Here is a 41,960-nt window from a genome sequence, read left to right as displayed (position 1 = left end):
CGGACGATGTGTACACTTTCACCTACGAAGACCCGAAGACCGTACGCCTCGTGCAGACCAAGGACCATAGTTCTCCTTACACTTATATACTTCAATTGAATGAGGCGGGCGATGTGGGTCTGATGTACGAAGAAACCGTATATCCCACTACAACAGCCTGGCGTTTCGATTACGATGACAACCGCTACCTGCAGAAAGTTGTGGAAAACAATACATACGAGTTGGAGAATGGCGAGGATACTGCTGTTTTGAATCCGGGGACAACGGCTTCCACTCGGGCGTTTACTTACGCCCGCCTCATAATGGACTGGAAAGACGGAAACCTGATAAATACCGGAACTGATACCTATGGAATCATCTACGAGGACTTTATGGACTGGGAATATACTTCTTATTTGAATGAAACGCCTGACTTGGACTTCAACGTGATGAGTTCCCGTTCCTTGTTCGGCATCCATCATGATGGGCAATATGTAGACATTATAAACATGCTCTTTGCTCTCCGCATGCTGGGACAGAACAGCAGGAATTTGGTTAAGGAAGATTATGCGAATTGGGGATATGAAGTAGAAGAACCAGCTTCCAAGGCATCCGATCCGATCAAAGAAACCACTGACGGGGCTTATTGGGAACCGTTTGAATACAGTTTCACGGCTGAAAACTACCTGTCACGGGTAACTGCTCGTGGTGCCTTTGATGGTTTCGAGTCTTATGTTTATGAGGATGAATATATCTTTACGTACGAGTGAGAGGTCCTCTTTACGTGATGTTGTAAACGGCTGTTTGCACGATGGAGCAGGAGTGCGGAGCAAGAATTTATCTTCTTCCCACATCAGACTTTTGCCAAGATTTGTTTACCTTTGCCCTGTCAATTATATTTTACAGAAAAAACATGGACAGGACGATTATTACAGTAGTTGGAAAAGATACTGTAGGTATCATAGCCAAGGTTTGCACCTGGCTGGCAGACAACAATGTGAATATCCTTGATATCACGCAGACCATCGTGCAGGGATACTTCAACATGATGATGATTGTGGATATGGAGAAAATGGAGAAGCCCTTCGAGCAGGCTGTCAATGAACTGGATGAAGTGGGGCGGCAGATGGGCGTGCAGATCAAGTGCCAGAGAGAAGAAATATTCGACAAGATGCACCGCATCTGACAGCTGTTGTCGTACCTTAATATAATGCAGTTTTTATGATCAATATATCGGAGGTTATCGAAACCAATAAAATGATTGACCAGGAGAATCTGGATGTGCGCACCATTACGATGGGAATCAGTCTGCTGGACTGTGCGGACAGCGATCTGGATGTGCTCTGTCGGAAAATCTATGACAAAATGACGAGGCTTGCCCGCAACCTGGTGAAGACGGGCGAGGAAATCTCGAAAGAATACGGAATACCTATCGTCAACAAGCGCATTTCTGTTACGCCGATAGCTTTGGTGGGAGGAGCGGCATGCAATACTCCCGATGACTATGTGAAGATTGCGCTGACCTTGGATAAGGTGGCGGAAGAGTTGGGCGTGAACTTTATCGGAGGCTATTCGGCCATTGTTTCCAAAGGGATGACTCGCAGTGACGAACTGCTTATCCGTTCGATTCCGAAGGCTTTGGCGTGTACGGAGCGTATTTGCAGTTCGGTCAATGTAGGTTCTACAAAGACCGGAATTAACATGGACGCCGTGAAGCTGATGGGAGAAATCGTGAAAGAAACGGCCGAGATGACGAAAGAGCGTGACTCGCTGGGGTGCGCCAAGCTGGTTGTCCTGTGCAATGCTCCCGACGACAACCCCTTTATGGCCGGCGCGTTCCACGGCGTTTCGGAAGCGGATGCGATTATCAACGTAGGCGTCAGCGGTCCGGGCGTTGTGAAGTATGCGCTCGAGCAAATCCGTGGCGCCAGCTTTGAGGTGCTGTGCGAAACCATCAAGCGCACCGCGTTCAAGATTACCCGTGTGGGGCAGCTGGTGGCTCAGGAGGCTTCCCGCCGCTTGGGCGTTCCGTTCGGAATTATTGATCTTTCGCTGGCTCCTACACCGGCTGTGGGCGACAGCGTGGCTGAGGTTCTTCAAGAGATCGGACTTGAATATCCGGGAGCTGCGGGAACTACGGCGGCGTTGGCTTTGCTGAACGATCAGGTGAAGAAGGGGGGCGTGATGGCTTCATCGTATGTAGGAGGGCTGAGCGGAGCGTTCATTCCTGTGAGTGAAGACCAGGGGATGATTGACGCGGTTGAAGCGGGTGCCCTTGGCATTGAGAAGCTTGAGGCGATGACCTGCGTCTGCTCGGTCGGTCTGGATATGATTGCTGTTCCCGGCGATACTTCGGCTGCGACCATTTCGGGCATTATTGCAGATGAGGCCGCTATCGGAATGGTGAACCAGAAGACTACGGCTGTACGCATCATTCCCGCTGTCGGCAAGAACGTGGGAGAGAGAGTGGAGTTCGGAGGACTGTTGGGATATGCGCCCGTGATGCCGGTCAACCGCTTCAGTTGCGAGGCTTTTGTGAACCGTGGAGGCCGCATTCCCGCCCCGATTCATAGCTTTAAGAATTGAGTATGGCAGAGAGCAGTTATCTGGACGAACTGAACGAAAGTCAGCGCAAGGCTGTCCTTTATAACGACGGACCCATGCTGGTGATAGCCGGGGCCGGATCGGGAAAGACGCGCGTACTGACTTACAAGATTGCTTATTTGTTGGACCACGGTTATGAGCCGTGGTCTGTTCTTGCCTTGACTTTTACAAACAAGGCGGCAAGGGAAATGAAGGAGCGCATTGCGCGTCAGGTGGGCATCGACAGAGCCCGTTATCTGTGGATGGGTACGTTCCATTCCATCTTTTCGCGCATACTCCGGATGGAGGCGGAAAAGATCGGTTTCACTTCCAGTTTTACCATTTACGATTCGGCAGACTCGAAAAGTCTGATCGATGAAATCGTCAGGGAGATGGAACTTGATATAAAAGATTATAGGTCTAATAGGGTGTTAAGTTTGATTAGTAATGCGAAGAATCGTTTGCTATCTCCTGAAGATTACGCCAAGGATAAAGAACAAAGACGGATTGATAGTAGTCATAGCGTGCCTAAAGTGTATGAAATTTATTCTCAATATTGTATCCGATGTCATCAAAGGAATGTGATGGATTTTGATGATTTACTTGTCTACACCTATCAACTCTTTGAAACTCATCCGGAGATATGTGATTATTATGCAAGCTATTTTCGGTACATTTTGGTGGATGAATATCAGGATACTAATCTTGTGCAGCATAAGCTTGTGCTTAAATTATCAAGTAAACATCGACATTTATGTGTAGTCGGTGATGATGCTCAAAGCATTTATTCCTTCCGTGGAGCAAATATAGATTTTATTTTGTCGTTTGCTCGTGAGAGGAATGTTCGTGTGTTTAAGTTGGAACAGAATTATCGTTCTACACAAACTATTGTAAATGCTTCTAATAGTTTGATTAATAAGAATGAAAATCAAATTAGAAAGAATGTATTTTCTGAAAATGATAAGGGTGAACCTCTTTCCATTCTTCGTGCATTCAATGATATAGACGAGAGTGAAATCGTTGCTAATACGATTATAGAATTACATCATAAGGGATATGCTTATAATGATTTTGCAGTATTGTATCGTACTAATGCTCAAAGTACATGTTTTGAAAACACTTTTCGTAAGAAAGGTGTTCCATACCAAATATTCGGTGGAACTTCGTTTTATCAGTCTAAAGAAATAAAAAATATTATTGCTTATTTTCGTTTGGTTGTAAATTCTGATGATGATGAAGCTTTTAGGCGGATAGTTAATTATCCTACACGAGGTATAGGTGATACCACTTTTGTGAAATTAAAAAATGTAGCAAAACAAAAGAATGTAAGTTTATGGAAAATATTATGTGGAGATTTGAATGAAATGAAGCTGACAAAAACAAATATAACAAATCTTCATAGATTTCGTGAGTTGATAGAAAGTTTCAAAAGAGATTTGACGGTAAAAGATGCAGAAGAGTTAGGACATGATATAATATGTAATTCAGGTATAATTGGTAATCTGAACAGAGGGTTGACACCAGAAAATTTAAGCCAATTGGCGAAAATAGATAATCTTTTGAATGATATAAAGAGGTTTTGCGAGAAAAAGAGAAATGATGGGTCTTCTAATATTTTCTTAGCAGATTATTTGATGGAAGCAGCTTTGCTGACAGATGCTGATAGGGATGATAATGATGTTCCTAAAGTAATGTTGATGACTGTTCATTCAGCTAAAGGATTGGAGTTTTCTAATGTTTTTGTTGTAGGAATGGAGGATGGACTTTTTCCAGATGTGACTTCTGAGGTGGAAGAAGAACGTCGTTTGTTTTATGTAGCAATAACTCGTGCTGAAACCCATTGCTATTTAACTTATGCTAAATGTCGTTATAGATATGGAGAACTTATTCGTTGTCACCCAAGTCCTTTTTTGAAAGAAATAGATAGTTGTTTTCGTAAAGGGGTTATTGAAGAACAAGTATATAATTCGGGAATAAGTCAACCGCATTGGGGTAAAGATAAAGAATTGAGTCTTTCTGGTTGTTCGATGTTTGACGGAGGGGAGATGCCGCAGGAGCCGCATCGTTTTGTTGCTCCCCGCAAGTTGCGGAAAATCGATTCCTCGTCCGTGCCGGCATCTTCAAGTGTCGGGCAAATGTCCGGAGATTCACTGGAGGGAAAGCACATCGAGCACGAGCGGTTCGGACGGGGAGTGGTAGAGAAGGTAGAAGGCGCAGGCGACAACCGCAAGGCTACCGTACGTTTTGAAAATGCCGGAGTCAAGCAGCTGCTGCTGAAGTTTGCCCGCTTCAAAGTATGTGAATAACGGAATAAAGAAAAGAAAGATGATGATAAAAGATATGAACCAGATTCCTTCCCCCTGCTATGTGATGGAGGAAGAGCTGCTCAGAAAGAACCTGAGCCTGATAAAGCATGTGGCCGATACGGCCGGAGTGGAAATCATTTTGGCTTTTAAGGCATTCGCCATGTGGAAGTCGTTCCCGATTTTCCGCGAGTACATACATAGCACGACAGCCAGCTCGGAATATGAGGCGCGGCTTGCGTTTGAAGAGTTCGGGAGCAAGGCGCATGCCTATTCACCGGCTTATACGGGGCAGAATTTTCCTTTGTTCCTGAAGTATTGCAGCCATATCACCTTCAATTCGCTTTCTCAGTACGAGCGTTTTTATCCGATGGCGAAAGGAAAGCCGGTTTCGTGCGGCATTCGCGTGAATCCGGAGTATTCGGAGGTGGAGGTAGAACTTTACAATCCGTGTGCTCCCGGAACTCGTTTCGGGGTTACTTCTGATTTGCTTCCCGAACGTTTGCCTGAAGGCATCGAAGGCTTTCATTGCCATTGCCATTGCGAGTCGAGCTCGTATGAACTGGAGCGCACATTGGCTCATATCGAGGAGAAGTTCAGCCGTTGGTTCCCTCAGTTGAAGTGGCTGAATCTGGGCGGAGGCCATCTGATGACCCGCAAGGATTATGATGTCGACCATCTGATACGCTTGCTTCAAGGCCTTAGGTCGCGCTATCCCCATCTGATGATTGTCCTGGAGCCTGGCTCTGCATTTGCCTGGCAAACCGGGCCGTTGGTGTCGTCGGTAGTTGACGTGGTTGAGAGCAGGGGGATCCGCACAGCCATTCTTGATGTAAGTTTTACTTGTCACATGCCCGATTGTCTGGAGATGCCTTATCAGCCCCGTGTGCGCGGAGCGGAGTCGCTGCCTCCCGAGGCGGTGAAGAATGCGGCTCCGGAGGATCATGTTTACCGTCTTGGAGGAAACAGTTGCCTGAGCGGGGACTATATGGGAAGCTGGAAATTCGATCACGAACTTCAGGCGGGCGACCGGATTGTGTTTGAGGATATGATCCACTATACGATGGTGAAGACGACAATGTTCAACGGCATCCATCATCCGTCTGTCGCTTTGCTTCATACTGGAGGGGAACTGGAGATTTATCGCACGTTCCGCTACGAAGATTACCGCGACAGAATGTGCTGAAACGTGCTTTTGAATGATATTTTAGGGAAAAACGGTAAAAAAAAGCCCATAAGTTTTGGAGGTTTCAGAAAAAACACTACCTTTGCACTCGCAATTGAGAAACAGATAGCTCAAAAGTTGCGGAAATAGCTCAGTTGGTAGAGCACAACCTTGCCAAGGTTGGGGTCGCGAGTTCGAGTCTCGTTTTCCGCTCAATCAGACAAAGTGTTGCGCTGATGGGCCGAAAGGCCGTAATGCCCAGGTGGCGGAATGGTAGACGCGCACGTTTCAGGTGCGTGTGTCGAGAGGCATGCAGGTTCGAGTCCTGTTCTGGGCACTTATTGGAGGAATGGCGGAATTGGTAGACGCGCTACTTTGAGGGGGTAGTGACAATTTATGTCGTGTGAGTTCGAGTCTCATTTCCTTCACGAAAAAAATGAATATTGCGGAAATAGCTCAGTTGGTAGAGCACAACCTTGCCAAGGTTGGGGTCGCGAGTTCGAGTCTCGTTTTCCGCTCAATCAGACAAAGTGTTGCGCTGATAGGCCGAAAGGCCGTAATGCCCAGGTGGCGGAATGGTAGACGCGCACGTTTCAGGTGCGTGTGTCGAGAGGCATGCAGGTTCGAGTCCTGTTCTGGGCACTTTGTTGCGGAAATAGCTCAGTTGGTAGAGCACAACCTTGCCAAGGTTGGGGTCGCGAGTTCGAGTCTCGTTTTCCGCTCATAGCTAGTCGTATTTTTCATGATGCGGAAATAGCTCAGTTGGTAGAGCATAACCTTGCCAAGGTTAGGGTCGCGAGTTCGAGTCTCGTTTTCCGCTCGGTCAATTTGTTGAGAGGTCAGTTACACTGGTTTCTCTTTTTTTGTGTCTTTTTCTTTCCGCTTTTTTCCGATTTTATTTTGTGTTGAAAGGATGTAATTATATATTTGTCCCCGAATTTTTATACGGTAAAAAGATAGTTATGGAAACTTATGACATTTATTTTTCTGACGGTCGTTTGAGCGACAATAAAGGATTTGCTATCCGTTCGTCGGAAAAGGCCATTCACATGGCCGAAGACATGCTGGTAAAGGGAAACACGTATATCGACGATTATGCGGGCGGAACAATATCGGTTGTGAGTTCGGAGGGCAAGACCGTGTGGAGCAGGCCGATTCCGAAAAAGTGAGGTTGCCGGCTGCTCGTGGCCGGTTTTATATTCAAATAATCAAAATATGATATATTATGTTCTCGGGAATAGTAGAAGAATACGCTGAAGTAGTAAAGATTGTAAAGGAGCAGGAAAACCTGCATCTTACGTTGAAATGTTCGTTTGTGGATGAATTGAAGATTGACCAGAGTGTTTCTCACAACGGGGTGTGCCTGACTGTGGTCTGCATTCAGGACGGCACGTATACGGTGACTGCCATGAAAGAAACCATCGAGCGTTCGAACATCGGACTGCTGAAGGTGGGCGATAAGGTGAATGTGGAACGAAGCATGATGATGAACGGCCGTCTGGACGGACACATCGTGCAGGGGCATGTGGATCAGACGGCGACTTGCATTGCCAAGGAGGATGCGGAAGGAAGCTGGTATTACACTTTCCGGTATGAGTTTGACCGGGAAATGGCAAAGCGCGGTTATTTTACTGTTGACAAGGGTTCGGTAACCGTGAACGGGGTGAGCCTGACCGTGTGCAATCCGACAGAGGATACTTTTCAGGTGGCTATAATTCCCTATACTTATGAGCACACGAATTTCCACACGCTGGAAGTAGGCAGTGTGGTCAACATTGAGTTTGACATCATCGGCAAGTATCTGAGCCGGATGATGCAGCTGACAAAATAAGGGCCGCAGGTTTGTGCGGTTGGGCTGAAAGGCCTGCAGGAGTTTGTCCTACAGGTCTTTCAGCAATACCTTGCAGGTTTTTGAATAATATTCGTTTCTTGATTCCGTCAGGATTTTCCATTCGCTGCTGAACACTTTGTCCTTGTCTATCTTGAAATTCTCAGAGCCTTTTGTATAGAGCCGGTTCAGCACCATTCCCACGCTCAGCTGGTTGATGTCTATCGAAGGCTGGTAGGCCGTTTCTTCGCTTTTCTTGTCGTTTGCCACTTCATGGATGATTCCGGTTTCTTGCAGGAGGTAGAGGATTTTTCGGGTCAGCCGCAGAGGAATCTGGTTTTCTTCCGAAAGCTGGATGGCTGTATATGGCGGCTCGTTCTTTTCGAAGCGCTTGGTGATGAGCGACATGATCAGAATCACGATGAAGTCGCGGTAGCGCAGGCTGATGTTGCGCGTGTCTTGTTCAAAGTTGAAGCTTTTGATGTTTTGCCCCGCATAAGTGAGTTCGGCGCCGAAGAGGCAGATGGTCCATGAGATGTGCAGCCAGAGGAGGAAGAGGGGAAGGGCCGCGAAGCTTCCGTATATGGCGTTGTATTTCGATACCCACAGCTGGCTGTTGATATAGAGGTACTGAAACGCCTGAAAGGCGGTTCCGGCGATGATTCCGGCAACCAGCGCATGCTTGAACCTTACTTTTGTGTTGGGCATGAACACGTAAAGCCCCGTAAACATGAACCACGTAAATATATAAGGTATAAGCCGTATGAGAAACTGGAATATGGGAGCCAGCAGGGCAAAGTCTTCCATTTCTTTCAATGTCGTGGTGGTGAAGATGGAGAGTCCCGCCGAAACGACGATGAGGATCGGTGCCAGCAGTATCATTGAAAAAAAGTCGGTGATCTGCCGGTAAACCGAGCGCTGGCGTTTCACCTCCCAGATGCGGTTGAAGGTGATTTCGATTTCCATCACCAGATTGATCACCGTCCAGAAGAGCAAGACAAGTCCGAAGCCCAGGAATACGCCGCTTTTGGTTTGCGCCAGATAAGATTGTGTGAACGAAAGGATGGCTTCCGCCGCTTCCGGGCTTCCTCCGAAGTTGCTTTTGATCTGCTCTTCCATGACATTGTCGAACCCGAATCCGCGCGCGATGGCGAACAGCACGGCCAGAATCGGCACGATGGCAAGCAGGGTGCTGTAGGTAAGGGCCGAAGCCTTGTTGATAAGCCGGTCGTTGGCGAACCGGGTTATACAGATGTATACGGTCTTGATGATGTTGTAGAGTGCGTATGTGCTTTTTGTCACTTCGCTTTCCGTGATGCGCCAGATGTCATACGTCAGGAATCTCCAGATTTGGGCGATTTTCATTTTTCCGATACGTTTGGGTATTTTTCATAAAAAAAGAAGCAGACGGCCTGTAAGCCGGGTTCTGTCACCCTGCAAGCAGGGGCGTCTGTCATTTATCTACGCCTGCCGTCACCGGCAGGCTCCAGCGGTCTACCCTCCGACGTGGGGCGAGCAACCCTCGTTGATGCCGGTTTACATGACCTTACAACTCCTAAGATGCACAGCCCGCACATCGCTGTGCGGCTGGTGGGCTCTTACCCCGCCTTCTCACCCTTACCTCCCGGTTAGGAGGCGGTTGTTTTCTTCTGCATTACTCCGCCCTCGCGGACAGCTTTCTGTTAGGAAGTAGGATGCTCTGCGTTGCCCGGACTTTCCTCTTCTGCCGTAAAGGCATCAGCGACAGACCGGCCGACTGCTTCTTTGGTTCTGCAAAGGTACGCAAATAAAACGAATCGCGGGCCTGACGGATGAAAAATATTTGCTGCGGCTGCGTGCTTCAGAATATCGGCTTCTGAACTTCAGACGACATCGTGGTTTCTGCAAACGGCATCGTGGTTTCTGCAAACAACGCTGTGGTTTCTGCAAACGACATCGTGGTTTATAGAATATGTTCCGGATGTCCGTCTTTTCTCAGGTATTGTGCCGATTTGTCAGACGGGGCAAAAATGACTGATAACGAATGTAAATTTGGCAGAATTGGCAGTTAACTGCGGTTAATCGCTTTGCGGCCTCTGTTAAAAGACGGAAAAAAGAGGCAATCAGGAGTACAACCGTATGGATTTTGTTCTACTTTAGCAAATGAAAAGTTAAAAGACTGACTAAATTAACATTTTAAACAGAATAAAAGTATGAAAACAACAACTAAATTCGCGATAGGTGCTGCGGCCGTAATTGCTGTCAGCGCAGGAGTGGCTGGAGTGACGGCATACGCTGTGATGCAGAAGAACACTTCGGCAAACGCTTCGTTTTACCAGGCTTTCGATGCGGCGATGCCGCTGCGCACGGCTGCGCTGGATGCTTCGAGCATGCAGCCTGTTGATCTGACAAAGGCCGCCGAAAGTTCTTTGAACTCGGTGGTGCACATCATGGCTGTTCAGCGAAGCAAGACGCAGGTGGTTGAGTCCCAGCCGGACATCTTCGACTTCTTTTTCGGTGACGGACGCGGACGCCAGCGTCAGATCCAGACTCCGGAGCAGCGCGGTTTCGGCTCGGGGGTAATCATCTCGAAAGACGGTTACATCGTTACGAACAATCACGTGATTGACGGGGCTGATGAAATCAACGTGAAGCTGCATGACGGCCGTGAGATGAAGGGGCGTGTGATCGGTACGGACGCAACAACCGACTTGGCTCTGGTCAAGATTGAGGGTGATGACTTCCCTGCCATTCCGGTCGGGAACTCTGATAACCTGAAGGTTGGCGAATGGGTGCTTGCCGTGGGTAATCCGTTCAATTTGGGATCTACCGTAACCGCAGGTGTGGTAAGTGCGAAAGCGCGCGGACTGGGTGCAAACGATGTGGAGTCTTTCATTCAGACTGATGCGGCTATCAATCAGGGAAACAGTGGAGGCGCGCTGGTCAATGCGCGCGGCGAACTGATAGGAATCAATGCCATGCTGTACTCGCCTACGGGCGCTTATTCGGGCTACGGGTTTGCGATCCCGACGAGCATCATGACCAAGGTGGTGACCGATTTGAAGCAGTATGGAACTGTTCAGCGTGCGCTGTTGGGCATTGCCGGACGTGACATGGGCAAGGAAAGCTATCCGGATGAAATCCGCAAGGAACAGAAGGAGCTGGGTATCGGCTATGGCGTTCAGGTAGTAGAGGTGCAGGAAGAAGGTTCGGCCGCGGGCATACTGAAGAAAAACGATGTGATCATTGCCCTCGACGGCAAGAAGATTGAAACAATGGCCAGCCTGCAAGGTATTCTTGCCGAGAAACGTCCGGGCGATAAAGTGAAGGTAAAAGTGTTCAGAGAGCGGAATGACAAGGAATTTACGATTACGCTGAAGAACGCTCAGGGCAATACGAAGGTTGTAAAGAAAGCCGACATGCAGATTCTGGGCGCTGCCTTCCGTGCAGTTCCTGACGAACTCAAGCGTCAGTTGAACTTGGGATACGGTGTCCAGGTGACCGGAGTGAGCGACGGACGCATGAAAGAGAGCGGCATCCGTAAAGGATTCATCATATTGAAGGCAAACGGACAGCAGTTGCGTACGGTTGAAGACTTGGAAGAAGTGATGAAGCAGGCTTCTCAGTCGCCCGATCAGGTATTGTTCATGACGGGTGTCTATCCGTCAGGCAAACGTGCCAACTATGCCGTTGACCTGTCGCAGGGCGAATGACAATCGGAAGGTAAAATAGAGGATAACAGCTTCCTCCTTTGAGGGAAAACAGGCGAAGGCGTGCATGTGGTGACAGCTCACGGCACGCCTTCTGCTGCAATATATGGGAAGGCACGGAGTTTGCAGAAGGGAAACGGCAGCTTTTTTGTGAAAAGTTTGGAAAAACTTTTGAAATAAGTCTTCCCGTTGATGAAAAAATTGTATCTTTGTACCCAAATCGTTTTATATAGAATGAGACAATTAAAGATTACCAAAAGTATCACTAACCGAGAGAGCGCATCTCTGGACAAGTACTTGCAGGAAATTGGTCGTGAAGATTTGATTACTGTAGAGGAGGAGGTAGAACTCGCTCAGCGTATCCGTAAAGGAGATCGTGTAGCATTGGAAAAACTTACGCGCGCAAACTTGCGTTTCGTCGTATCAGTAGCCAAACAGTATCAGAATCAGGGACTCAGCTTGCCTGACTTGATCAACGAAGGTAACCTTGGGCTGATTAAAGCCGCTGAAAAATTTGATGAAACCCGTGGGTTCAAGTTTATCAGTTATGCGGTATGGTGGATCCGGCAGTCTATCTTGCAGGCTCTGGCAGAGCAGTCGCGCATTGTGCGTCTGCCTTTGAACCAGGTAGGCTCGTTGAACAAGATCAGCAAGGCTTTCTCCAAGTTCGAGCAGGAAAATGAGCGTCGTCCGTCGCCTGAAGAGTTGGCCGACGAGCTGGAGATTCCGGTAGACAAGATCTCGGATACCCTGAAGGTGTCCGGCCGTCACATTTCGGTTGACGCTCCTTTTGTGGAAGGAGAAGACAACAGTCTGCTGGATGTGCTTGTAAACGACGATTCTCCGATGGCAGACCGTTCCTTGGTTAATGAATCACTTTCGAAGGAAATCGACAGAGCGCTTTCTACGCTGACCGAAAGGGAGAAGGAGATCATCCAGATGTTTTTCGGTATCAACACGCAGGAAATGACGTTGGAAGAAATCGGCGACAAATTCGGGCTCACACGTGAGCGTGTCCGCCAGATTAAGGAAAAAGCTATCAGAAGGTTAAGACAAAATTCTCGTAGCAAGCTGCTCAAGTCTTATTTGGGATAAGAAAGGTTCGGTTTCCGAAAAGGAATGGAGGAGGGTGCATCAAATTCATGTTCTGATGCACTCTCCTTTTATTTTGTTAATTTTCATTCCATGTTTCGGTATTTATGCATGAAATGCTTACTTTTGTAACCTGTTTTTAAATGAATTGAACTATGCGTTATACAAAGTTTCTTTGTTTCTTCTTCATGGCCTTGCTGGCAGTGTCTGCCGTAGGAAAGCAGCCGAAGGATAAGAAAAAATATGGGGTTTATCTTGCCGGAGTGTCGGCGTCGTTCACAGATTCGCTTGTCTATTTTACAGATATTCAGTATCTGGACAGTGCTTCTGTCGACGGAAACGGAATGCTGGTGAACCGTGCGGCCTACAGCATTCAGCTGAAAGACTATCTTGAACAGAAACAGGGAGGAAAAAACCGCACCTGCTTCATGTTCTTCAACAGAAAGCAGAAAAGCCTGCAAAAAGAAATTGCCAAGCTGAAAGAAAACTACAAGAAAGGGAATTCGCTTGTGATTCTGGGAGTGGATCCTGAATTCAAATTTGAAAAGCCTGATTGGGAATGGTGAAGCTGAAGGTCTGGTCTGTCTTGTGTGTCTTGCTGGCAGGAGCGCTGACTTTCTCTTGCTCGAATGAAATTCCGGAAGGCAAGCCTGTGATGCGGAAGGGGCGCACGGTGCTGGCTTATCTGGTGGCAAACAATAACCTGAACACTTATTTGGAGGACAATGTCGTATGGATGTATGAAGCCTTGTCGTCCATGACAGATACTTGTACGCTGCTGGTTTATTACCGTCCCCGTTCAAACGATGCGACTTTCGACGGTCCGACGCTGATGGAGTTTGTGAGTGACGGAAGCGGAAATGTGAACGGACTGCCTTCGCCGGGCGAAAATGTCAGCTTTGACGAGGTGGTGGAGATTGCCAGAAAGAAAGTGTATCCTTCAGACAATTCGTATGTGGCTGTCGATCCTCAGGTGATGCGCCAGGTGTTTCTGGACATGCAGGAAGCCGCTCCTTCCGAAAGCTACGGACTGATTTTCGGCTCTCATGCTTCAAGCTGGATAAAAGGAGGGAAGACGGTGCAGTCGAAAGCATTCGGTGACGACAATGGCTACAGCATCAATCTTCCGGAACTGGCGGATGTGCTTCTTTCCAGCTTTTCGCAGAAACTTGATTTTCTTCTTTTCGATGCCTGCATGATGGGCACCGCAGAGGTGGCTTATGAATTGCGTGAAGCGACTGATTATCTTATCGGATCGGTGATGGAAACATCTGTTTTGGGTTTTCCTTACCATCGGGTGCTGCCTTATCTTTATGGTGCTGCTTCCGGATTTTCTCAGGTTTGCACTGATTTTATTTCGTTTAACAAAGAAAACAATGCGTGGGGTACATGCGCATTGGTCGACTGTTCCAAGGCTGCGGGACTGGCGAATGCCGTGGGTGCAGGGCTGGAAACATACAAGTCGGAACTTTCGGATTTGGATTACGAAAATGACATACAGCAGTATGGAGTGAAGAGCTATAAGAATTTCTCTTTTGATGTCGGTGATTTTTTCCGTGTGCTGAACAGCGGGCAGATACCCGAAAACATTCAGTCGGCTCTCAATGAAGCTGTTGCGGCAAAAGCCTGCCTCTCGGGAGCCGCGTATGAATTTGAAGGCGTGACGGTTGACGAAAACCGTTTCTGCGGCATCGGCATGTACTTCCCCGACCGTGGAATCAAGGATTCATGGGATGAATACTATCGCACTGCGATTGCCTGGTATCAGGCCGCAGGGTGGGAGCGTTACCTTCCTTCCGCATCCGAATAAAAACGGACACTCTTTTTATTTTTGTGAACTTTGCGTATCTTCATGCTGTTTTATGGAAAAAAAGGAGATATGCTATGTGGAATATAATAAAAGAACTTAAACGGAAAGACCACCAGCGTTATCTGGGAGGTCTGGATTTCTTCAAATACATCGGTCCCGGACTGCTGGTCACCGTGGGATTTATTGATCCCGGAAACTGGGCGTCAAATTTCGCTGCGGGATCCGATTTCGGCTATTCGCTGCTCTGGGTGGTCACGTTGTCTACCGTCATGCTTATCGTGTTGCAGCATAATGTGGCGCATCTCGGAATCGTTACCGGCTTGTGCCTGAGTGAGGCTGCCACGCGCTATACGCCCAGATGGGTGTCGCGCCCCATATTGGGAAGTGCGGTGCTGGCATCCGTTTCCACTTCGTTGGCCGAGATACTGGGCGGAGCCATTGCGCTGCAGATGCTTGCCGGAATCCCGATTATGTGGGGAGCCATCCTGACCACGGTGCTTGTGGTAATCCTGCTTTTCACCAACTCATACAAGCGGATCGAGCGTTCCATCATCGGCTTTGTGTCAGTTATCGGACTTTCATTTCTTTACGAATTGTTTTTGGTTGATATCGACTGGCCGGCAGCTGCCCGTTCGTGGGTAATTCCGAGCATTCCCGAAGGAAGCCTGCTGATTATCATGAGTGTGCTGGGGGCTGTTGTGATGCCTCACAATCTTTTTCTTCATTCGGAGGTGGTGCAGAGCCGCGAGTATAACAAGCGGGATGACAGTTCCATCCGCCGCTTGCTGAAATATGAATTTTATGATACCCTCTTTTCGATGGGAGTGGGGTGGGCCATCAACAGTGCGATGATTCTGCTTGCCGCATCCACTTTCTTTGCCGGCGGTGTGCAGGTGGAAGAATTGCAGCAGGCGAAGTCGCTGCTCGACCCTTTGCTGGGGAGCCAGGCCGGCACAATCTTCGCTTTGGCTCTCCTGATGGCGGGGCTGTCGTCGACCGTGACCAGCGGAATGGCTGCCGGTTCCATCTTTGCCGGAATGTTCGGCGAGTCTTACCATATAAAGGACATCCATTCGCGCGCTGGCATTCTGATTTCGTTGGGAGTGGCGCTGCTGGTCATCTTCTTTATCGGCAATCCCTTTAAAGGACTGATCATTTCGCAGATGGTACTGAGTGTCCAGCTGCCTTTTACGGTCTTTCTTCAGGTGGGCCTCACTTCATCTAGACGGGTGATGGGCGAATATGCCAATTCCCGCTGGAGTACGTTTGTGCTTTATACGATTGCGGTTGTCGTTTCGGTGCTGAACATCATGCTGCTGTTCAGCTGATTCCGGATGTGGAGACCGCATTTTTCATCCTTGTGCGGAAGTGATAGGCCAGCATCAGTACGGCTGCTATGAAGGCGAAGAAATCAGATACGGGCATACTGAGCCACACTCCGTTCAGTTCATACCAATGTGGGAATAGCGCCAGACAGGGGAGCAGGAAAAGCAGCTGGCGGGTAAGCGAAAGGAAGATGGATATTTTTGCTTTTCCGATCGACTGGAAGAACTGGGTGATGACGATCTGTGCGCCTACCACCGGGAATGAGGCGATTCCGAAGCGGAGGGCTACGGTAGCCTGCCGGGTCAGTTCATCGTTGGTCGTGAACATTCCGACGAATACGGACGGGAAAAGCTCTCCGACCAGAAAGCCGCAGGTAGTGATGGTCACCGCGGCTGTAATTCCTATTCTGAGCGTCTGTTTCACACGTGCAAAGTGCTGCGCCCCGTAGTTGTATCCGGTGATGGGCTGCATTCCCATCGTGATTCCCATTACAATCATGATGAAGAGCATGACGATACGGTTAAGTATGCCGAATGCGCCGATAGAAAGATCGCCCCCATATTTCAGCAGGCTGTTGTTGATGAAAATCGTGATGCAGCAGGCGCACACGTTCATCACAAAAGGCGACATGCCGATGGCAAACACATTTTCGATGATGTTTTTCCTCAGCTTGAAGCAGCGTTTCTCAAAACGGATATAACTCTTTTTGCTGAAGAAGTGAGCAAGCACCCAAATCATTCCGATGAATTGGGAAAGTATGGTGGCCAGTGCAGCCCCCCGGATCCCCCAGTCGAACCAGAAGATGAAGATCGGGGCGAAGATGACGTTGCATCCCACGGTCAGCATAGATGAGAGCATGGCCTTCTTCGGGTATCCGGTGGCGCGCATGATGTTGTTGAGTCCGATCATTACGTAAGAAATCGGCGTGCCGGCAAGAATCACCTGCATGAAGTCGCGTGCATAGGCGAGCGTGGCCTCGGTGGCTCCGAAGAAGCGCAGAATCGGGTCGAGGAGGATCAGCGAGATTCCTCCGAAGACGATGGCGTTTACCACGCACATCACCGCTACGTTGCCCAGAATGTATTCGGCTCCCCTCCGGTCTTTTTGTCCCAGCCGGATGGATGAGAGGGTTGCTCCGCCCACTCCCACTAGCGTGCTGAAAGCGATGATCAGATTCATCAGCGGAAACGTGATGGCGAGGGCCGAAATAGCCAGCGCTCCCACGCCGTGCCCGATGAAAATGCTGTCGATGATGTTGTATAAAGAAGTCAGGGTCATTCCGATGATAGCCGGAATGGAATATTGCCACAGCAATTTCCCGATAGGTGCTTCCCCAAGCACATGCGGATTATTGGTTTCCATTTTTTGTATTCTTTCGTTAAAATTGTGTGGCAAAGTTAGGAAGATGGGCGGATATTTATGAAATTTGCACCGTTAAATCAAACTAAATTAAACTTGAATCACATGGACATGACAAAATGCGCAGCCGCTCTTTTTGATTTTGACGGGGTGGTGATGGATACAGAGTCGCAGTACAGCATCTTTTGGAACGAGGTGGGGAAGAAGTATCATCCCGAACACGAGGAGTTCGGAAAAATCATCAAGGGACAGACTTTGAACCAGATTTACGGCCGTTATTTTGCCGGAATGGAAAAAGAGCAGGCCGAGATAACCGATGGGCTGAACCGTTTTGAGGAACAGATGAGCTATGAGTATATTCCGGGGGTGGTGGACTTCATGCGCGAACTTCATGCCCATGGAGTGAAGATTGCCATCGTGACCAGCTCGAACGAGAAGAAGATGGCTAACGTATATGCCGTTCATCCGGAGCTGAAGCAGTTGGTCGACCGCATTCTGACCGCAGAAATGTTTGCCCGTTCGAAGCCAGCACCCGACTGTTTCCTTCTCGGTGCGGAGGTTTTCGGAACCGTTCCGGAAAACTGCGTGGTATTCGAGGATTCTTTCCACGGGCTTGAGGCCGGGAATGCGGCGGGAATGACGGTGGTAGGTCTGAGCACCACCAATCCCAAGGAGGCGATAGCCGGCAAATGCGCGCTGGTCATCCCCGATTTCACCGCTTTCAGCTATCCCGAGATGATGGGCCTCCTTTTGCATTAATTGCCCGTTAAAAGTTGTTTATATCAGAGATTTGCCTTACTTTTGTCTGGCTTTTGGGGGAGGGAATCTCTTCCCGGCGTAAAAATGACGGGACATCTTGATGAAGATGACGGGACATTTTAATTGACTTGTTGGGATATTTTGATTGACTTGACGGGTTATTTTCTGAATATGCCGTGATTCCCGTTCGGAAGGTATTATGAACGTTTTTTAATTAAGTGATTTATGGCAGGATATTTGTCGAGTGATGCCCGCAAGGTCACCACTCACCGATTGATTGAAATGAAGCAGCAGGGAGAAAAGATTTCCATGCTGACAGCTTATGATTATACCGTAGCGCAGATTGTAGACGGCGCCGGTATGGATGTGATTCTGGTGGGCGATTCCGCTTCGAACGTGATGGCGGGAAATGCCACTACGCTTCCCATAACTGTCAATCAGATGATTTACCACGGCAGGTCGGTGGCACGCGGCGTGAAGCGTGCGCTGGTTGTTGTGGACATGCCCTTCGGCTCTTATCAGGCTGACCCCTACGAAGGTGTGGCGAATGCCGTGCGGATGATGAAGGAAACGGGTGCCGATGCGCTGAAACTGGAAGGCGGAGAGGAATACAGGGACGTGTTCTCCAGAATAATTGCAGCCGGAGTGCCCGTGATGGGACATTTGGGACTGATGCCCCAGTCCATCAACAAGTACGGGACGTATGGCGTGCGTGCCAAGGATGACGCTGAGGCCGAAAAGCTGGTGCGCGACGCGCATGTGCTTGAAGAAATCGGGTGCTTCGCCCTTGTGCTCGAGAAGGTTCCGGCGGCTCTTGCCGCACGTGTGGCTTCAGAGCTTTCGATTCCCGTGATTGGAATCGGTGCCGGAGGAGGCGTTGACGGACAGGTGCTTGTGGTGGCCGACATGCTGGGCATGACCAAAGGCTTCAGCCCGAAGTTCCTGCGCCGTTACGCAGACCTGAACACGGTGATGACAGATGCCATCGGACATTACGTGGCCGATGTGAAGTCGGGCGATTTTCCCAACGAAACAGAACAGTATTGATTTGAGTGAAGTGTTAAGAGTGGATAGTGAAGAATTTTCTCCCATTCTTGATACTTCATTCTTCATTTATAAAAGTAGACTCAATGGCGACTAATCACGGCTTGTGGAACCGGAACTTCTGTCTGCTGGTGCTGGCGAACGTGTTCCTTTTCATGTCGGTCTATATGCTGTTTCCAGTCCTTCACGGTTGGATTCAGGCGGCTTTGGAATGCGACGGGCTGCATGCGGCTCTGATAACATCCGTTTTCGGAATCGCCCCATTCCTTTCCGGTCCTTTCAACGCCTATCTGGTGGACCGCTTCAAGCGGAAGCATGTGTGCGTGTACAGCATTCTCCTGTTGTCCGTAATAACGGTGTTCTATGGCTATGTGTCTGATGTCAGGTGGATGATAGCCTGGCTGCTCCTTCAGGGAGCGATGTTCGGAGTAGCCTTGATGTCGATGGGAAGCACGCTGGTCATCGATGTCACTCCCAGCCGTCATCGGGACGGGGCGAATGCCTGCTTCACGTGGGCGGGACTCGTGGGTATGCTGGCCGGAATCGTGCTGGGCATAGAAGGAGGAGGCCCCTTTGTCATTTCGTCCGACGGTGCGTTCATGCTTTCGGCATGTCTTGCGCTTGTGTCGGTAGTGCTGGTTTCCGCGGTACGAGTCTGTTTCCGTGCCCCTTTGGATGTTCCGCTGCTTTCGTTCGACCGCTTCCTGCTGTTCCGCACCTGTCTGTCCGGACTGAACATGATGACCGTACCCGTCATGCTGGGTTTTCTGCTCGGAACGGTAGGCTATGGATATACTCACTTTTATCTTTACATGGGTGCGGGATTTTTTGTATTTTTGCCGGTGAGCCGTTTCATCACGCTGAAAGTGGGCGGACGGTTGCTGAACGGTGCAGGAATGCTGCTGATGCTTGCCTCATTGGGCATACTCGGCTTCCCCGATTTCGGTCACCGTGCGTTTGGATGTGCGGGAGTTCTGGCAGGGCTGGGTTTGGGGCTTTCCCTCTACCAGTTCCTGCGGATGATGATTCTCCTTCCGCTCCATTGCGAACGGGGAACCGGTTATCACACGTTCCAGCTCCTTTGGGGAGTTGGAGTGACGGCCGGCTATTTGCTTTGCCAATGGGAATCCCGGATGAGTGTAGGCAATCCGTTTGTGACGGCTTTTGTCATCGGCGTGGCGGGATTGCTCTTTTACCAGCTCTATGTGCACCGTTATTACATCCGGAAGCTGCAAGACGCAGACATTATTTAACTAACAACCAATAAAGAATATGGCAGACGACAAGAAGATTATCTTTTCGATGGTGGGAGTGAGCAAGTCATTCCAGAACAACAGACAGGTATTGAAAGACATCTACCTATCCTTTTTCTACGGAGCGAAGATCGGTATCATCGGTTTGAACGGTTCGGGAAAGTCTACGTTGCTGAAGATTATCGCCGGACTGGACCAGAACTATCAGGGCGAAGTGGTTTTCTCTCCGGGCTATTCGGTGGGCTATCTGGCTCAGGAACCTCAGCTCGACAATGAAAAGACGGTCAAGGAGGTGGTGATGGAAGGTGTGCAGAGCACCGTGGACGCATTGGCGGAATATGAAGAAATCAACCAGAAGTTCGGGCTTCCGGAATATTATGAAAATCCGGAAAAGATGGATGCGCTTTTCGCCCGCCAGGCCGAACTGCAGGATATCATTGACGCTACAGACGCATGGAACCTGGACAGCAAGCTGGAACGTGCGATGGATGCGCTGCGCTGTCCTCCCGAAGACCAGCCGGTGAAGAACCTTTCGGGAGGTGAACGCCGCCGTGTGGCTTTGTGCCGCCTGCTGCTTCAGAAGCCGGACATCCTTCTGCTGGACGAGCCTACCAACCACCTGGATGCAGAAAGCATCGACTGGCTGGAACAGCATCTGCAGCAGTATGAAGGAACGGTAATCGCCGTGACGCACGACCGTTACTTCCTTGATCACGTGGCCGGATGGATTCTGGAACTCGACCGTGGCGAAGGTATCCCCTGGAAGGGAAACTATTCGAGCTGGCTGGAGCAGAAGACCAAACGCATGGAAATGGAAGAAAAAGTGGCAAGCAAGCGCCGCAAAACGCTGGAACGCGAGCTGGAATGGGTGCGCATGGCTCCCAAGGCCCGTCAGGCAAAGGGTAAGGCCCGTCTGAACTCTTACGACAAGCTGCTGAACGAGGATGTGAAGGAGAAGGAAGAGAAGCTGGAAATCTTCATCCCGAACGGTCCGCGTCTGGGAAACAAGGTTATCGAAGCCAAGCATGTGGCGAAGGCTTATGGCGACAAGCTGCTGTTTGACGACCTCAACTTCATGCTTCCTCCCAACGGCATCGTGGGCGTTATCGGTCCGAACGGTGCGGGCAAGACAACGCTGTTCCGCCTGATTATGGGACTTGAAAAGCCGGACAGGGGAGAGTTTGAAGTGGGCGAAACGGTGAAGGTTGCCTATGTCGACCAGCAGCACAAGGATATCGACCCGAACAAGACTGTCTATCAGGTGATCAGCGGCGGAAACGAACTGCTCCGTATGGGTAACCGCGACATCAATGCACGCGCCTATCTGAGCCGTTTCAACTTCTCCGGCTCCGATCAGGAAAAGCTCTGCGGCATGCTTTCGGGAGGTGAACGCAACCGTCTGCATCTGGCCATGGCACTGAAGGAGGAAGGAAACGTGCTGCTGCTTGACGAGCCGACCAACGACATTGACGTAAATACCCTCCGCGCGCTGGAAGAAGGCTTGGAAGACTTTGCCGGCTGTGCGGTGGTTATCAGCCACGACCGCTGGTTCCTCGACCGTATCTGTACGCATATCCTTGCGTTCGAGGGCAACAGCGAGGTGTTCTATTTTGAAGGCTCGTACACCGAATACGAGGAGAACAAGATGAAGCGCATGGGCAACGTAGAGCCGAAGCGTGTGCGTTATCGCAAGCTGATGGAAGACTGATTTCTTATTAACGAGGCAGGGTCGTGTTGCGGCTCTGCCTTTTGCTTTTAAACGAACCTTGAAATCTATATAGGGGTTTGAAAAAAGTGGCGATGCTCTGCTTTTAGTTAATTCCGTTAAAGGTTAATAACAATAACAGTTATTGTTCACCTTTTTGAAGAAAAATGCTTTTATTTATAGCGATACGATATTCTAATCCACTTGTACTATGAAACAGTTTAAGTTTTTTTTGATGGCTGCTTTATGCAGTGTGTTCGTGCTGTCGTCATGCAGTGATGATGACAGCTTGTCCGGAACTCCGCCTAGCGAAATCGTCAAGGCGTTTAACGAAATGTTTCCCAACGCGACCAACGTCTCTTGGACGACCATCGATGACTACGATGTCGCTCGTTTCTATGATGCAGGTACGCGGGCCGAAATGATGCAACCCAACTGCACTGCGTGGTTTTCACGCACGAGCAATCGTTGGAGCATGACCGACCGTGAAATACCGTTCAGCAGTCTCCCGGCAGCTGTGCGCAGCGCCTTTGAATCCAGCGTCTACGCCCAATCGCCTTGGACAGTGGACGATGAAGCCAATGTGTTGGAACGCGCAGGATCTGAAACGTTTTATGTCATCGAGGTAGACAAGAATGAGAACGGAACGGAGACCGACGTTGATCTCTATTATACTTTGGAGGGCAAACTTGTTGATGAAGTTATCGGTGCGCCCGAAGACGATAACCATATCGACTTCGTTCCTGAACAGCAGCCGATGACTCCCAGAGAATTTATCGCAGACCGATACCCCGGCGCGCGCATTGAAGACAGCGATTGGGAAGACGGTTTCATGGAGTTTGAAATCCGTCATGAAGGCTATGAAAAAGAAGTTTACTTCAACTTCCGGAACGAGTGGGTTGGCACTTGGTGGGAAGAGCCTAGATTCAGCAGTCTGCCCGATAACTTGTGGAGCAATTTATGGTCAAAAGGCTACCATGACATCGATGATGACGACATTGACGTGCTTGATTCCCGCCGGGGCATATTTTATGCTATTGAGGCCGAACGCCACGACGACGATTGGCTGGTCATTGTCGATCAAGACGGAAACATTGTGAAAGAGTTTCCTGAAGACTGGGAAGACGGCTGGTGGAGTGATCTTTGGGATGAGTGGACATAACCGTCTTTGTCATCAGGACAGGCCTTTCGGGGATTTTTCCTGCTTTTGTGAGGAGAGAGGCAGGCTGTCTGATAAAGAAAAAGAGAGGAACAGATAAAAAAGAAAGAGGATGTGCCGTAATTAAGAAACTGAGTGCAGAGTCACAGAGTATATACATTTTATTATCAAATAAATAAAAATTTGTGTCTCTGTGCCTCTGTGTTCAAAGAACAATTTCGACACACCCTCTTTCTTTCTGAGTGTACAAAATGAATTGATGTGATGAAAAACGCAGATTTACGCAGATTAACTCAGATTGGATTAATAGTTAAATTATTATCTGCGTTTATCCGCGTGAATCTGCGTTTTCAAATAGACACGTTAATATAAGCTAATTTTGATCGGTTGCTTATAATAAATCCGTATTTATCAGAAAGTCAGTCTTACGCCAACCTGTGCGTGCCAGCGTGAAGCGATATCGTTTTTCTCGATTTCTGCTCTGTTGTATGAATACGCCGGAGTTCTTTCTCCGTTTTCTGTTGTTGTCATGTATTCTACGGAAATCGGTGACAGGTTATAGGCTGAGCTGTAGCTTGCTCCCCATTTCTTGTTCAGCATGTTGGCAAAGTTGATGATGTCGAAAGTCAGTTCCAACTTGCCTGCACCCTTGATGTTATAAATGGTCTGGGCCAGATGCAGATCGATTTCGTGTTCCCATTTGCTCAGGTTTGAGTTGCGTTCTGCATATTGTCCGCGGTGATTCTTGGCATAACTGTCGTTTGCAATCCATTCCTTGAAAGCTTGGCGGCTTTCTTCTGCCGTCATGCTCAAAGCTTCTCCGTCTTTGTCAACGCCGGTAAAGATCATCTTATCAATTTCTGCATCTGTCGGAATGTAGAGGAGAGAGTTTCCGGAAAAACCGTCACCGTTGAAGTCCTGCACTTCGTTCATAGTCAAGCAGTATCTACCTCCCGAGAAGCCGTTGTAGATGACAGCTACAGTGGTACTCATCCAGTTGTTCCAATATTTCGGACTGGTATAAGAAGCCTGAACCATTACGCGGTGAGGGATGTCAAACTTGGAGAATCCCAGTTCGTTGTCTGAATTAGTGTCACGCGAATAGTTGTATCTCCAGTTAGAGTATGCAACGGAACTTGTACCGTCGTTTACAGACTTCGCGTGTCCGAAAGTGTAAGAAGCCGACAGGTCAAGACCAAAGTTGAAGCTCTTTTCCAGCAGGGCCGATACGGCATACGTATAGCCTTTGTTTGTATTTTTCAGGTTGATGATGCTGTAATAGTCGCTTCGTTCGTTGCTGTAGCGCGGAGCGGAGGACGCTTCCACACCGGGAACAGCATACACCTTTTCTCCATTGTTTGTGATGGCCAAGTTCTCAAAGAACACGTTGTTCATTGTTTTTGAGTAGATACCCTCCAGAGTAAGTTTCACATCTCCCGGAAGACGCTGTTCCAAAGCCAGGTTTGCGCGGAATACTTGCGGGTATTTGAAATCCTTGTCCACTGTAACGATGTCCGGACGTGATGCAGAACCTTTCTGCGAATTGGCAGCAGCCATCGGGTCATGAGCATAGTCGCCTAGTTTCGGCGCTGTGTTCGTATAGTTCTTGTCTGCATCTTGCGGCGAAATCGTTGTTCCCTTGCTTTCCATACCGGTGTTGTTGAAGGCATTCGACAGCCATACAAACGGCACGCGGCCCGTAAAGATTCCTACGCCTCCTCTCAGCAGCGTGTTGTGAGACTCATTCAGGAACCAGCGGAAACCTACGCGCGGAGAGAACAGCACTTTTGCACTCGGGTTCTGGCCGACACGCACATCAAATCCTTTTTGTGCCGCATAGTCATTGAAGGTCGGGTTTTCTGTAGGTTCGTTGAAAACAACCGGTATATCTATGCGCAAGCCATAAGTCAGGTTGAAGTTGTTGTTGACATCCCATTTGTCTTGAGCGTAGAAACCGAACTGGCCTGCTTTCATGGCCGGGGCCCAGCGGGTATCTCCTCCGGTCAGTGTCGGGTCGGTATACTTATATGAAAACTGATAAGGTTCGTCGTTCAGGAACAGGTCGAGGCTGTTGTAGTACCAGGATCCGTTTATTGCCTGAATAAACAGATTCTTCATCCGGTATATTTCGTTGTGCGTACCGAATGTCAGCGTATGGTCGCCAAGATACCATGAGAGATTGTCCTCAAATGTATAAATGTCCTGATCCAGGTAGTTGGCTCCTGAAGAATATTCGGTACCGATATTGGCCGTGATTCTGGTTTTTCCGTCTGCGGCATAAATATTCTTTATCTGTACGGTAGGACCTTGGTAAGCTGTTTCGCGGTGGTCACGGATAAAGCTGGCCGAGGCACGGAGCTCGTTGTAGAGATTCTGTCCGAGGTGAGAATTCAGTTCGGCAACGACAGAGTTGGTCTTGTTGTTCATGCGGTATCCGCTGTTGTTGAACATATAGCTTGTCGCGCTCACTCCGTAATTGTCGTCATACGAATTGTTGTGCTGGTAGCGGATAGCCAGTTTATGGTTCTGGTTGATGTTCCAGTCGACACGTGCCAGTAATCCGAACGATTTGTTGTCAACGTTCCGCTGTCCGTATCCTTCGTTGAATCCGGTCAGCTCCTGGTATTTCTGTGCAATTTTCTGTGCGTCGCCGGCGGTGAGGTAATTGTTTGTATATCCCGGGTAGATGCTTGACGGATACGATTCTTTCTTGCCTTCTGCGCTGACAAAGTAGAACAGCTTGTCCTTGATGATGGCTCCTCCCAGTGTTCCTCCGTACGTGCGTGTGTATTGCTGTGCCATCGGAGATTTCTCGTAGCCGCGGATGGCACTGTACTTGCCATACATGTTCTGGTTGTTGAAATAAGTGTAGGCCGATCCGTGTGTGGTATTTGTTCCCTGCTTGGTGATGGCGTTGATTCCGCCGCCGGTGAATCCGCTCTGCCGTACGTCGAATGGGGCAACTACTACCTGGATTTCCTGGATGGCATCCATCGAAATCGGATTAGCTCCTGTCTGGCCTCCGTTTGTTCCTGAAGCTGCAAGTCCGAATACGTCGTTGCTCACCGTACCGTCAATCTGGAAACTGTTGTATCTGTTGTTTGAACCGGCAAATGTGATGCCTCCGTTTTTTGAGGTCATGGCCATCGGCATATTCTTTACAATGTCGTACACATTGCGGTCTACCGTCGGCGTATTTTCGATGGAAGACGTTGAGAAGTTCTTTGAAGCTCCTCCGTTCGGTCTTGCATCAGCCACTACCACAACTTCATCAAGCAGTTCGGAAGCCGGTTTCATATCTCCGTTCAGGGAGAATGTATTTCCCAGTTCAAGATAGATGCCTGTATAGGTTGCTTTCTGATAGCCGATGTAGGTGATTTCTACCTTGTACGGTCCGCCGGTACGCATACCTTGAATCGTGTAACGTCCGTCAATGTTGGTGACGGCTCCATAGAGAGTACCTGATGGTTCATGCACGGCTGTCACTGTGGCACCGATAACAGGCTCGTTCATTTCGTCGATGATTTTTCCGCTGATGGCAGATGTAGTTACTTGCGCACTTGCGGCAATAGTCAGGGCTGATGCCATTACCGTCGCGGAGAAGACTTTGATTTGTTGTACCATAAAAATAAATTGTTAGTAAAAGCTATTTTTAGTTTCTATCCAGTAGTTTTCTGATTGGTAGTCTTTGGTTTAGTTTTTATCGGTTTCCTGTTTGTCTTTTCTGGTGCAAATTTAGGAATAATAAACAAAAAGTCGTTGCTTTTTGTAAATTTGTTGCAAAAATATTTTGCCGGGTTCGGAACAGGCATGTGTTTGTAACCGGATTTTTTCATAAATGTAATCTGGGGAAGGAAGAGTTTCGTTTTTCTCCGTATTTTTGCATCAGAAAACTAAAAGTGAAAATGAAACAAAAATTGGTTGAGAATGGCGGTGTCCCCGCTTCATTGCTTTGGCTGCTTGCCGTGATTGCGGCACTGTCTGTCGCAAATCTGTATTACAACCAGCCTTTGCTGAACCGTATAAGCGCTGATCTGGGTGTGTCGGAGTTTACGGCGAACCTTATTCCGATGACTACACAAATCGGGTACGCTTTGGGCTTGTTGTTCATCATTCCTTTGGGCGACCTTTATAGCCGGCGGAAAATCATAGTCGTCAATTTTTTGCTGCTGACTGCGGCAACTTGCTGCATAGCGGTTTCTCCCGGCATCCATTATATATTGGCGGCTTCGCTGGTCACCGGAATCTGTTCGGTCATACCGCAGATATTTATTCCGCTGGTGTCGCAGTTCTCGGTTCCGCAGAACAAGGCGCGCAATGTGGGGCTTATGCTTAGCGGACTGTTGACCGGCATTCTGGGCTCCCGTGTTGTCAGCGGTATTGTCGGAGAGTATTTCGGATGGCGTACCATGTATTATGTGGCTGCCGTCATCATGTTTCTGTGCATCTTTGTCATCCTGCGTGCCTTGCCTGATATGCCTTCCAATTTCAAGGGAACTTATGCCGGACTGATGAAGTCGCTCGGAACGCTCTATGCCGCCAGGCCTACGCTGCGGCTCGTGTCTGTCCGGGCGGGCCTCTGTTTCGGCAGTTTCCTGGCTTTGTGGGCTTGTCTGGCTTTCAAGCTGAGCGGCGAGCCTTTTCACGCGGGCAACAATGTTATCGGCATGCTTGGTCTTTGCGGCATAGCTGGTGCGTTGACCGCGTCGGTTGTGGGAGCTTACGTCCGCAGGATGGGCGTCCGTTTCTTCAATTATCTGGGAGCTTCGCTGATGATTCTTGCATGGGTGTTCATGTACTTTCTTCAGGATTGTTACGCCGGATATATTGTTGGAATTGTCGTGATTGATATCGGTATGCAATGTGTCCAAATCAGCAATCAGACTTGTGCGCTTTCGCTTGACATGCATGCGTCCAACCGTATCAACACCATATTCATGACTACTTATTTTGTCGGCGGTGCCTTGGGAACATTGTTTGCCGGAACCTTCTGGCATTCATTCGGTTGGGCGGGCGTAACCTGCACAGGCATTTGTCTGGCCGGCATTTCGTTGGTTATTACTCTATTTACAAAACATTAAACTATAGTGAATTATGAAGAAACAGTACATTTTTCTGAATGACTGGCTGGACATACATCCGTATGTCAGTGCCTTGCCTTCAGACTTTTATTTTGTAAAACTCGCCAACCGTCTGTTCGGAGAATTGGATGAGCATGTCCCTGAAGATGTCCGTATAGACATTGGGCTTTTTGTGGCAGCATATCTGGAAGATGTCATATCCGGTTTGGGATTGTGGAATGCTTTTGTCGAAGAGCATCGGCGGCTTTACGGGCGTAATCTTCCTTTCTATGATACAGACGAAAGCTATGAATGCGGCTGCATCAACGTGGAGGATGTGCGTTTCATTATTTGGTATACATATCAGAAAAAGATGAAGCGCGGGCTTTACCTGGATCCGCTCTCAGTTGAAATCTTGGCAGAGGCAGACAAGTTGTATGGCATATTGGACGAGGTATATGATGATGCTCCGGAAAATCCGTTGCTGGAAAACTTTTTTGGAAGCTTTGAGGGAGAGGAAGATGCGGTCCGGAAATTGGAATGGCTCTTCGGGCTGACCTATTTGACCAACCCGTCAATGTCTGCATATGTTGATGACATTTCTTTTGCTGAACAGCTGATTGTGCCTGCAGGACCGCTGGCCTTGTTCCTTCATGAGTGGATTGACTTGCTGGCAGGCGAAAACAATGCGGTGTGGAAACAGGTTGAGGGACTTTATTGGAAAGAGCCGGAAGTGCCCGAAGATGTTCGTGCAAGAAATGAAGAGATGTACCGCAATTTCATGGAAGGTACAAACGGCAGGCGCATCGTTTATCTGGATGGTTATGACAACTTGAAAACTTTCTTGACAGGAGTGCTGAAATGGCCGGATGACGAAGGGCATACATTGCCTCAGATGAAGCAGAACCGGAACTTTGTACTGATGGCAGAACCGGAAAAGGGTATTCTGCTGGCCAAGGATGTGTGCGAATATATTGCTGACCCGCTGAATCCTTTATATAATAAGGTAGAGGCAGAACATCACGCCTTCCGTTTGCTGGTGGAGGAAACACTGTGTCCGCCTGACCTTCTGGCTTATTGCATCGGGAACGGCTATCTTTCTGATGCGAGCTATCCCAAGACAGGACGGAAAGAACTTGTGGCTGAAAATGCCGATTTCATAGCCCGTTGTTTTCTGCTGTACTATTATCGTGGTGACTGATACGGTGAGACGGGAAGCTTTGGGCGGTATGTGAAAAGATAGGAACCGGATTTTCTTTTGTTGTTCAAGGGAGTGAGGAATCTCGCATACATTATCTTATGTTGTCGAGATCCTACTCCCTTGAGTATTTTTTGCAGATGGCTGGACTGCATTAAGAACTCTCAGCTTGCCCGTTTGAGAGACGTGTCATTCTCCGTACATGCGTGCACGCATTTCCTTGATATGGTCGGATGTGATGTATTCGTCGTATTCCATCATTTTGTCGATGATGCCGTTTGGAGTCAGTTCGATGATCCGGTTGGCGACGGTTTCGATGAATTCATGGTCGTGCGAAGAGAACAGTACGTTTCCTTTGTACGTTTTCAGATTGTTGTTGAATGCCTGTATTGACTCCAGGTCCAGGTGGTTGGTCGGAGTGTCCAGAATCAGGCAGTTGGCGTTCCGGAGTTGCATGCGCGCAATCATGCACCGCATTTTTTCGCCTCCTGAAAGCACGTTCACTTTCTTGAGCACTTCCTCGCCGGAGAACAGCATGCGGCCGAGGAAGCCTTTCATGTATACTTCATTTCCGTCACCGTATTGGCTCAGCCAGTCTACGAGGTTCAGATCGCTGTTGAAATAATCCGTATTGTCAAGCGGCAGATAAGCCGTTGTGATAGTTACCCCCCAGCTGTAGTGTCCTGCCTGCGGCTTACGGTTGCCGTTGATGATTTCAAACAGGGCCGTCATGGCGCGCGGATCCCGGCTCAGGAAAACGATCTTGTCACCTTTTTCCACATTGAAGTTCACGTCGTTGAAGAGAACAACGCCGTCATCCGTTACGGCACGCAGTCCCGAAACCTCCAGAATCTGGTTTCCCGGTTCGCGGTCCATTGTGAAAATGATGCCCGGATATTTGCGTGATGAAGGCTTGATTTCGTCCACGTTCAGTTTTTCCAGCATCTTCTTGCGGCTGGTAGTCTGTTTTGATTTAGCTACGTTGGCCGAGAAACGGCGGATAAATTCTTCCAGTTCCTTGCGCTTTTCTTCCGCTTTGGCTTTCTGGTTTTGCTGCTGGCGGAGCGCAAGCTGGCTCGATTCGTACCAGAAGCTGTAGTTTCCGGCAAAGAGGTTCACTTTTCCGAAATCGATGTCTACCGTATGCGTACATACGGAGTCGAGGAAGTGACGGTCGTGGCTTACCACCAGCACGGTATGTTCAAAGTTCGAGAGATATTCTTCCAGCCATGTCACCGTGTCCATGTCGAGGTCGTTTGTCGGCTCGTCAAGCAGCAGATTGTCCGGATTTCCGAACAGGGCCTGTGCCAGCATCACGCGGACCTTTTCTTTTCCGCTGAGATCGCCCATCAGCATCTGGTGCTTGTCTTCCTTGATGCCCAGTCCGCTCAGCAGGATGGCTGCGTCGCTTTCCGCGTTCCATCCTTCCATTTCAGCAAACTTTTCTTCCAGTTCGGCCGCCTTGATTCCGTCTTCATCGGTGAAGTCTTCTTTTGCATACAAGGCTTCGCGCTGTTTCATGATGTCCCACAGTACGGTATGTCCCATGAGTACGGTATCGAGTACGGTATGTGCGTCGAATTTGAAGTGGTCCTGACTCAGTACAGACAAGCGTTCGCCCGGTCCCAGTGTGACAGTTCCTTTGGTCGGTTCCAGTTCTCCGGATATGACTTTCAGAAATGTTGATTTTCCGGCCCCGTTTGCACCGATGACACCATAAATGTTTCCGTTGGTGAACTTCATGTTCACATCGTTGTATAAAATCCTTTTACCAAATTGAACGGCTACGTTTGAAACTGTAATCATTTGATTTTCTATTGAGTTGTTTGTTATTATCCTTTCAGGTGGCAAAGATACGATAAAAAACGAAATACTGCCCCATCTTTCCATTGCAAAACGTGGCCGGTCACTCAAAGTTGCCTGGCGGAAATGGCGGATGCCATTGTATGCAGGTCAAGGCAGATACTTTTTCCGTGAAATCTTTTTTGGGGCAAGAGGCCGGAACAAACGTTTCCGGCGGACATAAAAACAATCTCCAGCTTAAGGATACATATCTTCAAGTTAAAGATGTGCATCTTCAGGCTGGAGATTTATATCTCTAGGCTAGAGATATAGAAACTGTTTTGAATTTATCGTGTGCTGATTTGGGATGAGTTTTTGAGGCATTTCCGTTTGTGTGATGAGGAAGATAGCGGGCTATCTGACGAAGAACAGAAGCGGAAAAGACCAAAAAATAGTCCAAAGCACACACGAAAACGAACACATCAAGCCAAGAAAAACTTTTTGGAGAAACTCAAAACAGTTTCATAGAATTTCACGCAGCGTCATGCGTCTGATGACGGCCTTCCGCTGTCAACACGACATTGCCTTCTGATAGCCGAATTTTGTTTTGACACTGTTATTGGGCGGAGGATATCTGATAGATTTTAATTCTCTGTAAACCGTCTTGTGAGAACTGAACAGCTCCGGGGAGAGCTGATGTCTTGCGCTTGTTGCCTAAAAAATCCTGGTTGAAAGAAGCGGGTATGCCCTCCCGTTTGAATGTCTGGTCAGGAATTTGAGCTTTGCCTAAATCATTCAGTTTAATCAGTCTGTTTCTCTGCCAGGTGTTGCTGACGCGTACAGACAAATACCAGCCGTCGTCTTCTTTGCTGACTTGAAATGGCTCTTTATAGCAAGTATCCCTTTGTCCGTTTGTTTCAAACTTAGAGGGTTCGGCTTCTGCCAAATACAAATTGCCCTCCATTCGTACAGGAAGAATACATTCGTCATACGGAGTCATGTCTGCCCGTATGAATAAGTTGTTGAAATAAGAGGCATTGCCGCAGGGACAGTCGTGAAGTCCGGCTATCTGTGTGTCGTGCGGAAGCAGGTACGGCGTTTTCCTGTCGTCTTTGGTGCCGGTAGGCCAAATTTTCCATGCGATGGTATTATGGACAAAGCTAACCCCTTGTGAGAGTTTGATTTGTGCTAACTCAGGCGAAAGAAAAAGATTGTTGTCCACCAATATCGGCCCATGATTTACTTCCAGTGACAAGTCTTGCAGCCGGTTGTCATGCAGAAGATTCCGGGTGATGCGTGTACCTTGCGCCATCCAGTCCAGCCAGATACCGCCCTCTGTGTGATGTATGTGATTGTGGCTGATAAGCATATCCACCGGTGCATGGAATTTGATGCCGGCAATTTCATATCCCCAGAAGGGCCATCCAATCCCGATATCGTGGATTTCATTGTCAGATACAGTGCTGAAGATGCCTCCCAGGCTTCCTGCGATACCAGCTTGGCCACAATGGGATATTTCGTTCCGCCGCACGATGTGGCTGCCTATGTGTTCTTTGTTCCACTGGTTCTGTAAAGCGCGTTCGGTAGTTTTGACAAATGCTTCTGCCGATTCGGATTTGTTGTCCCATTCATCTCCGTATTTTCCTAATGTGATTCCCACGCACTTTGAATAGCTGATTGTATTGTCCTCGATAACCCATCCTTTACTCCAGTGAGTTCCGATTAGTCCGGGTTGTTCTGCCGTAGGAGGTGCCCAGGGAGTAGCTGCATGGCTCATGTGGAATCCCTTTACATGAATATAGTTTATGAAAGGCTTTTCAGGGTAAAACACAGATTGTCTTACGTTAATTTCTACGGTCTGTTGGTTCGGGTTGTGTCCGATGAAGTTGGCCCAAATGGAGGTGCTATCTTTTTCTACGTGGGTAAACCAGAGAGGCTGTTGGAATCCGCCGACTATGAGGCTGTCCAGCGAAGGCACTTCTTTCAGCCGTTCGCCGTTCAGATACACTTCTCCGGTGTGGCTCCAGTTTCCGCTCTCCAGCCAGTCTCCATGAATCGTAGAGGCGTATGGATTATAGGTCCCGAAGAATGAATTCGGGATTTTTACCATCCACGTGTTACGGTCAACGTGTTTCCAGCCTTTCATTATTTCCGAACCTTTTATTTCTACTTTTTCTCCCGGGGCAGCTTGGAAGAGGATGGGCTTTTTTTCGGTACCTCCACATATCGGATTGACATGTTCACGGTAAGTGCCGGCATGTACGATAACCTTATCACCGGGCTGCACCCTTTTGGCTGCAGCCTGTATGGTTTTCAACGGATGTGCGGCATTTCCTTCATTTTGATCGGAACCGGCAGCATGGTTCACGTGATATTCCCGGCTGAATCCATTGGCAGAAAGAGTCAGGAAAAGCGCCAGAAGTGTAGTTGAATAATGATTGGATTTCATTGGAAGTGAGTTTTTAGGTGTGAATATTGAATCAGTTTGCATCTGTTGTCCGGATCTTTTAGCAGCCAGATCTCATCAACGGGCAACAGCTCCGAGATCAAGGTCTTCTATTTTACCGATGATGTTCTTGTTTTTGAATGTTTTATTTATGGACCAGTTGGAGCTTTCCATTGGTTGTTTTCAGGATATAGTCTTTTCCTGTTTCTGTAGGAAAGGTTATTTCTTCTTTTTTATAATGGATGCGACAGGGCACTCCTGAACCGGAATGAACTACGACTTGAGTCAGGTTATTGTCATGCCAGTATATGTCGAGTGTGAAGTTTCCGCGGGCACGCACTCCGGTCAGGTGTCCTTCATGCCATACATCCGGCAGGGCAGGCAGCAGATGGATAAATCCGGCATGGCTTTGCAGGAGCATTTCCGTTACGCCGGCCGTACCTCCGAAGTTGCCGTCTATCTGGAAAGGAGGATGGCTGTCCCAAAGATTTTCATTTGTTCCGTTTTTCAGCAGATTGCCATAGAGCTTGTAAGCCCGGTTTCCGTCGTGTAGACGTGCCCATAAGTTCAGTTTCCACCCCATACTCCATCCGGTGGCTCCATCTCCCCGGTGTTCCAACACCACTCTGGCGGCTTGGGCTAATTCAGGAGTGGTTATGGGAGAAATGGTATGTCCCGGGTGTAACCCGAAAAGATGATTTACATGGCGGTGACTGTCTTGCGGGTCATCAATGTCTTTCGACCATTCCATCAGTTGGCCGTAACGGCCTGTCCGGTAAGGAGCCATGTGTCGAAGCACTTCTTCCCATTCCTTCCGCTCGTCCCCGTCTACATTAAGAACCTTGCTGGCTTCGATGGCATCCAGCAGTATTTCTCGGATGACTGCATGTGAGAAAGTGGCGCCTTCATCTATGGGACCGTGTTCCGGAGATGTGGAAGGAGCGGCGGTATAAGTTCCGTCCGGCTTGTGCCATAGATAATCCACAGCGAACCGGGCACTGCTTTTAATCAACTCATATCCTGTGTCTTTCAGAAAATCCAGATCGCGGGTATAGTCGTAGTAATTCCATATGTGAGTGGCAAGCCACGGACCTGCAACCGGACTGAAGTTCCAACTCATATCCTTGCTGCTTAACGGAGTGGTGAAGCCGAAGATGTTGGAAGATATCGAAGCAGTCCAACCCCGTGCTCCGAAGTAGGCTTGTGCGGTTTTTTCTCCGGGCTTCACCAATGTGCGGATGAAATCTATTAATGGAAGTTCACATTCCGGCAGGTTGGTGGGGCAAGCCGGCCAATAGTTCATCTGTACGTTGATGTTGTTATGGTAGTCCACCCGCCAGGGGCCGTCCACGTTATTGTGCCAAATGCCTTGAAGATTGGCTGGCAGGTTTCCGGGGCGTGAACTGGCTATCAGCAGATAACGTCCGAACTGATAATAAAGACTCTCCAGGCCATAGTCGGGAGCACCGGTACGGTAACGTGCCAGTCGTTGTGGGGTGGAAAGTCTGTCGGATTCTGTTTCCCAATTCGGATTGAGGCTGAGCGTAGAACGGTTAAACAGTGCGGCGTAGTCTTGGCAGTGTGTTTGCTTCAGTTCTTCAAACGGCAGTCTGGAAGCAGTTTCGATCCATTGTTTCGTACTTTCCGCAGGGTTTACTCCTACGTAGGTTTCCGGATTGGAAAAATCAGGGTTGAAATTCATTTTGTAATCCGTGTCGGCTGCTATGAGAAACATTACCTCATCGGCTTTTTCTACATGAATTCTTCCTTGTTTGTCCGTCCACGCTTTTCCTCCTTTGGGAAGGGCTTTTATCCTTACGGTGTAACGCATCCGGTTATTGTCCAGCTTCCCGTCGAAGCATACATCTTGTTTTTCCCGTTTGAATTTTCCGTGAGAGAACGGATTCGGGGTATAAGAGAGTAGCAGATTCTGACTTCCTTTCCGGTTGGCGGTGAAACGTGCCACCATCACCTGATGAGGATAAGAGATAAAATATTCACGGCGGTAGGCAGTGTCTTTGTTGCAGAAGCTTACAGTAGCCAGAGCCGAGTCTAAAGAAAGTGAGCGTACGTAATGCTGTATGTCGTTTTCCGGTATGCCGGTTGTTATGGTGAATTCTCCACATGAAGTATAACTGCCGAAGCGGAACGGTTTTCCTGGTTCCGGGTCGTATGGCACTTCACTGTTGAAGTTGTCTTGCGTCAGTTGGGCGGCCTTTTCGTTATTCCCTTGGCTGAAAGCCTGCCGGATATCTTTCAGCACACTGGCCGACGACTTGTTCACGTTCCAGTAATTGTCTGCTCCCGCCGAAGTGTTGGGGCCTCCTCTCCATAATGACTTTTCGTTGAATGTGAACCGTTCCGTGGCGATAGACCCTAGAATGTTTGCTCCGATGCTTCCGTTTCCTAGCGGTAGGGAAGTATGCTCCCATTCCCAGTCTTTGTTCTCAAACGTACAGCCTTCGTCGGGGGCAATCTCTCCCTCCCCCCAGACAGGAACAGAACGAGATATGTTGGGTTGGTCAAACCAAAGGGTATACAAGCTGTTTTGCGCTTCAATTGGAGTAAAGGCTTGCATACTTCCCAGCATGATGCTTAATAAAGAAATAGATACAGTTTTCATGTCAGTAAGATAAAGATTCTAAGTGTTAAAGCTTGATTTGATAAGTTTGCCCTGCTTTCAGTTGGAGGGATTTGCTTTTCTCCTGATAATATACCTGCAAGGTATCGTCTTTGCCGGCTTTCAGTTGTACTTCGGTTAGTTTTCCGTCTTTCCACTCCATACTCAGCTGATGCCCTCCGTATAGCCGGATTCCGATCAGTTTCCCGTCGGCATATTCTTTGGGCCAAGCGGGGAGGAGTTCTATTTTCCCCGGCTCTGTATATACCAGCATTTCCATGAACAACCGGGGGAGGCTTAATACTGCATCCAGATTATAGACCTGATGTTCGGGGTCATGAGAGGTAACCAGACTGTTGTACACATAGTGACGGCGGCAGAAACGGTTCAGGTTGGTTCGTACCTTATCCAGATCTCCAAGGCGGGCAGCCTGTAAGGCTACATGAATCAGTCCGTGTGCAGAGCTGGTGTCAAATTCAAAACGTTTGTCGAGAGCTTTCTTCGCAGCTTCTCTCAGTCGAGGTTCTCCCTTGTCCTTTCTCAGTTGTCCGCCCGGAAACACCGGATATAGATGTGACAGGTGCCGATGGTCATACACGTCCGGATAATGCGGGTCAACCCATTCGGCTAAAGCACCGTCCTTATTGATGCGATAGACGGGAAGGTGATTCAGGTAGTGCTGCCATTCTTTCCGCTCTTGTGCGGGAAGGTTGAATTTTTCTCCCAGTTCCAACAAGATACCGAACACGTCGTGAGCGATGGCTACATCCATGGTAGCGTCGCGGCTCAGCCAAGTGTCTGTTCCGTATGCGGCATTTTCAGGTGAGATACTTGGAATAAAGTGGTACAGGCTGTCTTTTTCCATCAACAGAAAGTCTTTGTAGAAGGCGGCCATTTCGCGGTAAAGAGGAAGTACTCGTTCTTTCAGCATGGCGTCATTTCCCGTCAGCATGGCATATTCATAGAACGGGCGGAGGTTCCATCCTGCTCCTCCGGCCCAGCACATCCACGGGAAAGAACGCCCGAAGTGTGTAAGGTATCCGTTTTCCGGATCGTTGTAATGAGCTACTAAAAAGCCGCGGCATCCCAGATAGTTCCGGGCGTTGAGGCGCCATCCGGGCAGCAAATGTTCTACATACGTGCAATAAGATTCTGCACATTCCGGAAGATTGCTCATTGCCGCAGCCGATATGGCGAGGTTTATATTGGAGTCCCATACGAATCCTCCAATCCAAGCCGGTTTCCATCCTCCTCCCCAAATTCCCTGCAAAGGAGGAGAGTATTTGCCGCAGGAAGAAATAAGCAGATAGCGTCCCATGGCGTGAATCTGTTCCATAAACAGAGGGGTCATCCCTTCCCGATGAATATCGGAAAGCATTTTTTCTACCGGGATCGTTTTCCATTTCTCCTCCTGTCCTAAATCCAGTTGCATACGACGGAACATTTCCCCATGTAATTTGGCATGAGGAGCAAGCAGTTGACAGTATGATGCGGGCAAGCCAGACAATTCTTTTTTGACTGTGGGTATTGTTGACTTTTTCCAATCTTCCAGCGGACTGATGCGTAGTAGAATCAATACTTCATCAGCTCCTTCGATTTCCAATCCTTCAGACAGCTGTCGCATAATTCCTCCCTTAGGAATGACTCTTGCCGTTCCTTCATAACCGCCGGGGTCTTGCCGGTAAGCAGCCTGGTAGGTCAGCCATCCGGGTTCTGCCTTTGCTTCGGCAAATAAGAAGGCACTGTCAAGATTATGTTCAAAGTGCATGCCTTTTCTGCCGGGAGTTTCTTCTAATGCCAGCAAGACATGTAATTTTTCCCCTTTCCCTGCTTTCAGGCGGATTACATTGAGGTTATGCTCTCTTGAAGAAAAAACGTCTTCGGTTCCTTGCCCTCCGTCACAGCCGAATACGGATGTGACTCCATTTTCCATATTCAGTTGCCGGCGATATGAATCTGCCTTTGAAACATTGTCTAGATGCCGGATGTGTAAATCGAATGCGGGATGAGGGATCAATGGCCACCGTTGTCGGGCACCCATGGCCTGCATTTGCTTTTCTGCTTCTGTCGTAATCAGGCTGTCGGCTTTGTCATTCGAGCCTTCGTTGACCAGCCGGCGTACTTCCGGAAGGAGAGGGGCTGTGAATGGAACGGTTTTCAGATGTCGGCTCCATCCTCGGATAAACAATTCTTCGTGAACACAGGTGATACGCTCGTCTTTCGGTCTTCCCCATACCATTGTTCCGTGCCGTCCGTTTCCGGTTACGAAGGCGTCTTCCCATCGGGAAGCGGGAGAGGCCGACCATATCGTCCATCTGCCAGAGCTTGCAGTTTCAGATGCCGGGGCGTAAGTTCCCCATGTTATGGCCAATAATAGTGCTGATATTCTTAAATCTATTTTCATCAGTTTACATTTGTGGAGTAATACAATAGGTATGTCCTTTCCGGGTATGGAAAGAGCAGATTCCTTGTTCGTATGAGGCGGTTATCTCTTTTTCATTCTCTGTTATCTTGATTCGTTTTCCTGCCCATGGATTCTGTAAGCGGCAGATGCCTCCATTCGTACTTTCCAGTTTCAGAGTCGTTACCGTTTTTCCATCGTAAGTGGCTGAAACCAGAAAGGCTCCTTTGGTGCGCAGACGTGTGAAAGAAGCAGGGGAAGCAGGCCAGCAGGGAAACAGATGCAGCACGCCCTCTACAGATTGCAGCATCATGGAGTTGATGGTATGACGGTAAAATTATCCGTTACTTGTGCGTTTGAAAGTTTGTGCTTCCGGCTTTCTGTTCCGACTATCCGGGTAGAGATGGCGCAGTTTATCCATCGCACATTTCCTTCCGATTTGGTACGGCGGGACACTTGCGTCACTTCCCCGCAAAAGTCCGCAGTCGTGGCATAGCAGGTATCTTCACATCCGGCATAGGTTGTGACCGTAACCGGTACGGGTTTTCCTGTTTTAGTAGAGAGTTCTGTTACCACGTAATTATCGTCCATAGTCATCCAAGTAACCATGTCTACTTGTTCGCGTGTACCGGTTTTCATCCGGAGTTCGGCTTCAAGCTGGCTCATTTCGTAGCCGAACCCTTCGGCGGGTTGTGAGTGTACGTTGATTTCCAGTCCTCCTACGGGCAAGGCAGCCGGTCCGTTTCCCGTCCAGTCTTCCCAGTTGTCGGTGATGAAATCTACTTTCCCTATCCGCAAGGTTTGTCCGTCAGAAGTTGTGTAAGTGATGATGCCTACATCTCCGTTTCCAAGAAACAGAGATGTAGGAGCGTGGCGGCTTTCTGTTTCTTCTTGGCTGAATGGTTGGTTCCATCGGGCGGTAAGTATCTGTTTTTTATCTTTGAAGTATCCGGCTTCTGTTTCTACGTTTTGCGTTGGCAGGCAAGATGGCATCAATGTAAAGGCAAGGCAGACCGGAGGAAGTAGCCTGCCTGCGCCTTTTAATAGATGTGGAAAGATGGGTATTTGCATGACCTGCATACTTTATCATTTGTTGTAAAAACGGAACCAGTTGAAGTCGGTCACACCGTCTACTCCTTCTTCTGTTTCGCTGTAGTTCAGCAAAGCAAAGCGGTTTGCCGTCCAGGGGTAGCCTAAATCCATGTGGAGCACTTCGCCTGCCGGAGAGAAATCTTTACCGTCTAAGCTGTAATACAGGCGGGCGGTGAAGTCCTTGTCGGTAATGCGGGCCCGGAACCATACTTTGTCTTGTTTCAAGTTCTCAATCACCGTAGTCTGTTTGCCTTTGTGGCATACGATGAGTTTGCGTATTCCGTTGTCTTGGCGTACAGCCACATAAGCGTACGGATCCTGGAACACACCGAAACCGGCCACATTGCCGTTTTTCAGTCCGGAAGCATCCATTTCTACTGTACCGGTGGACAACGGTCCTTGCACTCTTTGGGTAAGTGTGTTGCGGGCGGTAGTTAGTTCTTTGGCATAAGAAGCTTTCAGACGCATATAGCCTTTTCTTTCACTGAGCGACCAACGGTTGTTGTCCGGATTGTGGTTCCATTGCCATTGCAGGCCAAGTTTGGTTGAGTTGAACTCATCGGTAGTAGCCGGAGATTTGATTGGATAAGTCTTTCCCACGTTTGGCTTTTGATAAATCGATACATCATGTCCGTTGATACCCAGCACAGGCCATCCGTCTGACCATTTTACAGGCAGCAGATGAGGTACGCGTCCGATGGCACCCCGGTCTTGCATGATGATAAACCACCAGTCACCATTTTCGAGTTGTACCATTCCTCCCTGATGCAGACCATTGGTGGGATAAGAACTGTCGTCCTGGATGACTACCTTATGTTCGTAAGGGCCGTAAATATTCTTGGAGCGTAGGCAGACTTGCCATCCTTCTGTTCCTCCGGCGGGGCAGAGGATATAGTACATTCCATTGATTTTATATACATGGGAGCCTTCCATTCCGGCATTTTTCCCGGAATTGTGAGCATCGTCCACTCCCTTGTCCCATATTTTAACGGGTTTTCCCTTGACTGACCTTGCGTCGGCATTCAGTTCTGTAACGTAAAGGGTATGCTGTCCATGTACTACATAAACTTTTCCGTCTTCATCGAAAAACAGTCCCGGATCGTACAAGTATTCTGGGAAGATTGTGCGCTTCCATGGGCCTTCCGGCTTTTCTGCTTCACAGACTGAAAAATGCCCCTTTTCTGTACCCCATCCATAAGGAGTGCAGAAAGCTACATAGAATTTTCCGTTGTGGTAACGGATAGAATTGGCCCACGAACCATTCAGGTAAAGAGTTTTTCCGTCCTTCATGTCATATCCCGGATCTTCATCGTAACGGTCTACGGCATATCCTGCCATTTCCCAGTTTACAAGGTCTTTGGATTTGACGATGGGAGAACCCGGTACGTAATGCATACTGGTAGAAACCATGTAGAATTCGTCACCTACCCGGATAATGTCGGGATCGGGCCAGTCTCCCCACATTAACGGGTTGGTAAATGTTCCATCTCCGTTGTCGGGAGTCCATACTTGTTGTGCTTCTGCCAGGAATAACGGACAGGCAAAAAACAAGCCTGCCAGATAATGTTTTATGTGCATAAGAATTGTGTTTAAAAGTAAAAACGGGTATAGGACTTGTCGTTTAAGCACTATACCCGTTCTGTTTAAGAGCTAATTTTATGGGTATTAATACCCTTCATTCTGATCTAGATTCGGATTGGTATCTCTGTACTTCTGCGGAATCGGCAGGTAGCGGAAATGAGGTTTGAATACACGGTCTTCAACCTTTTCTCTTCCAGATACAGTAGCACGCATTTCCGGGTCGGCTTCATTATTGTTCACCGTACCGGTGATACGTTCCAGCGGACCGTTCATGACGGTTTCGGCAAGCATCTTGCCGTTGGCATCTTTCCAGCGCAGAATATCGGCACGGCGGAATCCTTCTCCGGCCAGCTCTACGGTACGCTCGCGGCGAATCAGTTCACGCAAACTTTCTTTGGTGGAATATTTGCCTCTATCTACCTCCGGCATTCCGGCACGGGTGCGAATCTTGTTAAGCGCTGCGTACACACTGTCTTGAGGAGTTTCCTCCAGTTCATTTTTGGCTTCAGCAAAGCTTAACAATACTTCGGCATAGCGGAAGATGATAGTGTTGGCGTTGGCATTCCACATATCGGCATAGTAGGTCGGTCCATCGCCCAAATACTTAGCCCAAGTCAGTCCGGTTTTAGACGCATTGTCAGGTCCGCTAGGGTCATTGGGGTTGGCGCTGCCATCGATAGTCTTGTCCAGCGTATTGATAATGACTGGTTCTCCTTCCAGATTGCT

Annotated in this window: 30 protein-coding genes, 7 tRNA genes and 1 other RNA gene (1 of these 38 running past the window's edge); 26 read left to right on the top strand and 12 right to left on the bottom strand. The window is 48.7% G+C overall.

Annotated elements, in window-relative coordinates:
- The 14 genes from NW212_RS01880 to NW212_RS01815 form a co-directional block, all read left to right on the top strand.
- A partial coding sequence (locus tag NW212_RS01880) for a hypothetical protein (protein ID WP_258336952.1) occupies positions 1 to 749 on the top strand: 749 nt, incomplete at its 5' end.
- Positions 750 to 892: 143 nt separating this feature from the next.
- Positions 893 to 1,165: an ACT domain-containing protein gene (locus NW212_RS01875; RefSeq protein ID WP_258336951.1), complete on the top strand. Its 273-nt coding sequence runs from the start codon at positions 893 to 895 to the stop codon at positions 1,163 to 1,165.
- 35 nt (positions 1,166 to 1,200) lie between these two features.
- On the top strand, positions 1,201 to 2,565 hold the full coding sequence (locus NW212_RS01870) for a PFL family protein (RefSeq protein WP_258336950.1): 1,365 nt from the start codon (positions 1,201 to 1,203) through the stop codon (positions 2,563 to 2,565).
- Between the two features lie 2 nt (positions 2,566 to 2,567).
- Positions 2,568 to 4,868, top strand: a complete 2,301-nt coding sequence (locus NW212_RS01865) for an ATP-dependent helicase (protein WP_258336949.1) — start codon at positions 2,568 to 2,570, stop codon at positions 4,866 to 4,868.
- A 25-nt stretch (positions 4,869 to 4,893) separates the two neighbouring features.
- Positions 4,894 to 6,051 (top strand): carboxynorspermidine decarboxylase, encoded by a 1,158-nt coding sequence (gene nspC / locus NW212_RS01860; protein ID WP_258336958.1) that lies wholly within the window; start codon positions 4,894 to 4,896, stop codon positions 6,049 to 6,051.
- A 119-nt stretch (positions 6,052 to 6,170) separates the two neighbouring features.
- A tRNA-Gly gene (locus NW212_RS01855) sits at positions 6,171 to 6,243 on the top strand.
- A 43-nt stretch (positions 6,244 to 6,286) separates the two neighbouring features.
- Positions 6,287 to 6,367 (top strand) — tRNA-Leu (locus NW212_RS01850).
- A gap of 6 nt (positions 6,368 to 6,373) precedes the next feature.
- Positions 6,374 to 6,458 (top strand) — tRNA-Leu (locus tag NW212_RS01845).
- 17 nt (positions 6,459 to 6,475) lie between these two features.
- Positions 6,476 to 6,548, top strand: a tRNA-Gly gene (locus tag NW212_RS01840).
- 43 nt (positions 6,549 to 6,591) lie between these two features.
- A tRNA-Leu gene (locus NW212_RS01835) sits at positions 6,592 to 6,672 on the top strand.
- Positions 6,673 to 6,679: 7 nt separating this feature from the next.
- A tRNA-Gly gene (locus tag NW212_RS01830) sits at positions 6,680 to 6,752 on the top strand.
- 25 nt (positions 6,753 to 6,777) lie between these two features.
- A tRNA-Gly gene (locus NW212_RS01825) sits at positions 6,778 to 6,850 on the top strand.
- Positions 6,851 to 6,992: 142 nt separating this feature from the next.
- Positions 6,993 to 7,199 carry a hypothetical protein gene (locus tag NW212_RS01820; RefSeq protein WP_258336948.1) on the top strand — a complete coding sequence of 69 codons (207 nt, stop codon included), beginning with the start codon at positions 6,993 to 6,995 and terminating at the stop codon, positions 7,197 to 7,199.
- Positions 7,200 to 7,255: 56 nt separating this feature from the next.
- The gene (locus NW212_RS01815; RefSeq protein WP_258336947.1) at positions 7,256 to 7,861 is read left to right on the top strand and encodes a riboflavin synthase; all 606 of its coding nucleotides are present in this window, start codon (positions 7,256 to 7,258) and stop codon (positions 7,859 to 7,861) included.
- Positions 7,862 to 7,909: 48 nt separating this feature from the next.
- Here NW212_RS01815 and NW212_RS01810 read toward each other — a convergent pair whose 3' ends face one another.
- Both NW212_RS01810 and rnpB read right to left on the bottom strand, forming a co-directional pair.
- Positions 7,910 to 9,223: a YihY/virulence factor BrkB family protein gene (locus tag NW212_RS01810; protein WP_258336946.1), complete on the bottom strand. Its 1,314-nt coding sequence runs from the start codon at positions 9,221 to 9,223 to the stop codon at positions 7,910 to 7,912.
- A gap of 34 nt (positions 9,224 to 9,257) precedes the next feature.
- An RNA gene (gene rnpB, locus NW212_RS01805) (RNase P RNA component class A) lies at positions 9,258 to 9,618 on the bottom strand.
- A 432-nt stretch (positions 9,619 to 10,050) separates the two neighbouring features.
- Between rnpB and NW212_RS01800 the strand changes: the two genes are divergently transcribed.
- From NW212_RS01800 to NW212_RS01780, 5 genes are all read left to right on the top strand, one after another.
- The gene (locus NW212_RS01800) at positions 10,051 to 11,550 is read left to right on the top strand and encodes a trypsin-like peptidase domain-containing protein (protein WP_258336945.1); all 1,500 of its coding nucleotides are present in this window, start codon (positions 10,051 to 10,053) and stop codon (positions 11,548 to 11,550) included.
- A gap of 231 nt (positions 11,551 to 11,781) precedes the next feature.
- Entirely contained in the window at positions 11,782 to 12,642 is an 861-nt protein-coding gene (locus NW212_RS01795; protein WP_258336944.1) for an RNA polymerase sigma factor RpoD/SigA, read from the top strand.
- A 152-nt stretch (positions 12,643 to 12,794) separates the two neighbouring features.
- Positions 12,795 to 13,205 (top strand): hypothetical protein, encoded by a 411-nt coding sequence (locus NW212_RS01790; protein ID WP_258336943.1) that lies wholly within the window; start codon positions 12,795 to 12,797, stop codon positions 13,203 to 13,205.
- The gene (locus NW212_RS01785) at positions 13,199 to 14,449 is read left to right on the top strand and encodes a clostripain-related cysteine peptidase (RefSeq protein ID WP_258336942.1); all 1,251 of its coding nucleotides are present in this window, start codon (positions 13,199 to 13,201) and stop codon (positions 14,447 to 14,449) included. The genes NW212_RS01790 and NW212_RS01785 overlap by 7 nt, the downstream gene beginning before the upstream one ends.
- A 74-nt stretch (positions 14,450 to 14,523) precedes the next feature.
- Complete coding sequence (locus NW212_RS01780; protein WP_258336941.1) at positions 14,524 to 15,777, top strand: Nramp family divalent metal transporter; 1,254 nt, start codon at positions 14,524 to 14,526, stop codon at positions 15,775 to 15,777.
- Here the strand turns inward: NW212_RS01780 and NW212_RS01775 are convergent.
- Positions 15,770 to 17,137, bottom strand: a complete 1,368-nt coding sequence (locus tag NW212_RS01775; protein ID WP_258336940.1) for an MATE family efflux transporter — start codon at positions 17,135 to 17,137, stop codon at positions 15,770 to 15,772. The genes NW212_RS01780 and NW212_RS01775 overlap by 8 nt on opposite strands.
- Before the next feature lie 102 nt (positions 17,138 to 17,239).
- Here NW212_RS01775 and NW212_RS01770 point away from each other — a divergent pair, with 102 nt between their 5' ends.
- From NW212_RS01770 to NW212_RS01750, 5 genes are all read left to right on the top strand, one after another.
- On the top strand, positions 17,240 to 17,893 hold the full coding sequence (locus NW212_RS01770; RefSeq protein WP_258336939.1) for an HAD family phosphatase: 654 nt from the start codon (positions 17,240 to 17,242) through the stop codon (positions 17,891 to 17,893).
- Between the two features lie 225 nt (positions 17,894 to 18,118).
- Positions 18,119 to 18,940, top strand: coding sequence for a 3-methyl-2-oxobutanoate hydroxymethyltransferase (panB, locus tag NW212_RS01765; RefSeq protein ID WP_258336938.1), 822 nt, complete (start codon positions 18,119 to 18,121; stop codon positions 18,938 to 18,940).
- 83 nt (positions 18,941 to 19,023) lie between these two features.
- Positions 19,024 to 20,190 carry an MFS transporter gene (locus tag NW212_RS01760; protein WP_258336937.1) on the top strand — a complete coding sequence of 389 codons (1,167 nt, stop codon included), beginning with the start codon at positions 19,024 to 19,026 and terminating at the stop codon, positions 20,188 to 20,190.
- A gap of 19 nt (positions 20,191 to 20,209) precedes the next feature.
- Positions 20,210 to 21,898, top strand: a complete 1,689-nt coding sequence (gene ettA, locus NW212_RS01755; RefSeq protein WP_258336936.1) for an energy-dependent translational throttle protein EttA — start codon at positions 20,210 to 20,212, stop codon at positions 21,896 to 21,898.
- Between the two features lie 208 nt (positions 21,899 to 22,106).
- Positions 22,107 to 23,057: a PepSY-like domain-containing protein gene (locus NW212_RS01750; protein ID WP_258336935.1), complete on the top strand. Its 951-nt coding sequence runs from the start codon at positions 22,107 to 22,109 to the stop codon at positions 23,055 to 23,057.
- Between the two features lie 408 nt (positions 23,058 to 23,465).
- Here the strand turns inward: NW212_RS01750 and NW212_RS01745 are convergent, their stop codons facing one another.
- Positions 23,466 to 26,642: a carboxypeptidase regulatory-like domain-containing protein gene (locus NW212_RS01745; RefSeq protein ID WP_375337936.1), complete on the bottom strand. Its 3,177-nt coding sequence runs from the start codon at positions 26,640 to 26,642 to the stop codon at positions 23,466 to 23,468.
- Positions 26,643 to 26,959: 317 nt separating this feature from the next.
- Between NW212_RS01745 and NW212_RS01740 the strand changes: the two genes are divergently transcribed.
- Positions 26,960 to 28,135 (top strand): MFS transporter, encoded by a 1,176-nt coding sequence (locus NW212_RS01740; RefSeq protein ID WP_258336933.1) that lies wholly within the window; start codon positions 26,960 to 26,962, stop codon positions 28,133 to 28,135.
- Between the two features lie 13 nt (positions 28,136 to 28,148).
- A complete protein-coding gene (locus NW212_RS01735) occupies positions 28,149 to 29,315 on the top strand; it encodes a DUF3843 family protein (RefSeq protein ID WP_258336932.1) in 1,167 nt (388 codons plus the stop codon).
- Positions 29,316 to 29,501: 186 nt separating this feature from the next.
- Here the strand turns inward: NW212_RS01735 and NW212_RS01730 are convergent, their stop codons facing one another.
- The 8 genes from NW212_RS01730 to NW212_RS01695 all read right to left on the bottom strand — a co-directional run.
- A complete protein-coding gene (locus NW212_RS01730) occupies positions 29,502 to 31,118 on the bottom strand; it encodes an ABC-F family ATP-binding cassette domain-containing protein (RefSeq protein ID WP_258336931.1) in 1,617 nt (538 codons plus the stop codon).
- A gap of 592 nt (positions 31,119 to 31,710) precedes the next feature.
- The gene (locus NW212_RS01725; protein ID WP_258336930.1) at positions 31,711 to 33,543 is read right to left on the bottom strand and encodes a right-handed parallel beta-helix repeat-containing protein; all 1,833 of its coding nucleotides are present in this window, start codon (positions 33,541 to 33,543) and stop codon (positions 31,711 to 31,713) included.
- A 142-nt stretch (positions 33,544 to 33,685) separates the two neighbouring features.
- A complete protein-coding gene (locus NW212_RS01720) occupies positions 33,686 to 36,163 on the bottom strand; it encodes a glycoside hydrolase N-terminal domain-containing protein (protein WP_258336929.1) in 2,478 nt (825 codons plus the stop codon).
- A gap of 25 nt (positions 36,164 to 36,188) precedes the next feature.
- The gene (locus tag NW212_RS01715; RefSeq protein ID WP_258336928.1) at positions 36,189 to 38,564 is read right to left on the bottom strand and encodes a glycoside hydrolase family 95 protein; all 2,376 of its coding nucleotides are present in this window, start codon (positions 38,562 to 38,564) and stop codon (positions 36,189 to 36,191) included.
- Between the two features lie 4 nt (positions 38,565 to 38,568).
- Positions 38,569 to 38,874 (bottom strand): glycoside hydrolase family 95-like protein, encoded by a 306-nt coding sequence (locus tag NW212_RS01710; protein WP_258336927.1) that lies wholly within the window; start codon positions 38,872 to 38,874, stop codon positions 38,569 to 38,571.
- Positions 38,871 to 39,554, bottom strand: a complete 684-nt coding sequence (locus NW212_RS01705) for a hypothetical protein (protein ID WP_258336926.1) — start codon at positions 39,552 to 39,554, stop codon at positions 38,871 to 38,873. Before NW212_RS01705 ends, NW212_RS01710 begins: the two co-directional genes overlap by 4 nt.
- A 93-nt stretch (positions 39,555 to 39,647) precedes the next feature.
- Positions 39,648 to 41,231 (bottom strand): glycoside hydrolase 43 family protein, encoded by a 1,584-nt coding sequence (locus NW212_RS01700; protein WP_258336925.1) that lies wholly within the window; start codon positions 41,229 to 41,231, stop codon positions 39,648 to 39,650.
- Positions 41,232 to 41,318: 87 nt separating this feature from the next.
- Positions 41,319 to 41,960: the 3' portion of a RagB/SusD family nutrient uptake outer membrane protein gene (locus NW212_RS01695; RefSeq protein ID WP_258336924.1), read on the bottom strand. Its footprint extends 1,017 nt past the window's final position; only the last 642 of its 1,659 coding nucleotides appear in the window; the start codon falls outside the window, past its right edge; its stop codon occupies positions 41,319 to 41,321.

It is taken from the genome of Bacteroides sp. ET225 (assembly GCF_024733745.1).
Taxonomy (GTDB): domain Bacteria; phylum Bacteroidota; class Bacteroidia; order Bacteroidales; family Bacteroidaceae; genus Phocaeicola; species Phocaeicola excrementipullorum.
The sequence above is the reverse complement of the archived record's forward strand: the minus strand, read 5'-3'. Positions and strand labels throughout refer to the sequence as shown.

Excerpts from the sequence above, each read along its gene's own strand:
- NW212_RS01715 (WP_258336928.1), bottom strand. The coding sequence starts at position 38,564 with ATGAAAATAGATTTAAGAATATCAGCACTATTATTGGCCATAACATGG.
- NW212_RS01795 (WP_258336944.1), top strand. The coding sequence starts at position 11,782 with ATGAGACAATTAAAGATTACCAAAAGTATCACTAACCGAGAGAGCGCA.
- NW212_RS01725 (WP_258336930.1), bottom strand. The coding sequence starts at position 33,543 with ATGAAATCCAATCATTATTCAACTACACTTCTGGCGCTTTTCCTGACT.
- NW212_RS01770 (WP_258336939.1), top strand. The coding sequence starts at position 17,240 with ATGGACATGACAAAATGCGCAGCCGCTCTTTTTGATTTTGACGGGGTG.
- NW212_RS01800 (WP_258336945.1), top strand. The coding sequence starts at position 10,051 with ATGAAAACAACAACTAAATTCGCGATAGGTGCTGCGGCCGTAATTGCT.
- NW212_RS01730 (WP_258336931.1), bottom strand. The coding sequence starts at position 31,118 with ATGATTACAGTTTCAAACGTAGCCGTTCAATTTGGTAAAAGGATTTTA.
- NW212_RS01750 (WP_258336935.1), top strand. The coding sequence starts at position 22,107 with ATGAAACAGTTTAAGTTTTTTTTGATGGCTGCTTTATGCAGTGTGTTC.
- NW212_RS01815 (WP_258336947.1), top strand. The coding sequence starts at position 7,256 with ATGTTCTCGGGAATAGTAGAAGAATACGCTGAAGTAGTAAAGATTGTA.
- NW212_RS01775 (WP_258336940.1), bottom strand. The coding sequence starts at position 17,137 with ATGGAAACCAATAATCCGCATGTGCTTGGGGAAGCACCTATCGGGAAA.
- NW212_RS01820 (WP_258336948.1), top strand. The coding sequence starts at position 6,993 with ATGGAAACTTATGACATTTATTTTTCTGACGGTCGTTTGAGCGACAAT.
- panB (WP_258336938.1), top strand. The coding sequence starts at position 18,119 with ATGGCAGGATATTTGTCGAGTGATGCCCGCAAGGTCACCACTCACCGA.
- NW212_RS01720 (WP_258336929.1), bottom strand. The coding sequence starts at position 36,163 with ATGAAAACTGTATCTATTTCTTTATTAAGCATCATGCTGGGAAGTATG.
- NW212_RS01870 (WP_258336950.1), top strand. The coding sequence starts at position 1,201 with ATGATCAATATATCGGAGGTTATCGAAACCAATAAAATGATTGACCAG.
- ettA (WP_258336936.1), top strand. The coding sequence starts at position 20,210 with ATGGCAGACGACAAGAAGATTATCTTTTCGATGGTGGGAGTGAGCAAG.
- NW212_RS01740 (WP_258336933.1), top strand. The coding sequence starts at position 26,960 with ATGAAACAAAAATTGGTTGAGAATGGCGGTGTCCCCGCTTCATTGCTT.
- NW212_RS01710 (WP_258336927.1), bottom strand. The coding sequence starts at position 38,874 with ATGATGCTGCAATCTGTAGAGGGCGTGCTGCATCTGTTTCCCTGCTGG.
- NW212_RS01865 (WP_258336949.1), top strand. The coding sequence starts at position 2,568 with ATGGCAGAGAGCAGTTATCTGGACGAACTGAACGAAAGTCAGCGCAAG.
- NW212_RS01760 (WP_258336937.1), top strand. The coding sequence starts at position 19,024 with ATGGCGACTAATCACGGCTTGTGGAACCGGAACTTCTGTCTGCTGGTG.
- NW212_RS01700 (WP_258336925.1), bottom strand. The coding sequence starts at position 41,231 with ATGCACATAAAACATTATCTGGCAGGCTTGTTTTTTGCCTGTCCGTTA.
- NW212_RS01810 (WP_258336946.1), bottom strand. The coding sequence starts at position 9,223 with ATGAAAATCGCCCAAATCTGGAGATTCCTGACGTATGACATCTGGCGC.
- NW212_RS01790 (WP_258336943.1), top strand. The coding sequence starts at position 12,795 with ATGCGTTATACAAAGTTTCTTTGTTTCTTCTTCATGGCCTTGCTGGCA.
- NW212_RS01785 (WP_258336942.1), top strand. The coding sequence starts at position 13,199 with ATGGTGAAGCTGAAGGTCTGGTCTGTCTTGTGTGTCTTGCTGGCAGGA.
- NW212_RS01780 (WP_258336941.1), top strand. The coding sequence starts at position 14,524 with ATGTGGAATATAATAAAAGAACTTAAACGGAAAGACCACCAGCGTTAT.
- NW212_RS01705 (WP_258336926.1), bottom strand. The coding sequence starts at position 39,554 with ATGCCATCTTGCCTGCCAACGCAAAACGTAGAAACAGAAGCCGGATAC.
- NW212_RS01735 (WP_258336932.1), top strand. The coding sequence starts at position 28,149 with ATGAAGAAACAGTACATTTTTCTGAATGACTGGCTGGACATACATCCG.
- NW212_RS01875 (WP_258336951.1), top strand. The coding sequence starts at position 893 with ATGGACAGGACGATTATTACAGTAGTTGGAAAAGATACTGTAGGTATC.
- NW212_RS01745 (WP_375337936.1), bottom strand. The coding sequence starts at position 26,642 with ATGGCATCAGCCCTGACTATTGCCGCAAGTGCGCAAGTAACTACATCT.